The sequence below is a fragment of the Brevundimonas bullata genome, from assembly GCF_014207965.1.
GTDB classification, from domain to species: Bacteria; Pseudomonadota; Alphaproteobacteria; order Caulobacterales; family Caulobacteraceae; genus Brevundimonas; species Brevundimonas bullata_A.
In genome coordinates, this window is the sequence record NZ_JACHLM010000005.1 from 228,895 (window position 1) to 284,216 (window position 55,322).

Genomic DNA, 55,322 nt, shown 5'->3' on the forward strand with positions numbered 1-55,322 from the left:
GCCTGCGTCGAGGAGGCCAGGGCGATGAAACTGGACGGCGTCCTGCTGATCGGCGACCCGCCCTATTTCTCGCGCTTCGGCTTCGTGGCCGCGCCAGACGCCGTCTTCAGCGGGCCGGTGGATCGACGCCGGATCATGTGGCTGCCGATCACCGATGCAGCGCCGATCGGAGCGGTCCATCCAGTGGCCTGAGGGGCGTTCGACCTTCCTTTGCCGGGCGACGCGCCCCATAGTTCGACTATGACGAACCCAGCGACATCGTCGGGCCTGTCCGGGGTGACCGAGGCGGCGCGCCAGGCGCCCGGGCGCGGGCTGCCGCCGGTGCATCTGTGGCATCCCGAACATTGCGGCGACATCGACATCTTGATCCGCGCCGACGGCGTCTGGCTGCATGAAGGTTCGCCCATAGGTCGGGCGGAACTGGTGCGGCTGTTCTCGACCGTGCTGAGGAAGGACCCGGACGGCTATCATCTGGTCACGCCTGCCGAGAAGCTAAGGATCAGAGTCGAGGACCTGCCGTTCCGGGCTGTGACGATGCAGACGGCAGATGGCGTGTTGCGCTTCACGACCGATGTCGGCGACGTGGTCGAGGCCGGGGCGGACCATCCGATCATTGTCGAGACCGACGCCGCGACCGGCGAGCCGGCGCCGCGGGTCCATGTGCGGGCGCACTTGTGGGCGCGGATAGCGCGGCCGGTCTTCTATGAGTTGGTCGATCTGGCTGAGACGGCTGAGGGGCGACTGTGGGTGCGGTCCGGCGGCGCAGTCTTCCCCTTGGGGGACGTGGAATGAGCTGTGACAGCTTGAAGAAGCGGCTGCTGGCCCATCTGGACCCCGTCGAGACCTGGACGGCCGAGCGGACGGCCACACGCTCCGACTACGATCTGAACCCAGGAGCCGCGCGACCGACGCGCGAACTGCGGCCCGCGGCGGTTCTCATACCCATCATCATGCATGACGACGGCCCGACGGTGCTGATGACGCGGCGTTCGGACAGTCTGGCCAGCCACACCGGCCAGATCGCCTTTCCCGGCGGGCGGCTGGACCCCGGCGAGACGGCGGGGCAGGCGGCCCTGCGCGAAGCCTTCGAAGAGGTTTCGCTGGACCCCGGCGTGGTCGAACTGCTGGGGATGGGCGATCCCTATGAAACGGGGACGGGGTTTCTGGTCACGCCGGTGGTCGGCTGGCTGACCACCCCGCCGCAGGTCAAACCGTCGCCGGACGAGGTGGCCGAGGTGTTCGAGGCGCCCTGGGACTTTCTGATGGATCCGGCCAACCATCGCCGGGACTATTATGATCCTGAGGAAGGGCCCCGGCGGTGGTTCTGGGCCATGCCATACCGCGAGCGTTACATATGGGGCGTGACGGCGGGAATTTTGAAGGGCTTGTTCGTCCGTCTCTATGGAGACGAGGCGGAACCCCTGTCGGCGGCGGCCGAGGACGCCGCGTGAGCCATCGGCTGCAAGGTCAGGACTGGCTGACAGCCCCGGCGACACGGGCGGTCATGGCGGCGCTGGCGACGGCGGGCGGGGCTGAATGCGCCCGCTTCGTCGGCGGCTGCGTGCGCAACGCCCTGATCGGGGCGCCCATCGACGACATCGACATCGCCACCACCCTGACGCCCGACGCCGTGGTCGCGGCGCTGAAGGCGGCGGGATTGAGATCTGTCCCGACCGGCATCGAGCACGGCACGGTGACGGCTATTTCGGAGCGCCAGCCGTTTGAGATCACCAGCCTGCGTCGCGACGTCTCGACCGACGGGCGCCGAGCCACGGTGGCCTTCACCACGGACTGGGCCGAGGACGCGGGGCGGAGAGATTTCCGTCTGAACGCCCTCTATGCCGATGCGGAGGGCGTCATTCTGGACCCGACGGGGCAGGGATATGACGACGCCATGGCGGGGCGGATCGTCTTCGTCGGCGAGCCCGAGGGGCGCATCCGCGAGGACTACCTGCGCATCCTGCGCTTCTATCGGTTCTATGCCTGGTACGGGCGGGGCGCGCCCGATGCGGCGGCGGTGGCTGCCTGTGCGGCCCTGGCCGAGGGCGTCGAGCAGTTGTCGGCGGAGCGGGTGTCCAAGGAACTGCTGAAGCTGCTGGCCGCGCCCGATCCGCGTCCGGCGGTGCGGCTGATGGGTGCGGCGGGGGTGCTGGGGCGGGTGCTGAGGCAACCCGCTGATCTGATGCTGTTCGAGGCCATGGTGGACCTGAGCGGCGATGCGGTGCTGCGGCTGTCGGCCCTGTTGCCCGCTGATCCCGCGCGGGTGGCTGAGATTGCGCGCGCTCTGCGCCTGTCTAACGCCCAGCGCGACCGGCTGGTCGAGGCGGTCAGTGGCGAGACGACCACGCGCCTGACCGACGCGCAGGCACGGGCGCTGATCTATCGTGACGGGCGTCAGGCCTTCGAGGATCGCGTCATGCGGGCCTGGGCGGCGGGGGGTGATCCTGGCGGCGCGCGCCGACTGGTGTCTTTGGCCCAAGATTGGGTGCGCCCGATCATGCCGGTCGGCGGGCGCGATCTGGCGCGGCTTGGCTTGAAGCCGGGGCCGGAGACGGGACGGGTGCTGAAGGCCTTTGAGGACGGCTGGATCGCGGACGACTTCCCCGATCACGGCCACGAGGATCGGCTCAGGGCGCTTTTGCCGCCAGCGTGAAGCGGGTGATGACCGGGCGGTGGTCCGAGCCGGTCTTGCGGCCTAGCCTGCGCTCCAGCAGGGCCAGATCGGGCGAGCGCCAGACCTGGTCGATGGTCATGCCGACCGCTGAGGGCGCCGCCGAGGGCCAGGTGCCGGGCCAGCCGGGGGCGGGGATCAGACCCGTCTCGGCCTGAATCTGACGACCGATCCGGGCGCTGGACACGCTGTTGAAATCGCCCGCCGCGATGACCGGACCGGTCATGTCGCGGCGGATGGCGGCGAGCGCCGCAGCCTGATGGATCTGACCCCACTGATACTGGAAGGGCCAGGGCCGGGTCAGGTGGGCGCCGATGATGTTGACGGGGCCGAGCGGGGTCTGGGCGACCGCCGCGACCGAGACCAGGCCATCGGGCCGGTCGGCGACAGCGGTCAGGGGATAGCGCGAGGCGATGGTCGCGCGCGCCGCGCCGCTGGGCCGGTCGACGCGGGCGTTGAGGACGCGATGGGGATAGCCCGCCAGCACGCGATCCAGTTGGGCCGAGGGCGCATCGCCGAGCTCGACCAGAACCACGACGTCGGGGTCGGCCTCGGCGATGGAGCGGGTGATAGCCTCCACCTCTTCGTTCCAGGCCCAGAGGTTGGCGGAATAGAGGGTCAGCGTCGGCGCGCCTTCGCGCGGCAGGGCGCCGCCGCGTGGCAACCACTGCGGCCAGACGGCGAGGACCAGCAGAACGGTGGCGCCAAGCCCCGCGATCATGGCGGGCCGCAGCCTCAACACGGCGCAGAACAAGGTCAAAGCCAGCGTCGCGGCCAGAGCTGGAGCGGTGAACTGGGCCAGCAGGTCGGTCCAGCGGTGGTCGATCCGCAGCAGGGCGGACAGCGCGACGCCGGCGGGGGCGGCCATCAGGCCCAGCGCCGCCAGATGCATCGCGGCCTTCAACGGTGAGATCAAGCGGAGGCCCTCGTGGCGGCAGCGCGGCGAACTGCCTGCTTGGCCTATCCGACCCGGGCGGCGCATGTCGAGGTCTGCGTGCCCGACGGTGAACCTCGCGCGCATTCCAATGAGCCAATCCCGGTGATTTCCTGGGTTTGCCGTCCTTGACGCCCGTTCAGCGCGCCGAGGCGGCGGGGCTGAGCAGACTGATCCTCCAATCTATGGAGATCATTCGATGAGCGACGACGCCAGCGCGCGGCTGGGCCTGCCCTATCTGGCGGCGGGACAACTGCAGAAACACGTCACCCTGAACGAAGCGCTGACGCGTCTGGACGCCCTGACCCAGACGGCGGTGGTCAGCCGGACGACCGGCGCGCAGCCCGCCAGTCCCGCTGACGGCGCCCTCTATATCCTGCCAAGCGGCGCGACAGGCGCGTTCTGGGCCGGGCGACCGGCGGGCAGCCTGATGCGCGCCGAGGCAGACGGTTGGCGGGCGATCGACGCGCCTGATGGTCTGCTGGCGGTGGTGCTGGACAGCGAAGAGGTGCTGGTTCGTCGGGCGGGCGCCTGGGCGCCGTTGTCGACCGGCGCGGAGCCGGTCACGGCCTTGCAGAACCTGACCCGCCTGGGCGTGAACACCGAGGCTGACGCCGCCAACGTCATCGCCGCCCGTCTGAACAAGGCGCTGTGGACCGCGCTGGAGAGCGAGAGCGGCGGCGACGGCGATCTGCGCTTCACCTTCAACAAGCAGGGAGCGTCGGACGTCCTGTCCCTGCTGTTTCAGAGCGGCTGGGGCGGCCGGGCTGAACTGGGTCTGATCGGCGACGATGATCTGAGGCTCAAGGTCAGCGCAGACGGCGGGACGTGGCGTGACGCCTTCACAGTGGACCGCGCGACCGGGCGTCTATGGTTCGCGCAAGGCGCGACGCGGCGTGAAACGACGGTGCTGACAGCGGGCGCAAGCTGGACCCCGCCCGCCTGGGCGAGATGGGTCGAGGCGGTCTGCGTGGGCGGCGGCGGGAGCGGCGGCGCCGGCGCGGGCGGAGCCGCAGGGACCGTACGCTTTGGCGGCGGCGGGGGAGGCGCGGGCGGTGTCGTCTCGGGCCTGTGGCCGGTCAACGGCTTTTCCGGCGCCTTGGCCGTTGTGGTCGGCGCGGGCGGCGTCAGCGGCGGCGTCGGCGCCAACTCCACGGTATCGGTCGGCGGCGTCCTGTTGCTGACCGGCGAAGGCGGCAAGGGCGGGGCGACCGGCAGCGCCTCTTCGGGCGTCGGCGGCGCGGGAGGCGGCGGTCTGATCCGAGCCAACGCCGGCGGCGACTCGTCGGCGTCCGCCGTTGCGGGCGCAGGGCAGGCGCAGACCCGGCCTGACGGTCCGGGCGGCGGCGGCGCGGGCGGCGGGGTCAGCGCGGCCAATGTCGCCTTCAGCGGCGGCGCGGGCGGCGACGGCGCTGTCTTGCACGTTCGGGCCGGGGGCGGGCTGGGCCGGACGACGTCCGGTCTGAACGGTCAGGCGTCGCCGCTGTCGGCGCTGTCCAGCGCGGGCGGGGGCGGTGGAGGGGGCGGCGGCGCGTCATCGGGCGCGGGCCACCCCGGCGCGGCGGGCGGCCTTCATGGCGCGGGCGGCGGGGGCGGAGGCGCGGGCGTGACGGCGGGCGGCGCTGGCGGCGCAGGCGCGGCGGGCGTCGTCTGGCTGACGGCGATCGGGTGAGCGCCATGACGCGATACTTCGACCGCATCCTCGACCCCGAACTGCTGGACGAGGAGACCTGGGCCGCGCCCGAACGGCTGACCCCCGATGACTGTTTCGATGAACTGGGCAGCGACTGGCGCAGACCCGCCGCCCCCGGTGATCAGGAGGATGAAGCATGAGCAAGATCGACCGAAACGAGATTGGTTTGGCCGAGGGGCGCTGGTTGTGGCGTCGCCTCTATGTCTTCGTCGCCAGCGCGGCGCTGTGGCTCTTGCTGGCGCGGGCGGTGGGGCGGACGGCGCCCGCCGACCTGCCGCGCGTGGCGGACGGGTTGATGGGGCTGATCGCTCTGATGCTGGTCCTCTATCTGGTGGCGCCGACGGCCCAGCAAATGATCGCCATGCTGGCCAATCTGCGGCTGAGACTGGCGGCGGGAGGCAAGGCATGAGCTTCCGTCTGTCGCAACGTTCGCGCGCCCGATTGACGGGCGTCCATCCCGATCTGGTCGCGGTGGTTGAGGCGGCGATCCGCCGAACCGAGGTGGACTTCATGGTGACGGAGGGGCTGCGCGACCCCGCCCGCCAGGCCGCGCTGGTCAAGGCGGGGGCCAGCCGCACGCTGAACTCGCGCCACCTGACCGGCCACGCGGTGGATGTCGCGGCCCTGGTTGAGGGGCAGGTGCGCTGGGACTGGCCGCTGTATGGCCGCATCGCCGAGGCCTTCAAGGCGGCGGGGCGTGATCTGAGCATCCCGCTGACCTGGGGCGGGGATTGGAAGCGGCTGAGAGACGGCCCGCATTTCGAACTGGATCGGAGGGCCTATCCATGAGGGCGCGCGATCTGATGCGGGCGCTGACGCCGCTGGGGCGGCTGGCCCTGGCGGGTGCGTTGGTTCTGCTGTTGGCGATCACCGGGCGTGGGCTTGGTTTGAGTTGGGACCCGTTCAATCTCCAGCAAAGGCGGCTGGAGGTCGCTGATGCCCGTGCGGCCTCTGCCGAAAGCGACGCCGAGGCCCGGCGCATCGAGGCGGCGGGGCAGGGCCAACAGGCCGCGCGCGTTGAAATCCATCACCGACAGACCCTGGCCGTGGAGCGGTCGACCGTTGCGGCCGTCACCCAGGCGAGGAGCGCCAAAGATGCGAACGACCCACTGGACCTTGTGCGGGCTGATCGCCTGCGCGCTCATGACCGCGAGCTGTGCCGGCTCGCTCCCGATCTCGACGGTTGCGCCGCCGCGTCTGGATATTCCTGAGGCGGCGACGCGTCCCTGCGCTCTGGCTGTTCTGCCGCTGTCGCCCAGTCTGGCTGACCTGGAGGCCGCCTATCTGCTGCGTGGGGCCCAGATCCTGGCCTGTGACAGCGCGCGGCGCCTGGCGGTCGAGGCCTTGGGCGCTGAACGGGCGATGCAGGATCGCTGGATGGTGGCGGAAAAGGGAAGGCGGAAAGGCGCGCGGCGCAGCTGATGTGGCGCTTTTTGCCGGGGCGGTCGGCAAAAACTGCCGATTGCGGACGCCGCTCGGCAAAAGTTACCGCGTCCGAAACATGGTTTACCAAATCTAACGTATAAAAATCAGTGAGTTGAGGAATTGGCATGGCGGGATCTCTTTGGCCCCGTCCTTGCTCCTAGTCATCCCGAGCAGAAAGCTCCCGGCAGCCAAAATGGCGTCGGACATGTCGAAGACACAAGGATGGCCAAAATGGCTAACAGCATCAACACGAATGCTGGCGCTCTCATAGCGCTGCAAAATCTCAATGCGACCAACCGTGACCTCACCGTCACGCAAAACCGCGTGAATACAGGCCTGAAGGTTTCCTCGGCCAAGGACAACGGCGCGATCTTCGCGATCGCCACCAATCAGCGCGCCGAGATGGGCGCCTTGGACGCCGTCAAACAATCTCTGCAACGTGGCCAGTCCATCGTCGATGTCGCCCTGGCGGCCGGCGAGACGATCGTGACGGCTCTGACCGAAATGAAGGCCTTGGCGACGGCGGTTGAGGCAGGCGGCAGCGCTGCGTCGATTGCGGCTTTGACGGCCGACTACAACGCCCTGCAGGGCGAAATTAACAAGGCTCTGGCCGGCGCCAACTTTGACGGCGCCAATCTGTTCACCGCCTCTGTGGATGTCATCACCGACACCAGTGCGACGACGATGACCCTGGGCGGCGCCGCCGTCACGGTCGCTCCGGGTGCAGTGACGGGCGCTGGCGTGCAGACGGCCATTGACGCCTTCACGGCCACGCTGGCCGGCTTCGGCACCAACTCCAAGACGCTTGAGCGCCTGACGACCTTCACCAGCAAGATGCAGGACGCCCTGGAAGTGGGCATCGGCAACCTGGTGGACGCCGATCTGGCCAAGGAAAGCGCCAAGCTGACGGCTCTGCAAACCAAGCAACAGCTGGGCGTCCAGGCGCTGTCGATCGCGAACCAGTCGAGCTCGGTTCTGCTCAGCCTGTTCCGAGGATAAGAATTGATAGCAAATTTTTAGATTTGTTATTCAGTATGACTCACCACGAGCAGAATGCTCATGGCGCTAGAATGGCGTCATAATAGTAAAAATAAAGGAAGGCCAAAATGGCTAATAGCATTAATACAAATGCGGGCGCTCTTATCGCGCTTCAAAATCTTAACGCGACGAGCCGTGATCTCGCGACCACGCAAAATCGCGTCAACACCGGCATGAAGGTCTCTTCGGCCAAGGACAATGGCGCCATCTTCGCCATCGCCACCAACCAGCGCGCCGAAATGGGCGCCCTGGACGATGTCAAGCAATCGCTGCAGCGCGGTCAATCGATCGTCGACGTCGCTCTGGCGGCCGGCGATACGGTCGTGACCGCCTTGACCGAGATGAAGACCATCGCGACGGCGATCGAAGCCGGCGGCAGCGCCGCGTCGATCACGGCTCTGACGGCCGATTACACCGCCCTGCAAGGTGAAATCACCAAGGCCTTGGCCGGCGCCAACTTCGACGGCGCCAACCTGTTCACCGCCACTGCCGTGGACGTGCTCACCGACACCAGCGGCGGCAAGTTGAATATGGGCGGCACGGCGATCACCGCCGCGCCGGCCGGCATGACGGGCGCGCAGGTTCAGACGACCATCGACGCCTTCACCGCGACCCTGGCTGACTTCGGCACCAAGTCCAAGACGCTGGAGCGCACCACGGCTTTCACCGGCAAGATGCAGGACGCTCTGGAAGTGGGCATCGGCAACCTGGTGGATGCTGATCTGGCCAAGGAAAGCGCCAAATTGACGGCTCTGCAGACCAAGCAACAGCTTGGCGTGCAGGCGCTGTCCATTGCGAACCAGTCGAGCTCGGTGCTGCTCGGTCTGTTCCGCTAACTAGGATTGGGTGCGGGTCCTCGGACCTTCACTCGATAGGACTACCCCGAGCAAAATGCTCCCGGCGGCCAAAACGGCGTCGGAAATGTCAAAGACATAGAAGGAATAGCTAAAATGGCTAACAGCATCAATACCAACGCAGGCGCTCTTATTGCTCTGCAAAATCTTAACGCGACGAGCCGTGATCTCGCGACCACGCAAAATCGCGTTAACACCGGCATGAAGGTCTCTTCGGCCAAGGACAATGGCGCCATCTTCGCCATCGCCACCAACCAGCGCGCTGAAATGGGCGCTCTGGACGCTGTCAAGCAATCGCTGCAGCGTGGTCAATCGATCGTCGACGTCGCTCTGGCGGCCGGCGATACGGTTGTGACCGCCTTGACTGAGATGAAGACCATCGCGACCGCGATCGAAGCCGGCGGCAGCGCCGCGTCGATCACGGCTCTGACGGCCGATTACACCGCCCTGCAAGGTGAAATCGACAAGGCCCTGGCGGGCGCCAAGTTTGACGGCGCCAACCTGTTCACTGCGACCGCCGTGGATGTCATCACCGACACCAGCGGCGGCAAGATCACGATGGGCGGCGCTGCTGTCACCGCCACGCCAGCCACCATGACGGCGGCCGGCGTGCAGACGACCATCGATGGCTTCACGGCCAAACTGGCCGACTTCGGCACCAAGTCCAAGACGCTGGAGCGGACCACGGCCTTCACGAGCAAGATGCAGGATGCTCTGGAAGTCGGTATCGGCAACCTGGTCGACGCCGACCTGGCCAAGGAAAGCGCGCGCCTGACGGCGCTGCAAACCAAGCAACAGCTTGGCGTGCAGGCGCTGTCGATCGCGAACCAATCGAGCTCGGTTCTGCTCGGTCTGTTCCGCTAACAAGACGTGGACGGGGGCGGGCCGCAAGGCTCGCCCTCGCTCGCACGCGAGGAGACAGGAGGCGCGGTCTGACCGCGTAGAGGGAAATGGCAGACAATGTCGCAAGAGTACCCAGTATCGCGCTCGTGACGCCCGAGATTGCGGGGCAGAGCGTTGAACCGCCGCCGCAGCGAATGCAGGCCGACAACGACGCCGGGCGTTATCGCCTGACGATCGAGGAAGGGCCGGACGGCTTTGTTTACAAGACATTGGACCGCGTGACCGGTGAGGTAATTCGCCAGTTGCCGCGCGAAGATGTCGTCAAGATGCGCCACAGCCCGGCCTATGGTCCGGGGGAGCTGATCAAGACCAAGGTCTGAGGCCTGGTTATCCAAACGCCCACGTCGCCGGCTCGCCGCGCGGCGTTATCATGGTTTCCATGGCGTTAACCATACGCTCAGGAATCATGCGCAATACTGGCCTCCAGAATTGAAACTGGGGCTAGAAGCCATGACTAATAGCGTTCTCACCAATGCCTCGGCGCTCATAGCGCTCCAGAATCTGAATTCGACGAACAATAAACTGGCGGCGACGCAAAGCCGGGTGAACACCGGCCTTAAGGTGCAGGGCGCCAAGGACAATGCGGCGACCTGGGCCATCGCTCAGAACCAGAGGGCCGACACGGGGGCTCTGGAAGCGGTCAAAACCAGCATGAACCGCGCCACCTCCCTGGCCGACGTGTCTCTGGCTGCGGGCGCCCAGATTTCCGACCTGCTGATAGAGTTGCGCGAAAAGGCGACCGCCGCCGCCGACCCGTCGCAAACCGTCGCTACGCGCAAGGCCTACAACGACGAGTTTCAGTCGTTGCTCAAGTCGCTGCAATCCTTTGCCGACAACGCCACCTTCGACGGCGAAAACATCCTGAACGGCAAGGTCGGCGGCGTGGCGGGGACGCCGCCGCTGCCGCCGCTGGATTTCCTGGCCAATGTCGGGGCGACTGAAACCATTTCGATGAATCGTCAGGACATGACGGTCACAGGTCTTGGTCTTACGGGGTTCACGGCGCCGGCGACAGCGTTTGATCTGCTCAGTAAGGACAATGCAGAGGCGGCCTTGAAGAAGGTTGTGACGGGGCTGGATACGGCCAACGCCAGGCTCGCCGAACTGGGCGCGCAATCCAAGCAGGTCGAGAAGCACAACACCTTCGTCAGCAAGCTGATGGACTCGCTGGAAGTGGGCATCGGTAATCTGGTGGACGCCGACATGGCCAAGGAAAGCGCTCGCCTACAGGCGCTTCAGGTCCAGCAGCAGTTGGGTGCGCAAGCGCTGTCTATTGCCAACCAGGCGCCGCAGATCATCCTGTCGCTGTTCAAGGGCTGATCTACCTGAAGTAGCGGGACGCGCCGTGGCCGAGTGAAATCGGCGGCGGTTTGCGCTTCGCTGGGCGCGGCGTCAGCCCATAAAGGCTGGCCAACTTCATGAGCAACCAACGCACGTAGGGCATAGGGCGAAATCCCTGACCTGTGACCGGAGCTTGACCGCAGCCTAACGTGAACTCGGCTTGGCTGTTCCTCGTCGATCTTAAACAGTTCGTTACCGGCTTCGAGGCAAGCTGTACGCAGGAGCGTATCGGTCTGTGATCAACAACAGCTATCTTCTTGGCATGTACGGCCTGACTCCGCCTGCGACGGGGTCTCAGGGCGGAACTTCTGCTGCCGCCAAGAAGCAGCCGACGGCGCCCTGGGCCGCGACGGCCAAGCCTCAAAGCCAGTCTGATCTGTTGCGCACAGCGCTGAGCGGTCGGCGCTTTATCAATGAGGCGACCACATCGCTGGACATGCAGAGCGTGTCCTCCGGCGACTATCGCAAGATCTTCGCCCTTTATCAGGGGCTTTCCATGCTGGAGGCCATATCCGATCGGGCCGGTCAGCGCGGGCTGAGCAGCCTTGAGCAGAATCAGCTGACCAAACGCTTCGATGCGGGCATGGCCGAGCTTTCCGCCTATCTCGGATCGGCGGATTTCGATCGCTTGCGGATGGTCGAGGGGGTCTCTGAGACCAAGGCGCAGACCGGCGCGGCCGTGGCTCGGGACTCCGTGAAGTACGTCACTGGAGCGATCCACAGCGGATCGCCGAACGAGCCGGTCGAGGCCTTCGCAGGCGACGTCAAATTCAACATCACCGTCAAGAAAGCCAGCGGGACGCAGACCATCGCCATCGACTTGGCGGAGATGGGCTCAGAGCCGCGCACGATGCAGTCGGTGACGGCCCACATCAACGGCAAGCTGGAGGCGGCGGGCCTGGAAACGCGGATGAGCCGCGAACTGCTCCCGTCGGAGCCTCGGGTTATCAAGACGGGCGACAAGACGGTCACCCTGCCGGCCGGGCCTGATCAGTGGGCGCTTAGCGTCAAGGGCGTGGCGTTTGAAACGGTCAGCTTCGTCCCCGTGGCTTCGTCCGACGCCGTCTATGTCGTTCAGGGCTCGGGAAATGCCGGCGGACATGACGTCCTGAAGTTCCAGGAAGGCGCGGCCAACGCCACGGGCGGCGCTTTCTGGGTGGACGGCCAGGTCGGCAAATCAAGCCTGCCCGACGGCGTGGAGACCGTGCGCGCCAGCGCCGTCGCCCCGGATGGGTCGATGTGGATTGTCGCAGACGTCAGCGCGGGAACCTCGACGCAGCCGATCAAGGGGCAGGGCGACGTCGTACTGATGAAGCTGGATTCCGCCGGCAAGGTTGTGATCAGCCGGGCCCTGGGCGCTGCTTCAACCGCCAGCGGCTACGCCATTTCGGTGGGCGCTGACGGCCGGGTGGCTGTGGCCGGATCGGTGATCGGCGCGCTCGAGCCGGGCGCCTCGGGGGCGGCGGCCAATGTGGCCGACAGCTTCGTGACCGTGTTTGACGCCAAGGGCGTCGAGCAGTGGACCCAGCGTCGCGGCGCCAAGGCGGCGGACGAGGCGACCGCGGTTTCCTTCGGCGCCGATGGCAAGGTCTATGTCGCCGGGCGTTCACAGTCGGCTATGCTCGGCGCGGCTTCGGCAGGCGGCTGGGACGGCTATGTCCAGGCCTTCAGCGAGAGTCAGGCGCATATTCTGGCGCCGATCAAGGGGACGGCGACGGGCGTCAGTCAGTTCGGCACAGCCGGGGACGATAACGTTCAGGCCATGACGATCGACGGCGACAATCTCTATACGGCCGGGGTCGAGAACGGCCGCATGATCGTGCGCCGTTTCCAGATCGGGGCGTCAGGCGCACCGACCCTTCTGTCCACCCGCGACCTGGGCGGGTCCGGCAGCGGCGAGATCAGCGGCCTGTCGGTCCTGAACGGTCAGGTGATTGTCGCCGGAGCGACGCGCAACGGCGCGCTGGACATCGGTCAGGTCAATAACCCCCATGCCGGTGGAACCGACGCCTTTGTCGCGGTGATTTCCGACGATCTCACGGTCTCGGCGAACGACCGGCTGACCTACTTCGGCGGCGAGGGGGACGATAGCGCCGCAGACGCCAAGATCGTGGACGGCAAGGTCTGGCTGACGGGCGTTTCGGACCGTCCCATCGGGGCCAAGCCCGCGGATCCGACCTCGGGATATCTGGCGCGTATCGACCCCATGAGCGGCGCGGTCGAGTGGAAACAGACATGGACCGGCGCCCACGGTCAGGCGGCCCCGACGACCATAGCCGTCGCGGCTGGCGGCGCCAGCGTGCTGGATCGCCTGGGTCTGCCCCAGGGCGAGATCTCGCAGGGGGATTCCAAGAGGCTGGTCGATGTCACGGCTCTGCGTACTGGCGACCGCTTTTATGTGACGTCGTCGACCAGTGGACGGTCGGTAGCGGTCACGATCGACGCCAAGGAGACCTTGCAGACCTTGGCTCGCAAGATCGAGACGGCCTCGGGACGGACGCTCAAGGTCACGATCAAAACCGACAAGGACCATGTGACGGGCCTCGACGGCGACACCAAGGTCACGTCAGGCGGGGTTCAACGTCTCTCGATCACCTTTGCCGATGGCCGCGACGGCGCCGTGATTCGGTCTGGCGAGGCGGGACGAGACGCCTTGGCGGGGCTGGGCCTGACGCCGGGCTATATCGGACCCAAGAGCAGCGATCTGAAGACCTTCGGCCTGAACCTTCCCAAGACGCTGAACCTGCGTGACCCCGAGGCGGTCAAGACAGCGAACGAAAGCCTGCTGGCTGCGGTCAAGGTGCTGCGCGACGCCTACAAGTCTTTGTCGCCCGACAGCGATAAGCCCAAGATCACGGGTGAGGCGCCCGCCTACCTCAAGGCTCAGCTCGCCAACTATCAGGCGGCGCTGGCACGACTCACAGCCTAGAAGCAGTGAACCCCGCTTTAGGTTGACGCACGCGGCGTCGCCGGGGTTATTGGGGCCATCATTGGCGTCGAGTCCCGCATGGCCCTTCCTAAAGACAATCGTACAGTCCTGATCATCGGGGGCGGCCTAGCCGTTGTGGCGGCCGTCGCGGCGGCTCTGGTGTTCAGCGGCGGACGGGACCGGCCGACCGAGGCGCCGCCCGCGTCGCAGGGCGGACTGACCATCGATCTCGCCGAGGCCCCCACGCTGGAACCCGCGCGCGAGCTGCGCTGCTTCGTCAACGGCCAGTTTGTGGGTCAGGCGACCCTGGCCGATTGCGCCCAGCGCAACGGCGTCGCCACAAGCGCCCTGGACGTGGGGCTGGACGCCACCGGCGCCCTTGCCGCCGCGCCTACCGCCGCCTTTGCGCCCCCGCCTGAACTGCCCGCTGAGCCGACCGTCGAGATTGCGCCGGTCGATGAGGGCGCTTCGCCTGCGGAGCCGACCCGCCAAGCGCCGGCCTCGTCGGCCACCGCCTGTCTTCGCCACACCGGCTCGGAATGGCGTTCGATTGGCGGCGGCATGAGTCTGGGGGCCTGTGTTCAGGCGCTCTACGCCGGCACCTGCGTCCGTCCGGGCGAGGCCCAGTATGGCCGTTGGGGCGACACAACCCTGCGTCTGGTGCCGCGTCGCGTCGAGCAGTCGAGCGACAACAACCGCTTCCGCACCCTGGCCCAGCAGGACCGCAACTGTCAGTTCCCGGAGCTGGGCCGATGACCAGGAAGACTTTCGTTTCCGCCGCCGCGCCCGTCATCGCGCTAGGCCTTCTGGGCCTGACCGTCGCCGCCTGCGCCCAGAAGGGCGTCGAGGCGCCGACCGAGACTGGCGTCTGTTATCATGTGGTCCTGGCCGAGGACGGCAAGTCGGCGCCCCAGATCAACGTCGTCGCTCGCAACCAGCCGCAGATCGAGTTCTGCGCCGCGCGTCTTGAGGAAATGCGTCTGCGCTTCCTCCGCCTGGGCGGCAACAACCGCGACATGATCGGCGCCTATCAGGGGCAGTTCATCTTCATCGACCGAGGCGGCGTGAAGTTCGGCAAGACGCTGACGGGACAGCGCTTCTTCGCCCTGACGCGGACGGGGGACGGCCGGCTGGCCATTCCGGGCGCCATTCAGCGCGAGATCGACGGTCGCCCTGTCGCCGTCGCGCCCTAAAATTCCCGCCCGCTTGGGTGTGAACAAAACTGGAACATTCCGTCCCGATCCGCTAGGGATCGGCGGCAAGAACATAAAAGGACATCGGTCATGGCCGGCAGCGTCAACAAGGTCATCCTCATCGGCAACCTGGGCAAGGACCCGGAAATCCGCACGCTGAACAGCGGCGACCGTGTCGCTAACCTTCGCATCGCGACCTCGGAACAATGGCGCGACAAGGCCACCGGCGAGCGCAAGGAAAAGACCGAGTGGCATGCGGTCGTCATCTTCAACGAGAACATCGTCAAGGTGGCCGAGAACTACCTGAAGAAGGGCTCGACGGTTTACATCGAGGGCTCGTTGCAGACCCGCAAATACACGGACGCCCAAGGCGTCGAGAAATACTCGACCGAGATCGTGCTGCAGCGCTTCAACGGCCAGCTGACCATGCTGGGCGGTCGTAACGACAGCCAGGGCGGCGGTCAGGGCGGCGGCTACGGCGGGGGCGGTGGCGGCCGTAACGACGACGACTACTCCTCGGGCTTCTCGACCGGCGGCGCCAACAAGCCCTCAGGTCCCAAGGAAAGCTACGACCTGAACGACGACATCCCGTTCTAAGGTCGGTTCAATCGAATGATCAGGCCGCGTCTTCCGAAAGGAGGGCGCGGCCTTTTTACTGTCAGCGGGCGAAGCGGGCTTGCGTTGCGGCGGCGCTCAGGGCTTCGCGGACGGCGGCGGTCAGTTCGGGCAGGGATTGCACCTGTTTGACACCGTAAGCCTGGGCCGTGATGTCGACGTTGCCCTTCCTCCAGAAGCCCTGCGGGGCCAGGACGATCAGCTTTCCGCCGCGGGCGTGCAGGCCCATTTCCAGCAGGCTGATGGGGCTTTGCGTGCCGGGGGCGAAATACATGACGATGACGTCGGCGGATTCCAGCGCGGCGAGTTCCCATTCGACCTGACGGCGGAACTCGGGCTCGTCGGCCTCGGGGCGCCAGTTGGGGTTCCAGTCGGGACGGCGGGGATTGAGGATGACCACGTCCATGTCGGCCAGGGCCGAGGTCATGGCCGCCTGCCAGTCCGGCGCGCCGCCCATGTCGATGCTGCCGCCCAGGAAGACGCGCGGCCGGCTGTCGTCGATGGGCAGGGGCTGGGGCGAGACCACGTTGCTGGGACCCTTGGCGGGCTGCGCGAGCGCGGGCGCGGCGCTGAAGGCGGCGACGGTCATCATCAGGGCGGCCAGGGTGCGGGTCATCGATCTGCCTCGGGTTCGCGAAGGGGCGGGGGATAGCACCCTGTCGGGCGAAGACTAGGGCAGGCGTGATGGAAAAGAGCCGTCATCGAACGTGACGGGCCTTTCGCGCCGGGCTGTGGCATCAGGTCGCGGGTGTCCAGCCAACGTCATTCCCCGCTCAGTCTGCTCGAGATCGGCGCCATCATCGCGGTGATGCTGATCTGGGGCATCAACAACGCCGCCGCCAAGATCGCCACCGAGGTCATGCCGCCGCTGATGGTGGGGGCGCTGCGATTCGCCATCGCCGCCGCCTGTCTGGTCTGGTTCGTCCGACCGCCTTTCCCGAACTGGAAGAGCCTGCTGATCATCGCCGTTGTGGGCGGTCCGATCCACTATGGCCTGATCTATCTGGCTTTCTGGCTGGCCCATGACGTCAGCCCGGTGACAGTGGCGACCCAGCTGTGGATTCCGCTGACCTCGCTGTTCGCCTTCCTCTTGCTGGGCGAGCGGATCAGCCGGATGGCGACGGTCGGGCTGGTCATTGCCTTTGTCGGGGTGGCCTGGATGACGCTGGACCCTCACGCCTTGCAGGACTGGAAGGCGATTGCGGTGGGGGCGGCTGGCGCCTCGGCCTGGGCGCTGACGACGGTGATCGCGCGGCGCACCACCTCCATCCCGCCGCTGAAAATGCAGGGACTGCTGGCCCTGATGGCCTTTCCGGTGCTGACCATCGGCTCCCTGGCGTTCGAGACGGGACAGTGGGAGGCCGCGAAGGCGGCGTCGCCCATGGTCTGGGGCACGGTGGTTTGGGCGGGTGTGATTTCGTCAGTGTTCGCAACCAGTCTGGTCTTCTGGCTGGTGCAGCGGCGCGAGGCGGGGCGGGTGACGCCCTATCTTCTGGGCTCGCCCCTGGTCTCCATCCTGATCGGCTGGCTGTGGATGGGCGACGTGCTGACGCCGCAGATCCTGACCGGGGTGGCCATCGCTCTGATCGGGGTGGTCACGGTCGCCCTGGGGGAGCGCGGCTTGCGCGCCGGCGCCCCCGCCAAGGTCTGATCGTCCAGCTTAGTTGGCGCTGAGGACGGCGCAGGCCACGCGGTCGCCGGCGCCGCCGATGGGCTGGCTGTTGTGGTCGTCGGGGTTGGCGTGGATCACCAGGGCCGAGCCGTCCGCGTCCCATAGCCACTGGCCGGGGCCGTCCTGGCTGATGCGCGCCTGGGTGGTGAAGAACTCAGCCTTCGCCGACCCGTCCGCGGCGGCGTAGAGGTTGGGCAGGTCGCCGTCGTCTGGGCCTTGGGCGTTCAGCAGGCCGTGCGGCGTCTTGGGATCTGTGTGGTTGATGTGGGCGCCCGCCGAGGTGAAGGGGGCTGCGCATTGGCCCGTGGCGTGGATGTGGATGCCATGCCAGCCTGGCGTCAGGCCCGTGGCTTCGACCTTGATCAGCAGGCCCGTCGCGCCCTGCGTCATGGTGGCCTTGCCGATTTCGGCGCCTTGGCCGTTGATGATCACGGCCTGACCGGTCTGGCCCGGCGTGGCGCGGGGCATCATGGCCGAATGGTCCATGGCGCGGGCCTGGCCCCCGGCCGAAGCGTGCGCGCCGTGGTTCATGGCGGCGTGATCATGGCTCTGCGCCGAGGCGCTGGCGGCGATCAGCGAGGTCGTAGCGATGGCGGCGAGGGCATAGGCGTTCATACGCATGGATTTCCTGTCCTTTTGGGCATGGGGATAACAGCGGCACAGCTTTGCCACCACGGCCCCCGGATGCTAGAAACCGGAATAGCGGATCACGTTCCGATTCCGGCCATTTAAAGCCTGATTTCCTTGACCGACGACAGCTACGACAACGCCGCACCTTCGGCGCCTGGCGACATCTCCATCATCACGATCGAGGATGAGCTGAAACGCTCCTACCTCGACTACGCCATGAGCGTCATCGTCAGCCGCGCCCTGCCGGACGCGCGCGACGGTCTGAAGCCTGTTCACCGCCGCATCCTCTATTCGATGCACGACCTGAACATGACGCCAGAGCGGTCGTATTCGAAGTGCGCGCGCGTCGTCGGTGACGTGCTGGGTCGCTTCCACCCGCACGGCGACGCCTCGGTCTACATGGCCTTGGTGCGGATGGCGCAGCCCTTCTCGATGGGGCTGATGCTGGTCGACGGTCAGGGCAACTTCGGCTCGGTCGATGGCGATATGCCGGCCTCCATGCGTTACACCGAGGCCAAGATGGCCCCGGCGGCCGTGGCGCTGCTGACCGATATCGAAAAAGACACGGTCGATTTCCAGCCCAACTACGACGAGAAGGAGCTGGAACCCGTCGTCCTGCCGGCGCGGATTCCGAACTTGCTGGTCAACGGCGCGGGCGGCATCGCCGTCGGCATGGCGACCAATATCCCGCCGCACAACCTGGGTGAGATCATCGACGCAGCCGTGGCGCTGCTGGACAACCCTGACATGGGCGATGAAGCCCTGCTGGACATCGTGCCGGGGCCTGACTTCCCTACGGGGGGCGAGATCATGGGCCGCACGGCGCCGCGTAATGCGCTGCGCGACGGGCGCGGCTCGGTCATCGTGCGCGGTCGCGCCTCGGTCGAGGAGATCCGCAAGGATCGCGACGCCATCGTCATCACCGAACTGCCGTTCCAGGTGAACAAGCAGACCCTGATCGAACGCATCGCCGAAATGGTGCGCGAGAAGCGTCTGGAAGGCATTTCCGACGTGCGCGACGAGTCCGACCGCCAGGGCATGCGCATCGTCATCGAGCTGAAGCGCGACGCGTCGGGCGACGTCATCCTGAACCAACTGTTCCGCTATACGGCGCTGCAAAGCTCGTTCGGCGTCAACATGCTGGCGCTGAACCACGGCCGTCCCGAGCAGATGGGCCTGCGCAAGATGCTGGAGCTCTTCCTCGAGTTCCGCGAGGAAGTCGTCATCCGCCGGGTCAAGTTCGAGCTGGCCAAGGCCCGCGACCGGGGCCACGTCCTGGTTGGTCTGGCCGTCGCCGTCGCCAACATCGACGAAGTGATCCATATTATCCGTTCCTCGGCCGATCCGGCCGAGGCGCGCGAGAGGCTGCAGGCCAAGGCCTGGCCCGTCGGCGACATGATCGCCCTGGTCGAACTGATCGCCGATCCGCGCTCGGTGCTGATCGACGGCGACAAGCTGAACCTGACCGACGAACAGGCGCGCGCCATCCTGGCCCTGACCCTGTCGCGTCTGACCGGCCTGGGCCGTGACGACATCTTCGGCGAGGCGCGCGGCCTGGCCGACACCATCCAGGGCCACCTGACCATCCTGTCGGACCGCAAGCACGTCCTGGCCATCATCCGCGACGACCTGTTGGTGGTGCGCGACCAGTTCGCCGTGCCGCGCCGCACCCTGATCGGCGAAGGCGACGCCGAGATGGAAGACGAGGACCTGATCCCACGTGAGGACATGGTCGTCACCGTCACACTGGGCGGTTACGTCAAGCGCGTGGCGCTGAACGCCTATCGGACCCAGCATCGCGGCGGCAAGGGCAAGTCGGGCATGACGATGAAGGACGAGGACGCCATCACCGGCGTCTTCTCGGCCTCGACCCACACCCCGGTCCTGTTCTTCGCCACCAACGGCAAGGCCTACAAGCTGAAGACCTGGCGCCTGCCGCTGGGCAACCCGCAGTCGCGCGGCAAGGCCTTCGTCAACCTGCTGCCCATCGAGCCGGGCGACAGCATCATGAACGTGCTGCCTCTGCCGGAAAACGAGTCCGAGTGGGACAACTACGACATCATGTTCGCCACCAAGTCGGGCGACGTGCGGCGTAACAAGCTCAGCGACTTCGCCACGGTGAACCGCGCGGGCAAGATCGCGATGAAGCTGGAAGACGGCGACCACATGGTCGGCGTGGCGCTCTGCAACGCCGACGACGACATCCTGCTGACGACCAAGCTGGGCCGGGCCATCCGGTTCAAGGCCGACGACGTTCGCGTCTTCAAGGGTCGGGATTCGACCGGCGTGCGCGGCATCCGTCTGCAAGGCGGCGACGAGGTTATCTCCATGGCCGTCCTGGGCCGGGTGGATGCTTCGCCGGAAGAACGCGCCGCCTACGTCAAGCACGCCAACGCCATGCGCAAGGCTCTGGCCGGCGCGGATGCGGACGAAGAGGTCACGGCTGTCGAGGCGGACGACGAGGAAGTGGGCGACGCCGCCCTGTCGGTCGAGCGTATCGCCGAACTGGGCGCGGCCGAGCAGTTCATCCTGACGGTTACGGAAACGGGCTTCGGCAAACGCTCCTCGGCCTATGAGTATCGCCGCACGGGTCGTGGCGGGCAGGGGTTGACCGCCCACGGCCTTGGCGGTCGCGCCGGCACCCGTCTGGCCGCAGCCTTCCCGGTCGAGGAGTCGGACGACCTGATGCTGGTCACCGACGGCGGCCAGATGATCCGCACCCCGGTCAGCCAGGTCCGCATCGTCGGCCGTTCCAGCCAGGGCGTGACCATCTTCCGCACCGGTAAGGACGAGAAGGTCGTCTCGGTCGAGCGCCTGCCCGATTCGGGCGGCGGCGACGACGGCGTGGACGACACCCCGACGGAAGAGGGCGGCGAGGGCTGACTTTCGCCCTCCCGCTCACCCCGGCGGACGCCGGGGTCCAGTCCTTTGGCTTTAACGTCGACGACGGCCTTGAAGCAAGCGGCGGCGCGTGTGGCTCTCACTGGATCCCGGCGTCCGCCGGGATGAGCGGAGGTTTGCATGAGCGCTGAAATGCAGATCGACGGCCAACCCGCCAGCGCCGCCGACCTCGGCCATTTCGTCCTGTCCAACTATGGCGCCTTCACCTCGATGCAGGTGGAGGACGGCGGGGTGCGGGGGCTGGATCTGCATCTGGCCCGGCTGGAGGCCGAGGCCGTCGAACTGTTTGGCGTCGCCGTGCCCGAGCCGACGCTGCGCCAACGGATGCGACAGGCGCTGGACGGGCGTTCCGGACTGTTCAGCCTGCGGGTTAATCTGTTCTCGGACGCCGTCAGTCTGCGCGCGCCGCACGCGGTGGTTCAGCCGCGCGTCCTCACCACGCTGTCGCCGCCTGCCTCGTCTCTGACTAAGCCGCTGAGCCTTCAGACCCAAGTCTATGCCCGCGAAGTCCCGCATCTGAAGCATGCCGCCACTTTCGGCTTGACCCGTGCGCGGCGTCAGGCGGTTCGGGCAGGCTTCGACGACGCCCTGTTCCTCGATGGCGACGGGCGGATTTCCGAAGGCTCCATCTGGAACATCGGCTTCGTCCAGGGCGAGATCGTGGTCTGGCCCGAGGCGCCGATGCTGGCGGGGATTGGTCAGGCCTTGCTGCAACGCGGGATGGCGGACCTCGGTCTAGACAGCGAAACGCGTCCAGTGCGCCTGTCCGATCTGGAGGCCTTCGACGCCGCCTTTATCTGCAACAGCGCCACGCCCGCCTGCGCCGTGGCGGCGATCGACGGCCACGCTTTCACACCGGCAGAGGCTCTGATTTCGCGTCTGATCGACGCCTGGCGATCAAACCCGTGTCAGACGATCTAGGCCGTTGATTTCGCACCTGCTAAACGGGTCCAAACGCGGGGAGGCGAAGGCCATGCGCATCGGACTGTATCCGGGGACTTTTGACCCGGTCACGAACGGCCACATGGACATCATCGGGCGGGCGATCAAACTGGTCGACCGGCTGGTGATCGGCGTGGCTCAGAACGACGACAAGGGCCCCTTGTTCTCGACCGCCGAGCGCGTCGAGATGCTGAAGGCCGAAGTCGCGCATTTTGACGCCGATATTCAGGTGCGGCCCTTTTCCAGCCTGTTGATGCATTTCGCCGAAGAGGTGAACGCCAACGTCATCGTGCGCGGCCTGCGCGCGGTCGCGGACTTCGAATACGAGTTCCAGATGACGGCGATGAACCAGCGCCTCAACAGCGACATAGAGACCGTGTTCCTGATGGCCGATCCGCGCCATCAGGCCATCGCCTCGCGGCTGGTGAAGGAGATCGCCCGTCTGGACGGCGCGATCGAGAGCTTCGTCAGCCCGGCGGTCGCCGCCCAGGTGCGCGCCAAGGTGCTGCGCTAGATTTCAGGATACCGAATGACCTTCAAGATGCTTCTGACCGCCGCAGCGGTCTCGATGATCGCGGGCGGCGCTGTCGCGCAAACGGCGGAATGGCGCACGGTTTCGCCGGAAAACCTCTGGGTGATCGACACTTCCAAGGGCCGGGTTCTGGTCGAGCTGGAGCCGCGCGCCGCGCCGAACCACATTGAGCGTATCCGCACCCTGACCAACCGCGGCTTTTATGACGGGCTGAAATTCCACCGCGTCATCCCGAACTTCATGGCCCAGACCGGCGATCCGGAAGGCACGGGCGCGGGCGGCAGCGACCTGCCGGACATCAAGGGCGAGTTCAACTTCCGTCGCGGACGCGACAGCGGCTTTGTCGCCGTCGAGAACAGCGGGCCGGGGCTGCGCGGCATCATGGGCAGCCTGCCGATCACGACTCAGCCGGACGCCCAGATGTTCGTCACCGCCGACCTGAAGGTCGGGGCAAGCGGCCTGTTCTGTCCTGGCGTGGCGGGGATGGCCCGCGCCGGTTCGCCCGACAGCGCCAACAGCCAGTTCTTCCTGATGAGCGGCCAGAACGACAACCTGAACGGCGGCTATACGACCTTTGGTCGAGTGGTTCAGGGCCTGGATGTGGTCAAGGCGCTAAAGGCCGGTGACGACGCCAAGGACGGGGCCGTCGGTCCCGACGCCGACGCCATGACCAAGGTGCAGTTGGCCTCGGCCCTGCCGGAGGGCCAGCGCCCGACCGTGCGCGTGGCTGTGCCGGGTTCGGCGCCCTTCAACGCCGCCGTCGAGGCCGCCCGCACCGCGCGCGGGGCCCAGTTCGGCATCTGCGACGTTCAGCCCGTGGTGCAGATCACCGGCGGCTGAGTTTTCTGATTGGGGGAGGGGATAGATGCGCTTTTCAACAGGTTTGGCGGCGGCGTGCGTCCTGACGCTGGCAGGCACGGCGTGGGCGCAAGAGGCGGCGACCGCTGCTGCGGCGCCGCCCGTCTCAGCGAGCGAGTGGCGGGCGGTTGCGGCTGAAAACCTGCTGGTGATCGACACCAGCAAGGGCCGTATCCTGGTGGAGCTGGCCCCCGAGGTCGCGCCGGGCCATGTCGAGCGCATCCGCCTGCTGGCCGGTCGCGGCTTTTATGACGGCCAGGTCTGGCACCGTGTCATCGATCAGTTCATGGCCCAGACCGGCGATCCTCTGGGCACCGGCGAGGGCCAGAGCCCCTATCCTGATCTGAAGGCCGAGTTCACCTTCCGGCGGGACGGCCAGACGCCGTTTACGGCGGTGGCGGCGCCGGCCGGGGCCGTGCTCGGCTTCCTGCATTCCCTGCCGGTCCAGACCCAGCCCGACGCCTTCATGGCCACGACGGCGGACAAGAAGGTGCACGCCTGGGGTCTCTACTGCCCCGGCGTTGCGGGCATGGCGCGCGACGAGGCGCCGGACAGCGCCAACAGCCAGTTCTTCCTGATGCGCCAGCCCTATCCCTCGCTGGACAAGCGCTACACGATCTGGGGGCGGGTGATTTCCGGTCTGGACGTCGTGCGGGCGCTGAAGTTCAGCCCTAACCCTGACGGCATCGTCACTGACCCGGATCGCATGGCGCGAGTGCGGGTGGCGTCTGACCTGCCCCAGGCCGAGCGGCCGACCGTTCGGGTGCTGGATACCGCCTCTGTGCAGTTCAGGGTCTTGGCCGACGCCGCGCGCCAGGCCAAGGGCGCGGACTTCTCGGTCTGCGACATCGACCTGCCGGTTCAGGTCGATGGAGCGCCCGCCGCCTGATCCGCGCCGCTGGAGCGGCCCCGGCGACGGCGTCGGCGGGGCTTCTGGCGGTCTTCGCGCATCCTTTGCAGCAACAGGCCCTCGCGCAGTCCACGGTCGGCGACGCGCACGCGCTCGCACGGCCATGCGCGCTGCACCGCTTCCAGAATCGCCGCGCCCGCCAGCACCAGATCCGCGCGGTCCGGCCCGATGCAGCTTTCCGCCGCACGGCCCGCCGGCCCCAGGCTCTTCAGCCGCGCGGCCGCCGCCTCGCAGTCGCCGCGCGTCATCCACAGACCATCGACCAGATCACGCTGATAGCGATGCAGGCCCAGGTGGATGCCCGCCAGACTGGTGATGGCCCCCGAGGTTCCGACCATATGCACCCGTCCGCTATCGAACAGGGAACGCACCGAGGCGTCGTTGGGACCGCCCGCAGCCAGATGCTCGCCGACGTCAGCGACCATGGCCTCGAACCAGGCTTCGGTGTCGCCTGCCGGTTCGGGGTGACGTTCGGCCAGGGTGACGACGCCCAAAGGCGCGGACATCCAGCTCTTGCTTTCGAACCCGCGGGCGCCGCGCGTCAGCCAGGACAGTTCGGTCGAGCCGCCGCCGACATCAATGACCAGCACCGCCTCGGCGCGGGGATCAAACAGGTTCAAGCAGCCAGCCACAGAAAGGCTGGCTTCTTCCGCCGGGTCGATGATCCTGAGCTTCAGCCCGGTGCCGCGGCGGACCCGTTCGACGAAGGCTTCGCCGTTGGCGGCGGCGCGGCAGGCCTGGGTGGCGACGGCGGTCAGGCGGCTGGGCTCCAGACCCTTGCGGGCGACGCGCTCGGCGCACAACGCCAGGGCTTCATAGGCCCGGTCCATGGCGTGGTCATCCAACCGCCCTGTATGAGACAGGCCTTCGCCCAGCCGCACGATGCGGCTGAAGCTGTCGACCACCCGGAACCCGTCGCGCGACGGGCGCGCGATCAGCAGGCGGCAATTATTGGTCCCCAGGTCGAGCGCGCCATAGAGGGGCGCATCGCGACCGGAAGCCCCTGAATCGCGGGACTTCGTGGGCTGGGACCTCGCGTCGCGCCGTGCGGGCGCGCCAGGGGTCTCCGGCATGGGCCGAGCTTTCATGTGGGCGGCCCAGAACGGCGCCCGTCGAAATCAGCGTAAACCGGGAGCGACGGCCACGCCAAGTCCTTCCTGTCGGAAAGATGAACAGAACGCGATGCATCCGCTTCAACTTCGGGGGCGTACTAATTGCAACATGACCCAGGTTAACATCGCCCGGTTCGGCCTCGGACAGATCGTCCGCCATCGCGACCATGCCTTCCACGGCCTGGTCATGGATGTGGACGCCTCCTACGCAGGCCCGGCCGAAGAGACGGGCGCGGTCGCCAGCGACCAGCCCTTCTACCGCATTCTTGTCGCCGACGCCGAGGGCGGGCTGATCGCCTATGCCGCCGAAGACGCCTTGGTGGCGACGCCGGAGATTGAACCTTTGTCCCTCGACGATGAGCGACAGTGGTTCACCATCGATGCCCACGGTCGCCACGCGCCGCGTTCACAAACGCTGCAATAGACGTGCGTGACGGCGGTCGGATCGCGCGCTAATCTGCCCGCAACGGCCGTCAGAGCCGAGAGGAGCGTTCCCATGTCCGATTTCGAACACGTCTTTGAAGCCCCACCCGAAGGCGCCGCCGCCGACTGGACCATCCCCCAGAACTGGGCGGCCTATACCGACGTCGAGCACGAGACCTGGAACACCCTGTACGCCCGGCAGATGAAGATCCTGCCCGGCCGCGCCTGCGACGCCTATATGCGCGGGCTGGACGCGCTGGACCTGAACACCGGCGGCATCCCCGATTTCGAGGTGATGAACCCCAAGCTGCAGGCCCTGACCGGCTGGACCGTGGTCTGCGTGCCCGGACTGGTGCCCGAGGACGTCTTCTTCGACCATCTGGCCCATCGTCGCTTCGTCTCGGGCCAGTTTATCCGCAAGCCGGATCAACTGGATTACCTGCAGGAACCCGACATCTTCCACGACGTCTTCGGCCATGTGCCGATGCTGACCGACCCCGACTTCGCCGCCTATATGGAGGCCTATGGCAAGGGCGGGCAGCGGGCGGCGTCGCTAGGAATGCTGGACAAGCTGGCGCGTCTGTATTGGTACACGGTCGAGTTCGGCCTGATGAAGGAGGCCGACGGCCTTCGCATCTATGGCGCGGGCATCGTCTCGTCGGCGACCGAGAGCGTGTTCAGCCTGGAGGACGCCTCGCCCAACCGCCTGGGCTTCGACCTGGAGCGGGTGATGAAGACCCTCTACCGCATCGACGACTTCCAGCAGGTCTATTTCGTCATCGACAGCATCGAGGAACTGAAGGCGGTGACGCTGCAGGACTTCGGACCGCTGTATGAGCGATTGAAGGGGGCCGAGGATCTGCCGATCGACACCATCCTGCCGAGCGACAAGGTCTTCACCCGCGGAACGCAGGCCTATGCGGCCAAGGGCGGGCGGTTCGCGGCCTGACGGCTGGGGCGCAAAAAACAGAGTCCAATTCGTCTGAATCGTCTGAAATCCCCTCCGTGGCGCTGACCGGGCGGGGATTATGACGCGTGGTGAAGATCCGGCGCCGAAAAGTGTGCCGGGCGCGCTCAAACCCCATGTTTTTAAGGGATTGCGGCGTTGAGTTGTGATGGCTTGGTCTCCTTCTCCCCTCGGGGGAGAAGGTGTCGTGCGGAGCATGACGGATGAGGGGGACGCTGGCCTGAGTCGGACCGTCGTGGCCGTATCGACCCTACCCCTCATCCGAGCGTCCCGGATCAAGTCCGGGACGCCCACCTTCTCCCCCAAGGGGAGAAGGATCTAGACGCGCTGGAACGGGTAGAAGTCCGCGCCCAGCGCCAATATCCCGGTCAACTCGTCCAGCGCGCCGCGCGTTTCGTCCAGCAGGTCCGGGTCGGCCAGGTCCTGGGCGGTCAGGGTCTCGCGATACCAGCGGGTCGCCCAGGCCGAGAGGCGGACGTGCAGGTCGTCGGTCAGGCGCATGGCGGGATTGGTCGCGTCCAGTTCGTCCTCGGTCAGGACGACGCGCAGGCGCAGGCAGGCGGGGCCGCCGCCGTTGCGCATCGACTGACGCACATCGACATATTCGACGCGACCGATGGGGCCGTTGGAGGCGGCGAGCGCTTGCGCGACCGCATGGCTGCGGGCGTTGTCGCGGGTCTCGGTCGGGCAGATCAGGGTCAGGCGGTCCTCGCCCGGAATCTGGATCAGCATGGAGTTGAACAGATAGGAGCTGATGGCGTCGGCCAGGGGCAGGTCGGCGGCGGAGACATCTACGAACTGAGGCTCGAACAGGCCGTCGGCGGCGCGGCGGATGGCGGCCTTGGTCGCTTCCGTGTCCTCGAACGCCAGCTCGTGGAAGAAGAGGGTGTCCAGCGCCCCGACGCAGACTACGTCGTTGTGGAAGGTGCCGCCGTCGATGGCCGCGCGCGACTGCTGGGCCAGGACCGGGCGGCCGGCTTCGTGGCGGCGGACGATGGCCTCAGAGGCCTCGCGCGTCTGGCGGGCGGGGAAGCGGCCCTCCCAGGGCTCAAATGCTTCGCGGCCCCAGACCAGCAGATTGACGCCGCGGCCGCCATGCGTGGCGCACAGACGGACGTGGTTGGCGGCGCCCTCGTCGGCCAGATGGGCGACGGCGGGCAGGGCGTCATGGACGGCGAACCGGGTCGCATCGGGGAAGAGGGCGTCCAGCGCCCGCTTGGTCTGCCGATGCTCCAGCGAGCGGTGCAGGTTGGTGTGCAGGTTGGCGGGGGTGAAGTGGACCCGACCATCGGCGGCGTCGGCGCTGGGCGTCACCGTCGCGGCGTTGGCGGCCCACATGGGCGAGGCCGAGCAGGCGGCGGCGGCAAACGCAGGCGCGTCGCGCCAGGCCTTGGCCAGGACGGTCTTGTCGGAGCCCGAGAAGCCGAGCGAGCGCAGAAAGGGAATGTTGGGCCGTTCGTGCGGCGGCAGGACGAACTGGGGCAGGCCCAGGTCGGCCAGCCGCTTCATCTTGTCGAGGCCCTGCAAGACCGCCGCGCGCGGGTTCGACGCCTCGCCCTTGTTCAGGCTGGAGGCGAGGTTGCCCGGCGACAGGCCCGCATAGGAGTGGGTCGGCCCGATCAGACCGTCGGCGTTGGCTTCGATGGCAGGCATGACAATACTCACGAGCCCTCCCCCTCGAGGGGGGAGGGTTGGGTGGGGGTGCTGGCAGGAGGTTGATTATTGGAGCGCGGGAGACGCGACTGCGCCTCTTGCGTCATTTCCAGATGCGGTGGGGTTACACCCCATCCCCCGACCCCTTCCCCCTCGAGGGGAAGGGGGGCTTTGAGGCGGATGGCCTGGGTGATTTCCGCGATGACGGCGTCGAGGTCGTGGGGGATGCGGCGGCTGTCGATCCTCAGAATCCCGTAGCCTTGGCTCGTCAGCCATTCGTCGCGTTTCAGATCACGCAGGGCGACGTCCATGCGATTGTGGACGCCGCCGTCGACTTCGATCACCAGCCGGGCGCGCAGGCAGGCGAAGTCAACGACATAGGGGCCGATCGGGGCCTGACGCCGGATACGGATATTGAGCTTGCGTAGCCGCTCCCACAGCTTGGCCTCCGTCCAGGTCGGGACGGTGCGCTGGCGCCGGGCGCGCAGACGAACGCCCGGCTTGATCCGTTCATTCCTGTCGAACGGATCGATGGAGATCATCCCCGTAAGCCCTTGATCTCGCTTTCGATGTTCTTGACCGCGCCGGACTCGAAGCTGGCGACGGGGTAGGCGCAGTAGTCGGCGGCGTAGTAGGCGCTGGGGCGGTGGTTGCCGGAGGCGCCGAGGCCGCCAAAGGGCATGTCGCCCGCCGCCCCCGTGGTCGGGCGGTTGAAGTTCACCACGCCCGCGCGGATGCGGTTGATGAAGCGGTCCCAGTTCCTGGCGTCGTCGCTGACCAGACCGGCCGACAGGCCGTACTTGGTGGCGTTGGCGGCGGCGATGGCGGCGTCGAAGGTCGGGACGCGGATGACCTGCAGGAAGGGCGCAAACATCTCCTCGTCCTCGACCGCGACGCCGGTGACGTCGATGATCGCGGGCTTGACGAAGGCGCCGGGCAGGTTGTCGACCGGACCCGAGGCGCGAATGACTCTGGCGCCCGCGTCGATGCGCTGTTGCAGGGCGGCCAGGGCGTTGCTGGCGGCCTTTTCCGAGATCAGCGGCCCGGCGTAGGGCTCGGGGTCGCTGTCCCAGGGGACGAAGTTCAGGCGGTCGGACAGGGCGGCGAGGGCCTCGACGATGGCGTCGCCCGCCGCGCCTTCGGGCAGGATCAGCCGCCGCGCGCAGGAGCAGCGCTGGCCGGTGGTGACGAAGGCGGACTGGACCACGATGCCCGCGACCGCTTCGGCGTCGGCGGCGTCCCAGACGACCAGCGGATTGTTGCCGCCCAGCTCCAGCGCCAGGATGACGTGGGGATCGTCGGCGAACTTGCGCCGGAAGTGGGCGCCCGCTGCGCCGGAGCCGGTGAACATCAGGGCGTCGATCGGCTGGTCCAGCAGGGCGGCGCCGGTCTCGCGCCCGCCCTGGACCATGTTGAACACGCCCATCGGCAGGTCGGCGGCGTCCAGGCATTCGGCCATCAGCTGGCCGGTCAGGGGCGTTTCCTCGGACGGCTTGAACACGACCGTGTCGCCCGCCAGCAGGGCCGGGACGATGTGGCCGTTGGGCAGGTGGCCGGGGAAGTTGAACGGGCCGAGCACCGCCGAGACGCCGTGCGGGCGGTGGCGCAGAGTGGCGCGACCGAAGGCGGTTTCGGTGTAGCGCTCGCCGGTGCGCTCGTCATAGGCGCGGATGGAGATGTCGACCTTGCCCGCCATCGAGGCCAGCTCGGTCTTGGTCTCCCACAGGGCCTTGCCGGTCTCGCGGCTGATGGCCTCGGCCATTTCGGGCGCGCGCTCTTTCAGGACGGCCTGATAGCGTTTCACCGCGTCGATGCGGTCCTGACGCGGGCGGTCGGCCCAGTCGGGGAAGGCGGCGCGGGCGGCCTCGACGGCGGCGCCGACCTGTTCCGTGGTGGCGGCTTCGCCTTCCCAGACGGTTTCGCCGGTGGCGGGGTTGGTGGAGGTGAAACGGGTCATGGCGGCTACTCGGTTCAGGATTTCACGCGGACGACAGCGCCGTCCTTGATCTTCAGGGCGGCGGCGACGTCGGGGGTCATGCGGGCCAGGTCGCCGTCGATCAGGACGCGGGCGCGGACGGCGCGGAAGGCCGAGACGCTGTCGGTCGAGACAAGGGAGGGCAGTTCGACCTCGACCGAGTTCTCGATGCGGGCGGTCAGGACGCGAGCGTCGCGGACGGTGCGGATGTTGTCGCGGCCGCAGGCCACGGTCGGGCCGGCGTCGAAGATGTCGACCAGACCGTTGGGGCGGAAGCCCTCGCTTTCCAGCAGGGCCATGGCGGGCACGCCCTGGGGGTGGACCTTGCCGATCACGGCGCGGGCGGGTTCGGGCAGCAGGTCGATGTAGATGGGGTGGCGCGGGGCGAGGTCGAGGATGAACTGCTTGTCGGTCGAGCCGGTCATGCGGTCGGCGTCGTCGAAGTCCATCGGGAAGAACTTGTGCGCCACGTGGTCCCAGAATGGGCAGTAGCCGTCGGGGGTGAAGACGCCGCGCAGTTCGGCCAGGACGTTGTCGGCGAACAGATCGGGCTGGGCGCCGATCAGCATGTAGCGCGACTGGCTGAGCAGACGCCCGGCGCCCCCCTTGCGGCGGTCGGCCTTGAGGAACAGCGAGCCGACCTCGGTCCAGCCGGTGCATTCGTTGACCAGCACCAGGGTCTGGTGGTTCAGCTTCACGCCCAGCGAGGGCGACTGGACGGTGTTGTTGACCACGCGGAAGCTGAAGAAGGGCCGCTTCAGCCCCACCGTCGCCTTGACCGAGCCGATGCCGTCGATGTCGCCCGTGTCGCCGTCTTCCAGCATCAGGGTGTACCAGGCTTCTTCCGGCGCGATCCTGCCTTCGAAGCTGGCCTGGCTGAGTTCCAGGCGCTCGCTCAGGACGTCGGCGTCTTCGGGCAGGCTGGTGAAGCCGGGGCCGGACAGGATGGCCAGTTCAAGCAGGTGATGGAGGTCGGCCGGGCCGGCGGGGCGAACAACGAGCATGCGGTTACATGGTCTCCAGTCGGAGCTGTTTCAGTTTCAACGCGTCAATCTCGCCCGAGGCGATCTTGCACAGGATCAGGGCGGACAGTTGCGCCCGTTCGACGAAGCTGGCGGGCCAGGCGAACTCCTGATCCGAATGGATCTCGCCGCCGACGACGCCGAGGGTGTCGACGTTGGGCAGGCCCGCGGCGTGCAGGTTGTTGCCTTCGCAGACGCCGCCCGACGGTTTCCAGGCAATGGTCTGGCCCAGCAGTTCGCCCGCGTCGCGGACGGCATGGAACAGGGCGGTCTGCGATGCGTCCATCGGCTTGGGCGCGCGGGTCATGCCGCCGTGCAGGTCAAGCGTCAGACCGGGGAAGGGCGGCTCGGCGGCGATGGCGCGCACCGCGGCGTTGATCCAGTCTGAGGCCGCCTGATCCGGGACGCGGACGTTGAAGCGGACCACGGCGTTGTCAGCCACGACGTTCAGCGCCCCGCCGCCGGCGATCCTGGCCACATTGACGGTGACGCCCTCGCGCTGGCCGTTCAGGCCGTGCAGACGGGCGGCGATCATGGCCGCGCCCGCGACCGCATTGGCGCCTTCGTGGAAGGCGCGGCCCGCGTGGGCGGCCTTGCCGGTGACGATCAGGTGGAAGTTGCCGCTGCCCTTGCGTTCGCCGGCGAGCGTGCCGTCCGACAGGGCCGGTTCATAGGTCAGGCCGACGTGGCCGCGCGCGCCGAGTTGGGCCAGCAGGGGCGCCGAGGCGGGCGAGCCGATCTCTTCGTCGGGGCTCAGCAGCACGGTCCATCCGACGCGGGCCTTGTCCGGGTGGGTTTCGAAGGCCTCCAGCGCGGCCAGCATGACGCTGATGCCGCCCTTCATGTCGGCCACGCCGGGGCCGTTCAGGGCGCCGTCGGGGCGGGTCACGACGGTCTGGAAATCGCTGTCGGCGGGAAAGACGGTGTCGTAGTGGCCGGTCAGGACGACCTGGATCGGGGCCTCGGGTCGGGCGGTGATGGTCAGGCAGTCGGCGTAGCTTTCGGGGATCACAGCGCCGCTGTCGGCCACGGTGGTCGATCCTTGCGTCGGCACGCGTACGATCTCGGCGGGCAGGCGGCGGGCCTCGGCCTCCAGCACGTCCAGCATCCGCGCCAGACCGGCGGCGTGGCGACTGCCGGAGTTGATATTGGCCCAGTCGATGGTCCGCGCGACGATCACGTCGCCCTGGGCCGCGACGTGGTCGAGAACGGCCTGGTCGTGGGGTTCGATCCGCATAACGGCGACCCTAGACGGGGCGGGGGCAAAGGTGAAGGCGAGGCGGTTTCTCGCTCACGGCCTTGGGAAAACGGGTACGCGCGGGATAGGTTTGCCGCCGCAGTCGAGGAGTCGCGCATGAACCGTCGTTTCAGCTTCCCCAACCCGTTCGGTCCCGTCGATTCGGGAACGACGGCGGCGGCCATGGCGCGCCTCAGCGCCGTGGCCTTCTGGTTGTGGGCGGCGACGGGTCTGATGCAGGCGGGGCTGGTCTGGTACGCCTCGGACGCCGCCTACGCCGAGTTCCGCGGCGCGACGACGGGGTTCGCCGTCTTCTTCGCCCTGATCGCCACCGGTCTGGGCTGGGCGCAGTGGCGTCGGCCCAACCGCATCCTGCCGGTCTTCGGCCTGGCCTGGGCGCTCTATGAGTTAAGCGCGTTCGGCGTCAGTCTGCTGGTCGGCGCGCCGCTGGGGGCAGCGGGCGTTCCGGCCTGGGGCGCGGTGATCGCGGCCACGACCATGCTGGTCTGCCTGATCCTGCATGTCGGCGGGCTGCGCGGCGCGGCGGTGCTGGCGCGGGGGGATCTCAAGGCCTAGGTGAGGGCTTCAGACAGGAGCTTCGCCATGACCGTCACGATCTTCCACAACCCGAAATGCTCGACCTCGCGCAAGGCGCTGGAGTTGCTGCAGGAGAAGGGCGTTCAGCCGGTGGTGGTCGAGTATCTGAAGACCGGCTGGGACGCGGCGACCTTGGACCGGCTGGCCGAGCAGACGGGCGTGGGCCTCTCGGGGATGCTGCGCAAGCGTGAGGCGAAGACGAGCGAACTGCTGGAGAGCGGCGCATCGGACGACGTGATCCGCACCGCCATGATCGCCGAGCCGGTGCTGGTGGAGCGGCCCATCGTCCAGACGCCCAAGGGCGCCCGCATCGGACGCCCCGTCGAGACCATTCTGGAAGTTTTGTAGGCAGCAAGTCTGGCGCCTTCTCCCCCAAGGGGAGAAGGGAAAGCCCAAGCTAGCGGCTGCGGTTGCGGCGCCGATCAAGTGGCGCGCCGCCGCCGGGGCGGTCGCTTTCGCGGCGCCAGCGGACCGAGATGCTGGCGTCGCCTTCGCCGCCGAACTTGGAGCTGACGGCCAGGTTGCGGCGCACCTGCCACTCGACATTGACCGCCGCCCCGCCTTCGCCGCCGCCGATGATCTCCAGATAGACGTCGTCGGTGATGTAGCGACCGCCAGCGATGGTCAGGCTGGAAGCCTCGCCGCCGAAGGACAGGCGGTCCAGACCCGCCAACTGGCGCAGGTTGCCGATGACGTCGAACCCGCCGCCGCCCGCCAGAGAGGCCACGGCCGAGGCCAGTTGCGCGGCTTCGAACCCTGACAGCTGCGAGGCCGAACGCCCGAACAGGACCTGAGACAGAATTTCATCCTGAGGCAGGGAGGGGGTCGAGGTCAGCTCGATCTTGGGCTGGGCCGCCGTGCCGGTGACCTTGATGGTCGCGGTCAGGGCCGGGTCTTCGCGCACCGCCGCCAGGTTCAGGCGGATGCGCGCGGGGTCGGTGGACAGGATGACCGAGCCGCTGTCGTCGAAGACGAACCGCTTGCCCGCGAACTCGTAGTCGCCGCGCACGACGTTTGCGGTGCCGGTCAGCACCGGGCGGGTGATGGTGCCGCGCACGCGGGCGTTGGCCGTCAGTTCGACGTTCAGGCCGCGCCCGCGCACGTGGATTTCGCGTCCGGTCAGGTTCAGGTTCAGGCCGATCTGCGGGCCGCGTCCCTTGGTCTCGACCTCGACCGGATCGCCGCCGGGGCGGTTGATCTCGACCACGTCCATCTTCACCACGCCGTTCGAGCCGGGCAGGTTGGGCGAGATGTTGGCCTCGTCGATGTTCAGGTCGCCGCTGAGCTGGATATTGCCGTCCGCGCCGCGCACGGCGGTCAGGACCCCGTTGGCGCGGGCCTCGGCGATGTCGTTGTCGATGACGCGGAAGCGCGTCAGCTCCAGCCGCAGCGTCGAGCCGGAGCCCTGACGCAGGCCCAGATTGCCGTTGCCGGTCACCGTGCCCTTGACGCCGTCGGCGGCTTCAAAGCGTTCGATCACAGCCTGACTGTCGTCGAAGCGGCTGGCGAGCGTGACGCTTTCGAGGCGCAGACCAGTGATGCTGTCGCGGAAGGTTCCCTGGGTCAGATCCAGGCGCCCATTCAGGCGCGGCTCGTTCAGCGTGCCGGCCAGGGTGGCGCGGGCCGCGATCTGACCCGACAGGGACTGGGCGCCGCCGAGGAAGAGGTCCCAGATGGGCTGGATCTGGCCGTTGATGGCGATCTGGCCGGACATGTTCCGGGTGCGGGCGATGGCCAGCCGCAAGGGCGCGGCCGATGCCTCGACCGGCAGGGACACATCGGCGGACGCTTGCACCGCCGTACTGTCCTGGGCCTGGGCCTTCAGACGCAGGATGTTGTCGGTCAGTTCGGCGTTCAGCGTGCCGTCCACGGCCAGACCGCGCGGCGCGTCGATGCTGCGAAGCTGCTTGAGGTCGACATTGGCCGAACCGTTGAGGGTCTCACCCGAGCCTTGCAGCGAGACACGGCCAGTGATCTGGCCGCGCAGGTCGGGGGCCAGAGAGCCCAGTTCGATATTGGTCAACTCGGCCTGGATGGCGCTGCCGGCCTTGTCTTGGCGCAGTTCGCCGGTCAGGACGCCGCCCCCGAGGCCCAGATCGACCCGCACGACGCGGCCGTCGCCGTTCAGGGCGATGACGGCGGGGGCGCGGGTGGTGAAGGCGACCTCGCGCACGCGACCGCCGCCGCGCAGGGTGACGCTCTGCGCGGGGCCCTGACGGGAATACTCGCCCGTGCCGTTGAACTGGACCGGAGTGGCGCCGCCCACGTCCGCCGACAGGGTGAAGGGCAGGCGTTCCAGCGTGCCCTGGCCCTTGAGCGACAGGCTGCGGACGACCCAGGTCGATCCCGCCAGGCGGACGTTGCGGCCGGTGACGTCGAGAACGGCGCTCTGGTCGCCGCCGCCGTCGGTCAGGCGCACCCGGCCATTGGCCTCGCCCGAGGCCAGGAAGGCGCCCTGACGCGCGGTGAAGGTCAGGTCGGCGCTGGAGGGGTAGTTGTTGGACAGGGCGATGGCCCCCTGGGCCGTCACGCCGCCCGCGTTGACGTCCACCTCGGTCAACCGAAGGCTCTTGCCGCCGAGGAAGAAGTTCCCTGAGGCGCGGGCCGGGCCGTAGTTGGAGCCGGAGTTCAGCACGATCCGCCCGTCCGAGGCGTCGGCGCCCTTGCGGAAGCTGAGGATCAGGTCGGCGTTGGTCAGGACCAGACCGCTGGCCGACACCTTGTCGAAGGCGGCGCGCAGGTCGGCGCGCGGCTGGGCCAGGGTGCCGGTCAGGGCGCCGTCGCCGCTCATGGCGCCGTCGATGGCCACGGGGCCGACGCCGAAGGGGCCGCGCGCGTCCCAGTTCAGGGCCAGACGCATCTTGCCCCCCTCGATCAGGCCCTTGGCCCCCATGCGCCCTGCGGCGCCGGTCAGTTCGCTGCTGTTGATGGACAGGACCCCGCTGCGCCACGATCCGGCGGCCTTGAGGCGGGGGGTCTGGCCCAGCAGGCGGTCCAGTTCGTCCATGCCGACGCTCATGCGTGAGCCGCGCCCGTCGAAGCTGAGCACCCAGGGCGTCTTGCCGCGCGCCTTGCTGGCCTGGATGGGGCCGCTGAACGAACCCTTGGCGCCGGGACGGATGCGCGAGATGTCGGTGATGTCGGCGTTGCCGCGGAAGCTGAGGCCCCCGGTCAGGTTGCGTCCGCCCGATCCGGTCAGGGTCAGGGCCTGACCGCGCCCGTCGATCTTCTTCAGCAGATAGGCGCCGTCGGTGGTGCGCGTGCCTTCCAGCTGCACGCGCGGCGTCGATCCCAGCAGGGCGCCGATGATGCCGGCGGTCGAGCCGCCGACCGCGCGGGCGTCGGCGGTGATATCGAACTGGCCCTTGTTCACGGCGATGTTGAGCGGGCCGGAGATGCGGGCGGCGCGATAGCTGGCCAGGTCGGCGTCCTGAAGACTAGCGGAGCCCTGCAGGGTCCAGATCTGGGCGTCGCCCTTGAACACGCCGGTATAGGTGGCGCCCTCGGCCAGCTTGAACCCGACCAGTCGGTTGAGCGAGGGGGTGGTGATCTCTAGGCGGACGCCGTCAGGGGCGGTGCGGTCCTTGAGTCGGATCAGGCCCTGGGCGCTGGACTGGATGTTTTCGGCGTTCAGGGTCCAGGCCACGCCCTGGAAGCCCTCGCGGGTCTTGTCCGGCGTGGTGGCGAAGCCGAAGCGGGCGGTGCGGCCAATGCGTTCGACGAAGGGCGCCAGCAGGTCGGAGCCCGAGAAGTCGGCATAGCCGCCGATGCGCGCGCCGTCCTTGCCGTAGCGGCCCTTGACCGAAAGGGGGGTGAAGTCGCCGGTCTTGACCTCGACGTTGACGATCTCGCCGTTGACCACGGCGACGGCCGAGAAGGGCTTGTCTGGCGAATAGCCCAAGGCCCCGGCGATGGGGCCGCCCTGGGCTTCATTGGCGCGCAGGTTGACACGCAGGTCCTCGGGCTTCTTGCCGATGACGGCCTTGACCAGCAGATGGTCGCCCTTGCGGTTCAGGCTGAAGGCGTTGACGTTGACCTTCTTGTCGCCCTTGCGCGGGATCTCGGCGTCGCCGGCCAGCGACCAGCGGCCGTATTCCTTGGAGAAGTCCTCCATCAGCTCGACGTTGGCGCTGAACTTGTCGATGTCGACGGAGATGGCCTGGGGGCCGCCGGGCTCGGTGCGGGGCTCCAGCAGAGGGCGGCGGATGACGCGGATCTTATCTGCGCTGATCTCGGTCGCATGGAAGCGGCGCATCAGCAGGGGCCAGTAGGACCAGTCGACGTGGACGTTGGTGGCCTCAAGCCAGACGCCGTTGGCGTCCGTCACGGTCACTCGGCCCAGGATGAAGTCGTCGAACAGGTCGCCCTTCAGGCCCTCGACATTGATGCGGCCGTAGCGGCTGATCTTCTTGCCGGAGACGAAGCTGGTGATCAGGTCGCGGCCGGAATCCGAGACGAGGTACATGCGGCCGCCGATGGCGGCGACGATGGCCAGGGCGACAAGGGCGGCGACCACGATGCCGGAGACCAAGGCGATCAGTTGCAGACGCGTGCGCTTGCGCTTTTCCGCTTGCGCCGGTGTGTCGGCGGCGGTTTCCGCTTCGGGTTCGTGAGGCGGAGGGGTGTCGGTCAAAACGCCTGGCCGATGCTGATGTAGAGTTGGAATTCGGCGTCGCCCTCACGCTTGTCCAGCGGAATGGCGATGTCGGCGCGGACCGGGCCGAAGGGCAGCTTGTAGCGCACCCCGACGCCGGCGCCGTAGCGCAGGTTGTTGAAGTTGGGCGTTTCCTGGAAGCCGATGGCGCCGGCGTCGATGAAGCCGACGGCCTGGAACTTCTGACCGATGTCGCGGCGCACTTCGATCGAGGTCTCGAACAGCGACAGGCCGCCGCGCGGGGTGTTGTCGGGCAGCCGCGGGTTGATGCTCTGGTAGGAGTAGCCGCGCACGGAGCCGCCGCCGCCGGAATAGAAGAGGCGGTCCGAGGGCACGGTCAATTCCTGACCGCCGATGATCGAGCCGATGCGGACGCGACCGGCCAGAACGGTCCTGGCGCCGTCCTGGACGGGCAGGTAGCCAGTGGCCTGCGTCTCTGTGCGCAGGAAGAGAACGGTGTCCTCGCCGGTCACGGCGGTCGGCTGGGCCGAGACGTAGAGGCGGAAGCCGGTGGTCGGATTCAGCGGGTCATTGGAGCGGTCCATGAAGGCGCTGGTCCGCCCCGTCACAATCGCCAGATCGCGGTCGAAGGTGATCGGCGCCTGGGTGACGGGATCGAAGCGGTTTTCCGTATAGCGGCCCGCATCGAGGCCCAGGCCGTAGGTAAAGAAGGAGGTCTTGCCGATGCGCTGCGACAGGTCGGCGTTCACGGTCAGGGCGCTGCGGTCGTAGGCGTCGGTCTGTTCGTTGACGAGGTAGGAGGACAGCTTCAGCGTCCGGCCGGGCTTGCGCCAGTGGGGCAGGCTGACCTCGCCGCCGAGGCGGCTGTCGATGCTGGCGAACCGGAGCCCGTATTTCAGCGTCGCGGCGCGGCCGAACCGGTTGTAGCGGGTGCGGAAGACGTCCACGCCGACGCCCTCGGCGGTCGAGTAGGTGGCGCCCGCCTCGAGCAGGCTGCGCGGGCGATCGGACAGGCCGACCACGACCGGGCGCAGGCCCTCGGGCGTGACCTGATCCAGCGGCGCGAGGGAGACGTTGACGCCGTCATAGACGCCGGTGTCCAGCAGTCGACGTTCCAGTTCAGCCACGTCTTCGGGATCATAGCGGTCGCCGGCCTTCCACGGGGCCAGGTTGACGACCCAGTCGGGATTGGTCGGCCCGCGCGTGCGCACCAGGATCCCGTCCAGCCGCACCAGCTCGCCCGAGGCGATGTTGAAGTTGGGCTGCACGGTGAAGGTGGCGTGGTCGACGACGACGCGGCGCGGTTCGGCCTTTGCGTCGGCATAGCCTTCGCGGGACAGGCTGGCGACGATCCGGCCCTCGGCGTCCAGGATGTCGGCGGCGCGGCCCGGTTCGCCCGGCTTCAGCCCAAGATCGGCGGTGGCGACCGACTGCGACACGGGGTCGGGCACTGGGGCGACCCAGTTGACCTTGGTCTCGCTCAGCTCAAAGCGGCGGCCAGGCGTGACGGTGACGATGGCGACGGGCTTTTCCTCACCCTCGACATCGTCCTGCAGCGTGGGCTGGTAATAGCCTTCGGAGCGCAGCAGGGCCTGGGCGGACTCCATGGCCGAACGCGCGCGACGCCGGGCCTCGAACCGATTGGCGGGCGCGTTGTCGACCTGACCGACGGCCTGCTCCAGCTGACGGCGCAGTTCGCCGTCGATCTCCCCGCGGATCTCGGCCTTGGGCTCATCGGCGAGCGCCGCTTGGCCGCAGACAGCCCAGAGCGCCACGCTGGCGAGAAGGAGATGGGACCTCGACGTCAAACTGGAGCCTTGGGTTCAGAGCGCGACAACCGGCAGAGAGGGCCGTTCAGAGCGGAATCAGTAGAACAGCGTATCGCTTTCCGGCTGCACCGTCTGTTCCGAGGTGCGTTCGTCGTGCGGAATGGCCTCGACCGGCGTCGTCGCTTCCTTGGCGGCGGGGGCTTCAGCCACGACGGGGGCGCCGGAGTCTTCGGCGGCGGGCGCAGTCGGCTCTTCCGTCTGGATTTCCACGGCTTCGTAATCGTTGTCCCGGCGCGGCTCCTCGCAGGCCGCGAGGGCGGCGGTGGCGGCCAGGCCGGCGGCCAAGAGCAAACGTTTTACAATCAAGCGGTTCATTTGGTTTTCTTGCCCCTTTGGGGTGGCAAACGTCGTCTGCGCAGCTGGGTTCCCTCGCCTTGTTTACCGAAGGAGAATGAACCGCAACTGAACCTTCTCCGTCACACGTTACGTCACGCGGGACGCGGCCGGTTTGGCCCAGTCGGCGAGGGCCTGATCCAGGGGCAGGGCGGGGCGGTCGGCGCTGACCGGCGCCGCGTGAGCGCCGAAGCGCGGCGCGGGGGCGGGCTGGACGATCCCGGCCTTCACAAAAGTCCCGCGCGCCTGATTGTGGGGGTGCTCCGTCGCCTCGCCCAGGGTCAGGACGGGGGTGACGCAGGCCTCGGTCCCGGCGAAATGGGCGGCCCAGTCGTCGCGGTCCCTTGTGGCGAACAGGGCGGTGAAGCGGGTCTGCAGGGCCGGCCAGGCGTCGCGGTCGAACTGCGTGGCATCCTCCGGCGTCAGGCCCAGGCCGTCGATCAGAGCGGCGTAGAAGCGGGGCTCCAGCGCCCCGACAGCGACGAAGCGCCCGTCGCGACAGGCGTAACAGCGATAGAAGGGCGTTCCGCCGTCCAGCAGGTTGGCTTCTCGCGTGTCGCTCCACAGACCGCGCGCCCGCAGGGCATGGAAGAGGCTGGTCAGCAGGGCCGAGCCGTCGGTCATGGCCGCGTCCACGACGCGCCCGCGTCCGGTGGTCTTGGCCTCCAGCATGGCCGCAAGAACGCCGCTGACCAGCATCATGGCCCCGCCGCCGTAGTCGCCGACCAGATTGAGCGGCGGGCAGGGCGGCTGATCGCCCGCGCCCATGGGATAGAGGGCGCCGGACAGGGCCAGGTAGTTGATGTCGTGGCCGACCTGATCCGCCATCGGCCCGCTCTGGCCCCATCCGGTGACGCGGCCATAGACGAGACGCGGGTTGATGGCGGCGCAGGCGTCCGGCCCCAGACCCAGTCGCTCCATGACGCCGGGTCGGAAACCCTCGATCAGGGCGTCGGCCCCGGCGATGAGGGCCAGGACCTTGTCGCGATCCTCAGGCGATTTCAGATCGACCGGCACGGCGATGCGTCCGCGATGCAGCACCTCGCCGCCGACATCGTCGAACACGGCGGCGGGGGCGTTTCCGCCGCGCGTCAGCCGCAGGACCTCGGCCCCCATGTCGGCCAGCACCATGCCGGCGAAGGTGACCGGCCCCAGGCCGTCGATTTCGATGATGCGTAGTCCGGTGAGCGGTCCCATGGCGTGAAGCTAGACTGGAAAGCGGCGGGCTGAACAGGGCTGGAAAACCAGGCATCTGTCAGAAATCGGTCGGTTCGGAAGCTAGGCCGCGAAGATCGCTTGCCCTTGGGGCGGCGACCCGGCACGGGGTGTGCAGGATTAACGGACGACCGGAACCATCGTGACCGAAGCTGAACGAATCGCCGCCCTGCTCGACATTGTCGACGCGGACAGGACCCAGGACGCGGGCGCCAGCGCCCAACTTGTGGTGTTCGGGCTGGCGGAGAAGTTCGGCAAGTCCGGCAAGCTGCGCCCCACCAATGCGGGCTGGAACCTGATGGGTCAGCAGGGCCGCGTATTCCGGACCGAATACGGATAACCTTGGCGTGCGATCCGGTCGGGGGCCTTTTGGTGCTTTTCCTCACAAAATAAGCGTCTTCCGACGTTGTGGCCCTTGACCTGCTGTCGCGAATGAACCAAAAACCGCCTCCGCAAACAGGCGCTTCGCTTGTCGGCGGGAAAGCGACCCAAGTGGTTGATTTCAAAGAATGTGCGCCCCTAGCTCAGTTGGTTAGAGCATCTGACTTTTAATCAGAGGGTCCTCGGTTCGAGCCCGAGGGGGCGTACCATTTTCCCCTTATGTTTCAATACCATGTTGAAGGTCTTCGTAGGCGAGCTTCGTGCGGTCTGCGTTTGGGACACATATGGGACACAACGAATCTTCGTTTGTCAGATCGTTTCAGGACGTTTCGGCGCCCAAATTCCCTCCGCTCGCCTCAAGTTTGTTTCGCTAGCGGTCAAACCGGTCTTCGCGAACGTTTGATATGCGACGCAGGCTGCGCTGTTTCGCTTCTGGACCTGTGGTGCTTCCGAACAACACGGGAGTGTTGAGGCGCCGAAAAGAAAAACCCCGCCGGATAGGGCGGGGGAAGTGGTCTACGAAGGAATTCTGCGGTGCTGATCAGGCGACCGCACGCGCAGCCGAAGCCGCCGCTTTTCAACATCCTTTTGTGCAACAGGTTCCTGACTTCCAGCCAAGGCTTACAGCTACTCTTCGCCCCGGGCGAATTCGACGACGGCCTTAAGGCAATGATGCGCGAGTAGACTCAATACGAAGAGGACCCGCCACCCTATGGATGGCGGGCCTCAGTGCGGAGCCTTTGGGCTCGACGCCAGGATCAGATCGGACCCGGAAGTGGCGCGAATCTGATCGCCAAACTTGTAAACCGGTGGGTGATGAAAAAGTTGCGCCGGACGACCTCAGGCTCGCGCGTGTCGAATTGGCGTCTATCTGGTTTTGCAGGCGACACATGGACGGCGCGAGGAAACCTGACGGTCCGAGCAGCATTTCTACATTGGGTTGAGCAGGGCCATATGAGAGGTTGAGGTGCCTCTCCCGAGAGGCGTTTCCTCCCTTGAAACTGCGGGTCGCTGATGCGGCCCGCGTCTTTCGTGGCGGTTCGTGAACGACCTGAAGTAGGCTCTGGACATGCGCCTCAATCCTCTGTTCGCCAGCCTTCCGACCACCGTGTTCGAGCGCATGTCGGGGCTGGCGCGCCAGCACGACGCCGTCAACCTGGGGCAGGGCTTCCCGGACGGTCCAGAGCCGATTGACCTGCTCGAGGCGGCGGCGAGGGCTTTGCGGGAGCGCGGCAACCAATATCCTCCGTCGCGAGGGCTTCCCGAACTGCGGACGGCGGCGGCGGACTTCTACAATCGCTTCGACGGTCTGGCACTGACGGCCAAGAATGTGGTGGTGACGTCGGGCGCGACTGAAGCGATTGCATCGGCCCTGATGGCCGTCGTCACGCCCGGCGATGAGGTGGTCATCATCGAACCGGCCTATGACGCCTATCGCCCGCTGATCGAGCGGGCCGGAGGTGTCGTCCGCGCCGTGTCGCTGGCGCCGCCGGAATGGCGATTGACGGCGGAGGCGCTGGAAGCCGCTGTGACGCCGCGCACCCGCGTCCTGGTGTTCAACAATCCGCTCAATCCCGCCGGCCGGGCCTTTGACGTGGACGAGGTCGAGGCCGTCGCTGCCGTCTGTCGTCGACATGATCTGATCGCGGTCACCGACGAGGTATGGGAGCGGCTGGTCTATGACGACCGCCAGCACGTCTCGCTTGCCGCAGTCCCGGGGATGTTCGAGCGCACGCTGAAGATCGGATCGGCCGGCAAGCTGTTCGGCCTGACGGGTTGGAAGGTCGGCTTCCTGACAGGTTGCGGCCGCCTGTTGGAGGTGGCGGCCAAGGCGCATCAGTACATCGCCTTCTCGACGCCGCCCCATCTGCAGGCGGCGGTCGCCGAGGGCCTGACCTGGTCTTCGGCGCGCTTTGCAGATCAGGCGGCGGCCCTGGCGCGGTCGCGTGACCATCTGGCGGAGGCCTTGCAGCGGCAGGGCTTCATCGTTCTGCCGTCCGAGGCGACCTATTTCCTGTGCCTGGACCTGAAGGCCTCGGGCGTCGCGGCTAGTGCGGTCGCATTCGCCGACCGGGCGGTTGAAGAGCATGGCGTCGCCGGGATTCCGGTCTCGGCCTTCATGTCGGGCAATGCGGGCGACGGCGTCTTGCGGCTCTGTTTCGCCAAGCCGGATGCTGTGCTGCAAGAGGCCGCGCGTCGGCTTGGAAGGGCGCGTCTAGCCGGCTGAAACGGCCTCGCCGCGGACTAGGCAGCGCCTGGGGACAGGGGCGTTCGTCGTTTCATCGAGCGTCTTGGGGAGCCTGGTTTGTTCGGAGGACCTGGCGGAGGGATTGCTCGATCTTGCCTCCACAATAGAGGTCGCCGTACTCACGGCGGGCGCGGGTGGCCAAGTCGGTGAGCGCGGGCAGGGCCGAGATGCGGCGGGTCAATCCGGCCGTCGCGGGGGCGCCCTCCTCCAGCATCGCCGCGATCGGCGGAAAGCGTTCGTTCAGCGTCGACCACAGGGTCGCGGTGACGACGTCGGCCACGCCAGGGGCGTCGCCGCCCAGCAGATGGCCGGCGTCGGCGCTCAGGTCATGGCGGTGTCCTAGGTCCTCCCACAGGGCCATCCATTTTCGCAGGCGAGGGATGAAGTCCCTCCAGCGCGCGTCCGTCCACATCAGGCGTCCGCCATCCAGGGTGAGGTCGTCGATGAGGTCGTTGGCGTCGTTGGCCACCTTGAGCGTCAGGGCGCGTAGGGCAGGGGCGGCGGGGAGAAGGCCCAGCGTCTCGCCAAGGTAGAAGAGGATCGCCGGCGTCTGCGAGAGGGCGACGCCGGCGGTTTCGTCCACCAGGACGGGCGGACCCATGAAGGGGACCGGCATGGCCTCAAGCGGCCCCTCCATGAGGGCGCCTATGGCGTCGTCGCCGGGCTCGGTCCAGGTCTTGCCGGCATAGGCCAGGACGGCGCGCACGAACTGGCCGCGAAAGGGCGCGGACCAGTAGTAGAGGGTGTAGTCGGCCATCTGGACCTCCCATGGGTCGTGGCTCGCTCAACGCGTCGGAGCCAGGAGGCGTTCAATGGGCGCGTGAGGGGCTCATTCGTCGGCGGGATTATGTGTTAGGTTCGAGATGTGACCCAGATGACCCTTCCGCCGAGGCATTATCCGACGTCGCGCGCCAGGTGCGCGGACCTGGTGGTGCATATCGTCGGCCTGGCCTTCTCCCTGTTCGGCGGCGGCGTGCTGCTCGGACTGTCCGTCGCCAAGGGCAGTCTTGGTCTGGTGCTGGCCGTCTGCGTCTATGCGGTCGGCATGCTGGCCATGCTGGGCTTCTCTACCGCCTATAATTTCGCGGCTCCCCGGTGGCGTCCGCTTCTGCGTCGCCTCGATCACGCGGGCATCTTCCTGATGATCGCGGGCTCCTACACGCCGTTCACCACCCACAATCTGACCGGCGCCTGGGCCTGGGGCATGACGGCGGCGGTATGGAGCCTGGCCATCCTGGGGGCCTTGGGGAAACTGTTCCTGCCGGGCGTCGGCCGCCGGTTCTGGATCGTCCTCTATGTCGCTCTGAGCTGGCTCGTGGTGATCGCCTTCAAGCCGATGATCGCTCACGGTTCCTGGATCGCCCTCCTGCTCCTCGCCGTAGGCGGGGCCCTCTACATGTCCGGCGCGGTCTTCTATGTGCGCAAGAAGCTCGGCTGGTTCCGGGCGGTCTGGCATGGCCATGTGGTGGCGGCGGCCAGCGTGCATTGGGCGGCGGTCCTGGTCGGCGTGGTGCTTACCACGGCCTGACGGGGCCGATGGCGAGGCCGTTCGCCGGGTTTCACGCGGACATCAACAGGGTGTGCGCGCTGCAACCGCCGCACCCCCGTTCTACTTGTTTGGGCATGGCGCTCCCGGATGTCCTTCGCGAAGACCTCGTGGCGGCGGGGTTCTATCTCTTCGAAGGCGCATCCAACCCTGCAGACCCGGGCCGAGAAGAGGGGGCCGCCGCCGCGGGTTCGGTGGAAATCCTGAACGCGCCGCGCGAGGACCATTCGCCTCAATCGCGTACGGTTAGGAGGTTGGCGTCGCGCGCGAGACGCCATTGACCGTCCGTTTCCTTGCGCAGGAGCGTGAGAGTATAGCCCGCCCGATGAACGGTCCGGCCGTCGGGGAGGGCGGCGTTGATGTCGATATGGTTGCGGATAAAGGCCCAGTCGCCGAGCACCTGGAGTTCGACGATCTCGCTTTCGCCGTTGATCTGCACGCCTTCCATGGCCTTGGACGCCGCGGCGAATACGGCCTTGCCGAAAGGCTCCTGGCCGAGGACCATGAAGAGGGCGTCGTCCGTTATCAGATCGAGAACGGCGGCGGTATCGCCGCGCCTGGATGCGGCGAACCAGGTCTCGACGACCTGGCGGATCTCACGCTCATCGGGGGTCATTTCTAGCGTCTCGGCATGGAGAGTTTATCGTCACGGCATCCTCTTGGGAGGACGGGTTCCTGGCAAATGGATCGATTCCATGTCGAGACGGAAGCCGACCTTGGCGTGCTTGCGGCCGCCTGTTGCACAACTCTTGCGAGTATAGGCTGTACGGTTTCATTTTGGCGCAGGGGTGTCGTGAGCGAAACTTTGAGAGATCAGGCGGTGCATTGGCTTTGCCGGTCGTTTGGAGCACCGACTTCAGACATCCGCGAGGCCTATGTCGAGTTGGCGATCATCTATGAGGCGCTGGCCGGGCTTGCCGAGCGCCTGGATCGCCTTTCGTCGGGCGCGCACCCGTCATAGGGCCATTCATGGGGTGTCATCGGGATGCGCGAATCTCGTCGCAGAGCGCGGAAGCGATCCTGGGGCTGATGACGGCCTAAAAGGCGGCAGGGCTGCAAGGTGCGGCGCTAGGCGAGGCTTTCCAGGAAGGTGCGTATGTTCGCGAGGGCGGCGACGTCCGCACCGTCGACGCGTCCGCCTATTTCGACATTGGGGATGATGACGCCGAGCATGCTGACGGTTTCGGCGATCGACCGGGGGATGTGATCGAGGATCAGGCGTTCGAGCTTGTTCAGGAGGTCGTCATCGCCCTCGGTGTCGGTGCTTGTAACGTAGGCTTCAACCGTCTCCTGGAACGCTACAACCATCGCCAAACTCCACAGAGGGAGGGCGCTGACCGCCAATCGGCCAGCCGGCCGTCCTTGTTCGCTCCCGGCTCAGTCGACGGGATCGAACAAGCTTACGCTCGGTTGAGTTGTGATTCCGGTCAAGGGTGAAGATTTGTGGACGCTATGCGGTGATGGACCCGCGGCCTGGGCGGCCTGGGCGGCCTGGTCGACGGCCTCGACGCGAAGAAGAACCTCGCTCCAGGCCAGGGTCAGCGCCTCGATCACCCTGTCCGGATCGGCGTTGAAATCCACCTTGGCGAAGGCGTCGTCCATCCAGGTTTGTATCTGGCGTGCTAGGTCCGCGCGCAGGCGGATGAGGGCCGCGTCGTTTGTCATGGGAGCCCCCGCTTGCCCATCTGCGCCTACGAGAGGTTGCGGTGGCGCGGCCCTTTCTAAAGGGAGTGGTGCAGGGCCGTCTAGTCGAACATGGTTCTTTGTTGGCTTTGATGTACCGGCTGCTGCCTGACGTGATGTCGCAGCAGGCAGCCTTTGTCGTCTTGGACCCGAGCCCTTTGAGGCGCCCGGGTTCATTGTTGACACCAATGTCCAGTGGTGCGCTTGATGGTCTATGCAATCACAGGTTTTGAAGCCCGTGATCTTCTGCTGGCCTGAATCCTCTCGGGCCGACGTGTTCAAACCCCTTCCTTGGCCCGTTCCGGTATTCCGGGGCGGGTTCTTCTTTTCAGGCCGCAAGGGCGCCTACCAGCCACTGCTTGAACGCCCCTGCGTCGGCGGCAGTCTCGAAAGCGTAGTTGTCGCCCTGTGCGTAGAACCATCTGTCGCCGGGCCGCTTCACCAGCCAGGCAATGATCTGCGCCCGCACCTCCGGCCCGCGATCGGGCATGCTCATGGTGACGGTCTTGCCCTTGGCCCTGGCGTGTTCAATCGGCGTCAGTCGTTTCATGGGCGTGGGTAGAGGGTGGTTCGCGCCGCGTGTCGATGCGCGGCTCTGGGTTCTCAACAGCTGCGTCCAGCCGGGCGCAAGGCGCGCCCCCGATCCAGGAAATGGAATCCAGACTGAATGATTTCGACGGTGCGGCCGGCGCGCGCGAGGTGCTGTCCAAAGTTCTGGACGGCGAAGCGCCAATCCCGACCATGGCGGCCGGTGCTGCGCGATTGCGGGGCGTGACGCGCCGGTTTTCCAGGGGCGGCTGACCCGTGGTCCCGGTGGGAAGGCGCTGTTCGCGCTGACTTCGGCACGGACGCGGGCTCGACGGGGGCGCGGCAAGGAGAGGGGAAGGGCGGGGACGGGCGCCGGCATGGCGGGGATAGGCTCCGCCGACCGGCGGGAGAAGACCCATGACCCGCACTGCTCGTAGCCGCATCCGCAAGGCCCGTTCCGACGCCGCTCCAGGCGTATCGCCGCCGACCATGGCTCCGGCCCAGGTCTCGACCCGTAGCCAGAAGACGGTCCGCCTGGGCGATCTGGACATCGCCCCTGAGAACCTCCGCCACGGCGAGGCGCCCGACGACGACATCCCCCAGCTGGCGGACACCATCGCCGCCGCCGGTCTCCTGCAGTACCCGACTGTGCGTCCGGGCCAGGATGAAGAAGCCGCCTTCATGGTGCTGGACGGACGCCGCCGGCTCATGGCCCTGCGGCTGCTGCGCGACGGAGCCTTTATCGACGACGATCATCCGGTCGAGGTCTTCGTCGAGATCGACCGGGCCCGGCAGGCCGCAGCGGTCGTCTTGACCAATACGGCCGTGCCCGTCCACGTCGCCGACATCATCGCCGCCATCGGCCGGATGCTGAAGGAGCGTCTCGGGATCAAGGTCATCGCCCGCGCCCTTGGGCATGGCGAGATCGATATCCGCCGCCTGGCGGCCCTGTCGAAACTTCCCGCCACGGCCCTGGAGGCGCTCAAGGCCGGCAAGATCACCCTGCGCCAGGCGCGGCTGCTCGCCCGTCTGAAGGATAAGACCCAGCAGGAAGAGCTGGCCCAGGCCGTCCTGGACGGCCATGGCCTGCAGGAATGGCGCATCCAGGAGCAACTGGGCGAAGGCCGGATCACCGACCGCGATCCCCGCTGCGGTCTGATCACCCCTGATTGCTATGCGATTGAGGGCGGGCGGACAGAGGCCGACCTGTTCGGGGAACTGCCGCCCGTCCTGCTGGATCCCGCAGTCCTGACGCGCGCCTGGCTGAAGCGGGCTGCGGAGGTTGCGGCGCCCTTCGAGGCGGAGGGGCTGACCATCCACCTCAGTGCGGGTGACGACGGACCGGACCTGCCCGACGACCTGGAGCGGCTCTACTACGCCTACGGCGGTCTGTCCGAGGAGGCGACCAAGGCCTATCGCGAGGCCCGTGATCTGACCGAGGCGGCGGCCGAGGCTGTGGAATCGATCAAGCCTGCGACGCCCGATGATGAGGCCGCCGAGCGACGGGCGGCCTATGTGCGGGCGCGCATCGCCCAGGATCAGGCGGGGGCAGGACAGCGCCTGGCCACGGTCCTAGTGCTCCGTCCCTCGCTGCGGACCGGCGTCGAGATCGAATGCTACGGTCCGGCGGAGGCTGTGGCCGAGCCGGTCAGGTCAGGAGATGACGAGGCTGGCGAGAGCGAAGCCGTGTCGGAAGGCCGGACGCGGCCTGTTGCGCGCGCCGCCTATGCGCCGCCCCGGGCCGAGGCCCCGACGGCCGAGATCGACGGGGTCAGCCATGTCCTGCATGCGATCCGCACGGATATGGCGACGCGGGGTCTGATCCGGGCCCTGGCCGAAACGCCCGAGGTCGCGCTGACCGCCCTGGTGGCGCGCCTGTTCGGGGCCATGGCCGTCTGGCCGCCGGTCGGCAGGACCGAAGCGGCCCTGGCGATCACCGCCTCGGCCTTCAGCCCTTCGGGCGGTCGGGTCGTCGAGGCCCTCGACGGCGTAGTGCGCGAACGCCTCGACGAACGCCGTCGCACCTGGGAGTCGTCGGGGCTCACCCTCATCGCCTGGGTCCACGCTCTGGACCCGGTCGAGCGCATGGGCCTCCTGGCGGAGCTGACGGCCCTCAGCCTCGACCTGCGTGAGGAACGGACCAGCCAGGTGCGTCAGGCCGCGAGGGCCGAGGCCGCCGAGCTCGCCGACCTCTGCGATGCGGACGTGGCGCGCTGGTGGACGCCGGACTCAGGCTATCTGCGTCCGCATTCTCGCGAGCAGATGCTGACCATGCTCGAGCGCATGGGGGGCGAGACCGAGGCCCCGGCCCGCATGAAGAAGGGCGACCTTGTCGCCTGGACCGAGGACCAGGCGAGGGCGCGGAGCTGGGCGCCGCCCTGCCTGTCGTGGCGCTTGACGCCGGAGGATGTCGACCATGCCGACGGTGCGGATGCATCCGACCCGGAATCGGACAAAGCGCCTGACGACGAGGCCGATGCTGACGATCCGCAGGCGGGAGGCGAGACGGCTGACAGGGATCCGCCATGGGACGTCGGCGTCTTCGTGGTGACGCCGGCCGGGGAGGCGGCCCTGGTCGGCGTGGACCCGGTCGATGTGGTTGCGGACGACGCAGCGGCCTGACCGGAAGGCCGGTTTCGTCGGGGTGCGCCCGGCGGAACCGGTCCGGCGGGAGAAAGGGCTCAGGAGGGCGAGGCGGAACGGGGAGAGGGTCTTCCCGGCCTCGGATCACAAGGAGACTGTCATGCAGACCATGGTGTTCACCGGCCGGTTGGCGGCCGATCCCCAGATCAGCCCGGACTTCGCCAAGGCGGTGTTCCGGCTGCTCGAGAAACGCGGCGTGGACGTTGGCGGCAAGGATCGCATCGTCGGCGTCAACTGCGTCAGCTGGGCCAAGGGGCTCAACGAGAAGGTCATCGCCCGCGGCCTCGCCAAGGGCTGCGAGGCTCTGGTCGTGGGGGCCTTTATCGACACCGCCTACACCGCCGGCGACGGGACCGAGCGCGCCGCCAAGGAACTGGTGGTGAACCGGCTGACGATCCTCGACTGGGCGACCGACAGGGCCGCCGAACCCGGCGCGGAAGGTGCGGCGGACATGGCTGACGAAGCTGTCGAGATGACCCGCCCTCACAAGGGCCGCCGCGCGGCGGCCTGATCCTCACCCTCATTCTCAAGGAGACTGAATCATGCAGACCCTCGTCATCGAAGGCTATCTGGCCGCCGACCCGTCCATCCTCTCGGCCCAGGGTTCGGGGCGCAAACGCGCGAGCTTTCGCGTCCTCGAGACCACCCGCTATCGGCGCGCCGACGGCGAAAAGGGCGAGCGGACGACCGGCTTCAACTGCGTCTGCTTCAACGAGGCGACGGCGGAGAACTATATCGCCCCCTATGCCCGCAAGGGCAGCCGGGTCGTCCTTCAGGGCCATGTCGAGAACGACAGCTGGACCGACAAGGACGGGGTCGAACACTACGACCTGAAGGTGGTGGTGGACGACATGCGGCTGAAGAACCGGCGCGACGCCGCCTTGAACCGGAAGCCGTCCGTGGGCGACGCCGGCCCGGATGCGGCGAGCGGCTATGATCTGAACGACGACATCCCCTTTTGATCACCGGATCGGAAGGGGACGGCATGGCCCGGGGCGGACGCACCGGGCCATTGTCGTGTCGGACGCGGAAAGAGAGAGGAAGGGCGGTCGGGGGCGAGCCGATCGGGCTCGCTGACCCTGAGCATCGCCATGACCGTCTCCATCTGGACCGAAGATCGTATCCTGCGCCTCACCGCCCTGTGGCTGGAAGGCCGGACCGCCGCCGCCATCGCGTCTGATCTCGGCCACGGCGTCTCGCGCTGCGCCGTTCTCGGCAAGGTCTATCGCCTGGGTCTGGCCCGCGGACCGGACGTCCGGCGCGCGCGCCCTGCGGCGCCGCCCCGGACCAGGTCGCCTAGGGAGACAAATACCGCCGCGCGGCCTGCCGTTCGGTCGCCCGGATCGCTGAAGGGCAGGTCGATGATCGGGCCTTCAGCAGCCTTGCTGGCTGCGCCGCCCGCGCCGAAGGCGACCATCCTGTCCGTGAGGGCCGGACAGTGTCGCTGGCCCTATGGCTGTTCCGGCGAGGCGGGTTTCGGGCTGTGCGGGCGCCCCATCGCGCGCGGCGCCTTCTGTGCGGCCCATGCCGCCGTGGGCTACCAGAAGCGGCAATGTTCGGCCGAAAGCCTTCTGCGAATGGTCGGCATCGACTGTGGCCCGACGCGGCGTGCAGGACGACGGCCGCGAGCCGTCGTCTAGGGCCAGGGCGACCGCAGGGCCTGCGTGGCTGTCGGCGCGACGGCGCCGAATGGGGTCCTCGCCCCCAGAGGGGCGAGGACATGCCCCCACACAACGACCTCCCATCCTGACACGTCACCCCGGCCGTCAACGGCTTCGCCGTTTCCCTTCGCGGCCCGCAAGGGGGCGGACCGCTGCGGTGACCGCCGGGGACCCCGACGTGGCCAGGAATGGGGTCGTTGCGCATGGGGCGCTTCGGCCTTTCAGAACGGGAACGATACAATGCAAAGCTCGAACACCTGCACGATGACGGCCTTCACGGCGGCAACCGGCGGCGGCTTCGACAACCTGGCCGCGGCGCTTGGCGATCAGCGACCGCAGGCCTCCGAGGACGCCCTGGTCCAGCTCGGGCGGGCGCTCATGACCGAACTGCTGGACGTGATCGCAGACACGGCGCTGGAGGACTTCCAGACCCTGCTCGGCGAAGCCCTCATTGGCGCCTTCCATTCGGCGGCGGGAAGGATCGAACGGGACGCTGACCGGGCGCGCGATGTGATGCGCCGGCTCGACCGCGACTTCGACGGATCGGAGGCGTCGGACGTCGAGCTGCAGGAGGCGACCGCGCGGGCCCGGGCGGGTGATGCGGCGGCGCAGGCGGCGGAGCGGATCAGGGATGCGGCCTCCGACGCCTGGACGGTTGCCACCGGCGAGGTCTGGACCGCTTGGAAGGGCAGTCGCCGGGGAAGCTTCCTGACGGCGGCCCAGCTGGAAGCCAAGCAAGCCATCCGTGCGATCCGGGATCGAAGGGCGGGCAATGCGTATCATGCCGGACCGGTCGTGGCCTTCCGGGGCGCGCCGTCCGCCGATGCGGCGGAGGACGCGGCGCGCATCTTCGACGCCCTAAACTGGGCTCTGGCGGAGTGGCCGGACATGGCGCTCGCCACGACCGGGGCCAAGGGCGCCGAAAAGCTGGCCATCCGATGGGCGCAGCAGAAGGGGGTGACGCTCATCCTTGCCCGGGTGGATTTCGACTCCCACGGCAAGGCGGCCCCCTTTAGGGCCAATGACGAACTGATCGCGCTCGAGCCGACCTGCTGCCTGACTTTGGCGCGATCGCTCGACGCGACGAGGGCGGCGGACGGACGTCCGTTCGGACCGGCGCTCAACCTCGGGCAGAAGGCGATGGAGCAGGGGCTCCGGCATCTGGCGGTGAGGTCGCGCCCGCACTGAAGGCGGCCAGCGCCACGACTTGAAATCAGACCCGTTCGGCCTCGGCCGGGCGGGTTTTGTCATGCCGATGGGAAGCCGATGACGTGCAACGCGCATGGCGCGGCTATGGGGCGGCGCAGGTTTGACGAGGTTTGTCAGGGTGTGGCGAGTGATGAAAAGGAGGCCTGGAAATCTGCAAAAGGGGGCTTTGGGCAAGATAAAAGGAGGAGATCGGCAGGTCCTGTTTCAGCTATATTCTCCATGACTTAGGCGGCGGATGGAGAGGCTCTGACGACTTGCGGCAAGTCGCGGAATCTCGTCGTCGCCGGAGGCAGTGGATGGAGGTGTCGATGTTGGTGCGTGACCGATTTGAAGAGCTTTTGGCGCAGGCACCGCACCCCGACGCCGACGGCTTGCAGGTCCAGCTGCCCGGGAGGCTCAAACGCGACCTGTGCGACGTCCGCACCGCCATGTTCATTCGTCTGGCGGCGTCGCGAAGCTTCGCCTTGGGGGATCGGGCGGGAGCGTTGAGGGCGGCGCAGAACCGGTCCGGCCGAGCCTTTCGGCTCGATGTCCGGCAGCGGGTCATCGTCAAGGCACTGGTCTCGCGTCATCTTGGGAAGGGGGCGGCCAGGGGCGCCGCGCTGGCGGCTCATGTTGTCTATCTGGGCCGACAGGGGGCCGGCGTTGAAGGTGAGCGGGCCGAGTTCTTCAACCGTGAAACCGACAGCCTCGATGCCCGTGCCGCCGTCCAGGATTGGCGCGGCGATAGGCACCACTTCCGCCTGATCGTCTCACCGGAGAACGGTGAACGGATACGCGATCTGAAGGACTATGTGCGCGATGTCATGGGGAGGGTCGGGGCGGACCTCGGTCAGCCCAGCCTGACATGGATCGCGACCTGTCACTACGACACCGACCAGCCGCACGCTCACGTCCTGGTGCGGGGGCGGCGGTCGGATGGCCGGGACCTGGTCATTCCCCGAGGCTACATCAGCTACGGACTACGCGCGCGTGCGCAGGAAGCCGCGCAGGAGCGGCTGGGCGACCTGTCGCGCGTGGACGCCGAGCAGAGGGTCTGGAAGGAAACCCAGGCGGAGCGGTTCACGGCACTGGATCGGAGGTTGATTGCAGCGGCCGACGAGAAGGGGCGCGTCGACGACGGCGTGGGCGGGACCGACGCCTGGTCGGCCCTGACGCGAGGGCGGCTGCGGACCCTCGAAGAACTCGGCTTGGCGACGCGGGATGGGCGGCGGTTTCGGCTTCGTCCGGATATGGAGGCGACGCTGCGAGAACTCGAAGTCCGGCGGGATATCATTCGGACCATCAATCAGCGACGCTTGGAAAGCGGGCGGGTCGCGCAGATTGCACGGCCTGGGCGGCTGTCGGGCGAGGTCGTCAGAGCAGGCGCGCATGATGAACTGGGCTTGAGGCGCTTTGTCATAGTGCGGGACGGCCACGGTGTGGAGCAGTACGCCCGTGTGTCGGCTGGGGCGGCGGCTCTGGTTCCGGGGCAGCAGGTCTGTTTCGACGTGGGGGCCGCCGGCCTGGCGCAGGTTGTTTCTGGAAGGGCGCAGGGCGTTGATCTTGGGTGATCTCGCGCCGGTGCGGGACTTAAAGCGGCTTTTCAGAAGGCCCGCATCTAGAGTGTACCCAGACGCCGTCACGGTGGCATGACACTGCGGTGGCGTGAGTTTGCTCAACAACCACGCATCAGTGGAGGTGACAGAGGCAAGTCAGTTTATTCGTCGTCGGCACATAGGAGTTGAGACTGCAGATTCTACGAAGGCGTCGAAGCGGGCCCCATGGCTTGATTGACGGTGTGCCCCGCCATTCAGAGTAAAGGTGATCGAGCCTGCGCAGCAGAGGTTTTCCTTGCGGCCATGAGCTCGAACTTCTTCGAGATGGTCGCCCGGAACTGATTTCGCGCTGCAGTTCTTGGCCATCTGTGTACAGGCGATTGCGCACTTCGCCGCAAGAGTCGCTTCCACAATCCCCGGCTGAGGGTTCTCGTGGCGGTTTCTGCCGTTCGAGAAGATTACGGTTGATGGCTGAACGGCATCCAAAATTGCTCGGGCAAATTTGGAAGTGTCCCCGCCGGGGGATCCTCCGTGGTGAGGGAACACGAGTACGCGCGCGCGGACGTCGGCATTACTAGCCACCGCATCCTTCAAACCGATCTCGTCCATGTCACCGGCAAGGAGCACGCCGCTCCGCTCGTCCTGATGCTCGACCCGAAGCACCGCCGACAAGCTGTTCGCTGTGACGAGCTGATCGTCCTGCGTTCGTCCGCCGACCCCGGTCAGGGTTAGGGATGCGGACGGTGCCACGACATGGATACGGGCGTCCCCAACATCCACGCGGCCTGGGGTTGTGGACGAGAGACTGGTCACGACCTTGCAACTGCCCTGGGCTTGCGCGACTGCAACAGCGGCTAGAAGATCTC

57 protein-coding genes and 1 tRNA gene (2 of these 58 only partly in view) are annotated in these 55,322 nt (G+C 67.4%); 39 read left to right on the forward strand and 19 right to left on the reverse strand.

The window, feature by feature from the left end; all coding sequences use genetic code 11:
* The 4 genes in view from HNP51_RS14590 to HNP51_RS14605 are tightly spaced (at most 48 nt apart) and all read left to right on the forward strand, a layout consistent with a single transcriptional unit that may run on beyond the window.
* Nucleotides 1-192: the final stretch of a GNAT family N-acetyltransferase gene (locus HNP51_RS14590; RefSeq protein WP_184271835.1), read on the forward strand. It extends 318 nt beyond the left edge of the window; only the last 192 of its 510 coding nucleotides appear in the window; its start codon lies off the left edge, out of view; the stop codon is at nucleotides 190-192.
* A gap of 48 nt (nucleotides 193-240) precedes the next feature.
* Nucleotides 241-792, forward strand: coding sequence for a DUF1285 domain-containing protein (locus tag HNP51_RS14595; protein ID WP_184271832.1), 552 nt, complete (start codon nucleotides 241-243; stop codon nucleotides 790-792).
* On the forward strand, nucleotides 789-1,451 hold the full coding sequence (locus HNP51_RS14600) for a CoA pyrophosphatase (RefSeq protein ID WP_184271829.1): 663 nt from the start codon (nucleotides 789-791) through the stop codon (nucleotides 1,449-1,451). The genes HNP51_RS14595 and HNP51_RS14600 overlap by 4 nt, the downstream gene beginning before the upstream one ends.
* Nucleotides 1,448-2,653 carry a CCA tRNA nucleotidyltransferase gene (locus HNP51_RS14605; RefSeq protein ID WP_184271826.1) on the forward strand — a complete coding sequence of 402 codons (1,206 nt, stop codon included), beginning with the start codon at nucleotides 1,448-1,450 and terminating at the stop codon, nucleotides 2,651-2,653. Before HNP51_RS14600 ends, HNP51_RS14605 begins: the two co-directional genes overlap by 4 nt.
* Here the strand turns inward: HNP51_RS14605 and HNP51_RS14610 are convergent.
* Entirely contained in the window at nucleotides 2,628-3,587 is a 960-nt protein-coding gene (locus HNP51_RS14610) for an endonuclease/exonuclease/phosphatase family protein (protein ID WP_260398516.1), read from the reverse strand. The genes HNP51_RS14605 and HNP51_RS14610 overlap by 26 nt on opposite strands.
* A gap of 217 nt (nucleotides 3,588-3,804) precedes the next feature.
* On the opposite strand from HNP51_RS14610, the gene HNP51_RS18895 reads away from it, so the two are divergent.
* From HNP51_RS18895 to ssb, 14 genes are all read left to right on the forward strand, one after another.
* On the forward strand, nucleotides 3,805-5,277 hold the full coding sequence (locus HNP51_RS18895; RefSeq protein WP_184271823.1) for a DUF2793 domain-containing protein: 1,473 nt from the start codon (nucleotides 3,805-3,807) through the stop codon (nucleotides 5,275-5,277).
* A 5-nt stretch (nucleotides 5,278-5,282) separates the two neighbouring features.
* Entirely contained in the window at nucleotides 5,283-5,438 is a 156-nt protein-coding gene (locus HNP51_RS14620; RefSeq protein ID WP_184271820.1) for a hypothetical protein, read from the forward strand.
* Nucleotides 5,435-5,707: a hypothetical protein gene (locus tag HNP51_RS14625; protein WP_184271817.1), complete on the forward strand. Its 273-nt coding sequence runs from the start codon at nucleotides 5,435-5,437 to the stop codon at nucleotides 5,705-5,707. Before HNP51_RS14620 ends, HNP51_RS14625 begins: the two co-directional genes overlap by 4 nt.
* A complete protein-coding gene (locus HNP51_RS14630) occupies nucleotides 5,704-6,087 on the forward strand; it encodes a M15 family metallopeptidase (protein WP_184271814.1) in 384 nt (127 codons plus the stop codon). Before HNP51_RS14625 ends, HNP51_RS14630 begins: the two co-directional genes overlap by 4 nt.
* Nucleotides 6,084-6,509, forward strand: a complete 426-nt coding sequence (locus tag HNP51_RS14635; RefSeq protein WP_184271811.1) for a hypothetical protein — start codon at nucleotides 6,084-6,086, stop codon at nucleotides 6,507-6,509. The genes HNP51_RS14630 and HNP51_RS14635 overlap by 4 nt, the downstream gene beginning before the upstream one ends.
* A gap of 445 nt (nucleotides 6,510-6,954) precedes the next feature.
* Nucleotides 6,955-7,722, forward strand: coding sequence for a flagellin (locus tag HNP51_RS14640; protein WP_184271808.1), 768 nt, complete (start codon nucleotides 6,955-6,957; stop codon nucleotides 7,720-7,722).
* A gap of 107 nt (nucleotides 7,723-7,829) precedes the next feature.
* Nucleotides 7,830-8,597: a flagellin gene (locus HNP51_RS14645; protein ID WP_184271805.1), complete on the forward strand. Its 768-nt coding sequence runs from the start codon at nucleotides 7,830-7,832 to the stop codon at nucleotides 8,595-8,597.
* A gap of 114 nt (nucleotides 8,598-8,711) precedes the next feature.
* Complete coding sequence (locus HNP51_RS14650) at nucleotides 8,712-9,479, forward strand: flagellin (RefSeq protein ID WP_184271803.1); 768 nt, start codon at nucleotides 8,712-8,714, stop codon at nucleotides 9,477-9,479.
* A gap of 86 nt (nucleotides 9,480-9,565) precedes the next feature.
* Nucleotides 9,566-9,838, forward strand: coding sequence for a hypothetical protein (locus HNP51_RS14655; protein ID WP_184271800.1), 273 nt, complete (start codon nucleotides 9,566-9,568; stop codon nucleotides 9,836-9,838).
* Nucleotides 9,839-9,968: 130 nt separating this feature from the next.
* Entirely contained in the window at nucleotides 9,969-10,838 is an 870-nt protein-coding gene (locus tag HNP51_RS14660) for a flagellin (protein WP_184271797.1), read from the forward strand.
* 256 nt (nucleotides 10,839-11,094) lie between these two features.
* On the forward strand, nucleotides 11,095-13,788 hold the full coding sequence (locus HNP51_RS14665; protein ID WP_311769952.1) for a transcriptional regulator: 2,694 nt from the start codon (nucleotides 11,095-11,097) through the stop codon (nucleotides 13,786-13,788).
* A 78-nt stretch (nucleotides 13,789-13,866) separates the two neighbouring features.
* The gene (locus tag HNP51_RS14670) at nucleotides 13,867-14,544 is read left to right on the forward strand and encodes a hypothetical protein (protein WP_184271793.1); all 678 of its coding nucleotides are present in this window, start codon (nucleotides 13,867-13,869) and stop codon (nucleotides 14,542-14,544) included.
* Nucleotides 14,541-14,981, forward strand: coding sequence for a hypothetical protein (locus HNP51_RS14675; protein ID WP_184271790.1), 441 nt, complete (start codon nucleotides 14,541-14,543; stop codon nucleotides 14,979-14,981). Before HNP51_RS14670 ends, HNP51_RS14675 begins: the two co-directional genes overlap by 4 nt.
* Nucleotides 14,982-15,071: 90 nt before the next feature.
* Nucleotides 15,072-15,578, forward strand: a complete 507-nt coding sequence (gene ssb / locus HNP51_RS14680) for a single-stranded DNA-binding protein (RefSeq protein WP_184271787.1) — start codon at nucleotides 15,072-15,074, stop codon at nucleotides 15,576-15,578.
* A gap of 61 nt (nucleotides 15,579-15,639) precedes the next feature.
* Here ssb and HNP51_RS14685 read toward each other — a convergent pair whose 3' ends face one another.
* Nucleotides 15,640-16,212: a nucleoside 2-deoxyribosyltransferase domain-containing protein gene (locus HNP51_RS14685; RefSeq protein ID WP_221415930.1), complete on the reverse strand. Its 573-nt coding sequence runs from the start codon at nucleotides 16,210-16,212 to the stop codon at nucleotides 15,640-15,642.
* Nucleotides 16,213-16,344: 132 nt separating this feature from the next.
* Here HNP51_RS14685 and HNP51_RS14690 point away from each other — a divergent pair, with 132 nt between their 5' ends.
* The gene (locus HNP51_RS14690; protein ID WP_184271784.1) at nucleotides 16,345-17,247 is read left to right on the forward strand and encodes a DMT family transporter; all 903 of its coding nucleotides are present in this window, start codon (nucleotides 16,345-16,347) and stop codon (nucleotides 17,245-17,247) included.
* A 9-nt stretch (nucleotides 17,248-17,256) separates the two neighbouring features.
* On the opposite strand, the gene HNP51_RS14695 is transcribed toward HNP51_RS14690, so the two are convergent.
* Nucleotides 17,257-17,799, reverse strand: coding sequence for a superoxide dismutase family protein (locus HNP51_RS14695; RefSeq protein ID WP_184272350.1), 543 nt, complete (start codon nucleotides 17,797-17,799; stop codon nucleotides 17,257-17,259).
* A gap of 213 nt (nucleotides 17,800-18,012) precedes the next feature.
* On the opposite strand from HNP51_RS14695, the gene gyrA reads away from it, so the two are divergent.
* From gyrA to HNP51_RS14720, 5 genes are all read left to right on the forward strand, one after another.
* Nucleotides 18,013-20,781, forward strand: coding sequence for a DNA gyrase subunit A (gene gyrA / locus HNP51_RS14700; RefSeq protein ID WP_184271781.1), 2,769 nt, complete (start codon nucleotides 18,013-18,015; stop codon nucleotides 20,779-20,781).
* 138 nt (nucleotides 20,782-20,919) lie between these two features.
* Nucleotides 20,920-21,720, forward strand: coding sequence for an aminotransferase class IV family protein (locus tag HNP51_RS14705; protein ID WP_184271779.1), 801 nt, complete (start codon nucleotides 20,920-20,922; stop codon nucleotides 21,718-21,720).
* Nucleotides 21,721-21,772: 52 nt separating this feature from the next.
* Entirely contained in the window at nucleotides 21,773-22,255 is a 483-nt protein-coding gene (gene coaD / locus HNP51_RS14710; protein WP_184271776.1) for a pantetheine-phosphate adenylyltransferase, read from the forward strand.
* A 15-nt stretch (nucleotides 22,256-22,270) separates the two neighbouring features.
* Entirely contained in the window at nucleotides 22,271-23,113 is an 843-nt protein-coding gene (locus HNP51_RS14715) for a peptidylprolyl isomerase (protein ID WP_184271773.1), read from the forward strand.
* A 25-nt stretch (nucleotides 23,114-23,138) separates the two neighbouring features.
* The gene (locus HNP51_RS14720; RefSeq protein ID WP_184271770.1) at nucleotides 23,139-24,020 is read left to right on the forward strand and encodes a peptidylprolyl isomerase; all 882 of its coding nucleotides are present in this window, start codon (nucleotides 23,139-23,141) and stop codon (nucleotides 24,018-24,020) included.
* On the opposite strand, the gene HNP51_RS14725 is transcribed toward HNP51_RS14720, so the two are convergent.
* On the reverse strand, nucleotides 23,993-25,114 hold the full coding sequence (locus HNP51_RS14725; protein WP_184271767.1) for a Ppx/GppA phosphatase family protein: 1,122 nt from the start codon (nucleotides 25,112-25,114) through the stop codon (nucleotides 23,993-23,995). The genes HNP51_RS14720 and HNP51_RS14725 overlap by 28 nt on opposite strands.
* Before the next feature lie 148 nt (nucleotides 25,115-25,262).
* Here HNP51_RS14725 and hspQ point away from each other — a divergent pair, with 148 nt between their 5' ends.
* Together hspQ and phhA are read left to right on the forward strand one after the other, a co-directional pair.
* A complete protein-coding gene (gene hspQ / locus HNP51_RS14730) occupies nucleotides 25,263-25,577 on the forward strand; it encodes a heat shock protein HspQ (RefSeq protein ID WP_184271764.1) in 315 nt (104 codons plus the stop codon).
* A gap of 72 nt (nucleotides 25,578-25,649) precedes the next feature.
* Nucleotides 25,650-26,525, forward strand: coding sequence for a phenylalanine 4-monooxygenase (gene phhA, locus HNP51_RS14735; RefSeq protein ID WP_184271761.1), 876 nt, complete (start codon nucleotides 25,650-25,652; stop codon nucleotides 26,523-26,525).
* Nucleotides 26,526-26,861: 336 nt separating this feature from the next.
* On the opposite strand, the gene astB is transcribed toward phhA, so the two are convergent.
* The 5 genes from astB to HNP51_RS14760 are packed head-to-tail and all read right to left on the reverse strand — an operon-like array spanning nucleotide 26,862 to nucleotide 32,430.
* Entirely contained in the window at nucleotides 26,862-28,196 is a 1,335-nt protein-coding gene (gene astB / locus HNP51_RS14740) for an N-succinylarginine dihydrolase (RefSeq protein WP_184271758.1), read from the reverse strand.
* Between the two features lie 8 nt (nucleotides 28,197-28,204).
* On the reverse strand, nucleotides 28,205-28,738 hold the full coding sequence (locus HNP51_RS14745; protein WP_184271755.1) for an endonuclease domain-containing protein: 534 nt from the start codon (nucleotides 28,736-28,738) through the stop codon (nucleotides 28,205-28,207).
* Complete coding sequence (astD, locus tag HNP51_RS14750; protein ID WP_184271752.1) at nucleotides 28,735-30,153, reverse strand: succinylglutamate-semialdehyde dehydrogenase; 1,419 nt, start codon at nucleotides 30,151-30,153, stop codon at nucleotides 28,735-28,737. Before astD ends, HNP51_RS14745 begins: the two co-directional genes overlap by 4 nt.
* Before the next feature lie 14 nt (nucleotides 30,154-30,167).
* The gene (locus tag HNP51_RS14755) at nucleotides 30,168-31,175 is read right to left on the reverse strand and encodes an arginine N-succinyltransferase (RefSeq protein ID WP_184271749.1); all 1,008 of its coding nucleotides are present in this window, start codon (nucleotides 31,173-31,175) and stop codon (nucleotides 30,168-30,170) included.
* Nucleotides 31,176-31,179: 4 nt separating this feature from the next.
* Nucleotides 31,180-32,430: a hydrolase gene (locus tag HNP51_RS14760; protein WP_184271746.1), complete on the reverse strand. Its 1,251-nt coding sequence runs from the start codon at nucleotides 32,428-32,430 to the stop codon at nucleotides 31,180-31,182.
* Nucleotides 32,431-32,547: 117 nt separating this feature from the next.
* On the opposite strand from HNP51_RS14760, the gene HNP51_RS14765 reads away from it, so the two are divergent.
* Both HNP51_RS14765 and arsC read left to right on the forward strand, forming a co-directional pair.
* Nucleotides 32,548-33,006: a hypothetical protein gene (locus HNP51_RS14765; RefSeq protein ID WP_184271743.1), complete on the forward strand. Its 459-nt coding sequence runs from the start codon at nucleotides 32,548-32,550 to the stop codon at nucleotides 33,004-33,006.
* Nucleotides 33,007-33,033: 27 nt separating this feature from the next.
* Entirely contained in the window at nucleotides 33,034-33,375 is a 342-nt protein-coding gene (arsC, locus tag HNP51_RS14770) for an arsenate reductase (glutaredoxin) (RefSeq protein ID WP_184271740.1), read from the forward strand.
* Nucleotides 33,376-33,424: 49 nt separating this feature from the next.
* Here the strand turns inward: arsC and HNP51_RS14775 are convergent, their stop codons facing one another.
* The 4 genes from HNP51_RS14775 to HNP51_RS14790 all read right to left on the reverse strand — a co-directional run bounded on the left by HNP51_RS14775 (nucleotide 33,425) and on the right by HNP51_RS14790 (nucleotide 41,001).
* On the reverse strand, nucleotides 33,425-37,660 hold the full coding sequence (locus HNP51_RS14775) for a translocation/assembly module TamB domain-containing protein (RefSeq protein WP_184271736.1): 4,236 nt from the start codon (nucleotides 37,658-37,660) through the stop codon (nucleotides 33,425-33,427).
* Entirely contained in the window at nucleotides 37,657-39,450 is a 1,794-nt protein-coding gene (locus HNP51_RS14780) for an autotransporter assembly complex family protein (protein WP_184271733.1), read from the reverse strand. The genes HNP51_RS14775 and HNP51_RS14780 overlap by 4 nt, the downstream gene beginning before the upstream one ends.
* Before the next feature lie 57 nt (nucleotides 39,451-39,507).
* On the reverse strand, nucleotides 39,508-39,786 hold the full coding sequence (locus tag HNP51_RS14785) for a hypothetical protein (RefSeq protein WP_184271730.1): 279 nt from the start codon (nucleotides 39,784-39,786) through the stop codon (nucleotides 39,508-39,510).
* Between the two features lie 108 nt (nucleotides 39,787-39,894).
* Entirely contained in the window at nucleotides 39,895-41,001 is a 1,107-nt protein-coding gene (locus HNP51_RS14790; RefSeq protein ID WP_184271727.1) for a CaiB/BaiF CoA-transferase family protein, read from the reverse strand.
* 160 nt (nucleotides 41,002-41,161) lie between these two features.
* Between HNP51_RS14790 and HNP51_RS14795 the strand changes: the two genes are divergently transcribed.
* From HNP51_RS14795 to HNP51_RS14805, 3 genes are all read left to right on the forward strand, one after another.
* Complete coding sequence (locus HNP51_RS14795) at nucleotides 41,162-41,359, forward strand: hypothetical protein (protein WP_184271724.1); 198 nt, start codon at nucleotides 41,162-41,164, stop codon at nucleotides 41,357-41,359.
* 173 nt (nucleotides 41,360-41,532) lie between these two features.
* Nucleotides 41,533-41,609 (forward strand) — tRNA-Lys (locus HNP51_RS14800).
* An 860-nt stretch (nucleotides 41,610-42,469) separates the two neighbouring features.
* On the forward strand, nucleotides 42,470-43,627 hold the full coding sequence (locus HNP51_RS14805; RefSeq protein ID WP_184271721.1) for an aminotransferase: 1,158 nt from the start codon (nucleotides 42,470-42,472) through the stop codon (nucleotides 43,625-43,627).
* Nucleotides 43,628-43,679: 52 nt separating this feature from the next.
* Here the strand turns inward: HNP51_RS14805 and HNP51_RS14810 are convergent, their stop codons facing one another.
* Nucleotides 43,680-44,405 carry a glutathione S-transferase gene (locus HNP51_RS14810; RefSeq protein ID WP_184271718.1) on the reverse strand — a complete coding sequence of 242 codons (726 nt, stop codon included), beginning with the start codon at nucleotides 44,403-44,405 and terminating at the stop codon, nucleotides 43,680-43,682.
* 117 nt (nucleotides 44,406-44,522) lie between these two features.
* Here HNP51_RS14810 and trhA point away from each other — a divergent pair, with 117 nt between their 5' ends.
* Entirely contained in the window at nucleotides 44,523-45,176 is a 654-nt protein-coding gene (gene trhA, locus HNP51_RS14815; protein ID WP_114818806.1) for a PAQR family membrane homeostasis protein TrhA, read from the forward strand.
* A gap of 250 nt (nucleotides 45,177-45,426) precedes the next feature.
* Here trhA and HNP51_RS14820 read toward each other — a convergent pair whose 3' ends face one another.
* From HNP51_RS14820 to HNP51_RS14835, 4 genes are all read right to left on the reverse strand, one after another.
* Entirely contained in the window at nucleotides 45,427-45,810 is a 384-nt protein-coding gene (locus tag HNP51_RS14820) for an SgcJ/EcaC family oxidoreductase (RefSeq protein ID WP_184271715.1), read from the reverse strand.
* A 452-nt stretch (nucleotides 45,811-46,262) separates the two neighbouring features.
* Complete coding sequence (locus tag HNP51_RS14825) at nucleotides 46,263-46,538, reverse strand: hypothetical protein (RefSeq protein ID WP_114818804.1); 276 nt, start codon at nucleotides 46,536-46,538, stop codon at nucleotides 46,263-46,265.
* Between the two features lie 33 nt (nucleotides 46,539-46,571).
* Entirely contained in the window at nucleotides 46,572-46,859 is a 288-nt protein-coding gene (locus HNP51_RS14830) for a hypothetical protein (RefSeq protein WP_184271712.1), read from the reverse strand.
* A gap of 346 nt (nucleotides 46,860-47,205) precedes the next feature.
* Nucleotides 47,206-47,427, reverse strand: a complete 222-nt coding sequence (locus HNP51_RS14835; RefSeq protein ID WP_184271709.1) for a hypothetical protein — start codon at nucleotides 47,425-47,427, stop codon at nucleotides 47,206-47,208.
* A 101-nt stretch (nucleotides 47,428-47,528) separates the two neighbouring features.
* Here HNP51_RS14835 and HNP51_RS14840 point away from each other — a divergent pair, with 101 nt between their 5' ends.
* From HNP51_RS14840 to HNP51_RS14870, 7 genes are all read left to right on the forward strand, one after another.
* Nucleotides 47,529-47,678: a hypothetical protein gene (locus HNP51_RS14840; RefSeq protein WP_184271706.1), complete on the forward strand. Its 150-nt coding sequence runs from the start codon at nucleotides 47,529-47,531 to the stop codon at nucleotides 47,676-47,678.
* 144 nt (nucleotides 47,679-47,822) lie between these two features.
* On the forward strand, nucleotides 47,823-50,027 hold the full coding sequence (locus tag HNP51_RS14845; RefSeq protein WP_184271703.1) for a ParB/RepB/Spo0J family partition protein: 2,205 nt from the start codon (nucleotides 47,823-47,825) through the stop codon (nucleotides 50,025-50,027).
* A 121-nt stretch (nucleotides 50,028-50,148) separates the two neighbouring features.
* A complete protein-coding gene (locus HNP51_RS14850) occupies nucleotides 50,149-50,559 on the forward strand; it encodes a hypothetical protein (RefSeq protein ID WP_260398514.1) in 411 nt (136 codons plus the stop codon).
* 31 nt (nucleotides 50,560-50,590) lie between these two features.
* Nucleotides 50,591-51,010, forward strand: a complete 420-nt coding sequence (locus tag HNP51_RS14855; RefSeq protein ID WP_184271700.1) for a single-stranded DNA-binding protein — start codon at nucleotides 50,591-50,593, stop codon at nucleotides 51,008-51,010.
* A gap of 129 nt (nucleotides 51,011-51,139) precedes the next feature.
* Entirely contained in the window at nucleotides 51,140-51,688 is a 549-nt protein-coding gene (locus tag HNP51_RS14860; RefSeq protein ID WP_184271697.1) for a GcrA family cell cycle regulator, read from the forward strand.
* Nucleotides 51,689-51,973: 285 nt separating this feature from the next.
* The gene (locus tag HNP51_RS14865) at nucleotides 51,974-52,897 is read left to right on the forward strand and encodes a DUF2493 domain-containing protein (protein WP_184271694.1); all 924 of its coding nucleotides are present in this window, start codon (nucleotides 51,974-51,976) and stop codon (nucleotides 52,895-52,897) included.
* 317 nt (nucleotides 52,898-53,214) lie between these two features.
* Nucleotides 53,215-54,471 (forward strand): DUF3363 domain-containing protein, encoded by a 1,257-nt coding sequence (locus tag HNP51_RS14870; protein WP_184271690.1) that lies wholly within the window; start codon nucleotides 53,215-53,217, stop codon nucleotides 54,469-54,471.
* A 141-nt stretch (nucleotides 54,472-54,612) separates the two neighbouring features.
* On the opposite strand, the gene HNP51_RS14875 is transcribed toward HNP51_RS14870, so the two are convergent.
* Nucleotides 54,613-55,322, reverse strand: partial view of a ComEC/Rec2 family competence protein gene (locus HNP51_RS14875; protein ID WP_184271687.1) — the 3' portion only. 268 nt of this gene lie beyond the right edge of the window; the window shows 710 of its 978 coding nt (coding positions 269-978); its start codon lies off the right edge, out of view; the stop codon is at nucleotides 54,613-54,615.

Coding starts and splice junctions, on each gene's coding strand:
- HNP51_RS14655 (WP_184271800.1), top strand. CDS start 9,566: ATGGCAGACAATGTCGCAAGAGTACCCAGTATCGCGCTCGTGACGCCC.
- coaD (WP_184271776.1), top strand. CDS start 21,773: ATGCGCATCGGACTGTATCCGGGGACTTTTGACCCGGTCACGAACGGC.
- HNP51_RS14755 (WP_184271749.1), bottom strand. CDS start 31,175: ATGCTCGTTGTTCGCCCCGCCGGCCCGGCCGACCTCCATCACCTGCTT.
- HNP51_RS14695 (WP_184272350.1), bottom strand. CDS start 17,799: ATGAACCACGGCGCGCACGCTTCGGCCGGGGGCCAGGCCCGCGCCATG.
- HNP51_RS14840 (WP_184271706.1), top strand. CDS start 47,529: ATGGAATCCAGACTGAATGATTTCGACGGTGCGGCCGGCGCGCGCGAG.
- HNP51_RS14860 (WP_184271697.1), top strand. CDS start 51,140: ATGACCGTCTCCATCTGGACCGAAGATCGTATCCTGCGCCTCACCGCC.
- HNP51_RS14705 (WP_184271779.1), top strand. CDS start 20,920: ATGAGCGCTGAAATGCAGATCGACGGCCAACCCGCCAGCGCCGCCGAC.
- HNP51_RS14790 (WP_184271727.1), bottom strand. CDS start 41,001: ATGGGACCGCTCACCGGACTACGCATCATCGAAATCGACGGCCTGGGG.
- HNP51_RS14865 (WP_184271694.1), top strand. CDS start 51,974: ATGACGGCCTTCACGGCGGCAACCGGCGGCGGCTTCGACAACCTGGCC.
- HNP51_RS14745 (WP_184271755.1), bottom strand. CDS start 28,738: ATGATCTCCATCGATCCGTTCGACAGGAATGAACGGATCAAGCCGGGC.
- HNP51_RS14805 (WP_184271721.1), top strand. CDS start 42,470: ATGCGCCTCAATCCTCTGTTCGCCAGCCTTCCGACCACCGTGTTCGAG.
- HNP51_RS14620 (WP_184271820.1), top strand. CDS start 5,283: ATGACGCGATACTTCGACCGCATCCTCGACCCCGAACTGCTGGACGAG.
- HNP51_RS14650 (WP_184271803.1), top strand. CDS start 8,712: ATGGCTAACAGCATCAATACCAACGCAGGCGCTCTTATTGCTCTGCAA.
- HNP51_RS14765 (WP_184271743.1), top strand. CDS start 32,548: ATGAACCGTCGTTTCAGCTTCCCCAACCCGTTCGGTCCCGTCGATTCG.
- HNP51_RS14670 (WP_184271793.1), top strand. CDS start 13,867: ATGGCCCTTCCTAAAGACAATCGTACAGTCCTGATCATCGGGGGCGGC.
- HNP51_RS18895 (WP_184271823.1), top strand. CDS start 3,805: ATGAGCGACGACGCCAGCGCGCGGCTGGGCCTGCCCTATCTGGCGGCG.
- HNP51_RS14715 (WP_184271773.1), top strand. CDS start 22,271: ATGACCTTCAAGATGCTTCTGACCGCCGCAGCGGTCTCGATGATCGCG.
- HNP51_RS14635 (WP_184271811.1), top strand. CDS start 6,084: ATGAGGGCGCGCGATCTGATGCGGGCGCTGACGCCGCTGGGGCGGCTG.
- HNP51_RS14850 (WP_260398514.1), top strand. CDS start 50,149: ATGCAGACCATGGTGTTCACCGGCCGGTTGGCGGCCGATCCCCAGATC.
- HNP51_RS14595 (WP_184271832.1), top strand. CDS start 241: ATGACGAACCCAGCGACATCGTCGGGCCTGTCCGGGGTGACCGAGGCG.
- HNP51_RS14600 (WP_184271829.1), top strand. CDS start 789: ATGAGCTGTGACAGCTTGAAGAAGCGGCTGCTGGCCCATCTGGACCCC.
- trhA (WP_114818806.1), top strand. CDS start 44,523: ATGACCCTTCCGCCGAGGCATTATCCGACGTCGCGCGCCAGGTGCGCG.
- HNP51_RS14845 (WP_184271703.1), top strand. CDS start 47,823: ATGACCCGCACTGCTCGTAGCCGCATCCGCAAGGCCCGTTCCGACGCC.
- HNP51_RS14660 (WP_184271797.1), top strand. CDS start 9,969: ATGACTAATAGCGTTCTCACCAATGCCTCGGCGCTCATAGCGCTCCAG.
- HNP51_RS14785 (WP_184271730.1), bottom strand. CDS start 39,786: ATGAACCGCTTGATTGTAAAACGTTTGCTCTTGGCCGCCGGCCTGGCC.
- astD (WP_184271752.1), bottom strand. CDS start 30,153: ATGACCCGTTTCACCTCCACCAACCCCGCCACCGGCGAAACCGTCTGG.
- HNP51_RS14760 (WP_184271746.1), bottom strand. CDS start 32,430: ATGCGGATCGAACCCCACGACCAGGCCGTTCTCGACCACGTCGCGGCC.
- HNP51_RS14625 (WP_184271817.1), top strand. CDS start 5,435: ATGAGCAAGATCGACCGAAACGAGATTGGTTTGGCCGAGGGGCGCTGG.
- HNP51_RS14820 (WP_184271715.1), bottom strand. CDS start 45,810: ATGACCCCCGATGAGCGTGAGATCCGCCAGGTCGTCGAGACCTGGTTC.
- HNP51_RS14645 (WP_184271805.1), top strand. CDS start 7,830: ATGGCTAATAGCATTAATACAAATGCGGGCGCTCTTATCGCGCTTCAA.
- ssb (WP_184271787.1), top strand. CDS start 15,072: ATGGCCGGCAGCGTCAACAAGGTCATCCTCATCGGCAACCTGGGCAAG.
- HNP51_RS14830 (WP_184271712.1), bottom strand. CDS start 46,859: ATGACAAACGACGCGGCCCTCATCCGCCTGCGCGCGGACCTAGCACGC.
- HNP51_RS14725 (WP_184271767.1), bottom strand. CDS start 25,114: ATGCCGGAGACCCCTGGCGCGCCCGCACGGCGCGACGCGAGGTCCCAG.
- astB (WP_184271758.1), bottom strand. CDS start 28,196: ATGCCTGCCATCGAAGCCAACGCCGACGGTCTGATCGGGCCGACCCAC.
- HNP51_RS14835 (WP_184271709.1), bottom strand. CDS start 47,427: ATGAAACGACTGACGCCGATTGAACACGCCAGGGCCAAGGGCAAGACC.
- HNP51_RS14640 (WP_184271808.1), top strand. CDS start 6,955: ATGGCTAACAGCATCAACACGAATGCTGGCGCTCTCATAGCGCTGCAA.
- HNP51_RS14855 (WP_184271700.1), top strand. CDS start 50,591: ATGCAGACCCTCGTCATCGAAGGCTATCTGGCCGCCGACCCGTCCATC.
- HNP51_RS14810 (WP_184271718.1), bottom strand. CDS start 44,405: ATGGCCGACTACACCCTCTACTACTGGTCCGCGCCCTTTCGCGGCCAG.
- phhA (WP_184271761.1), top strand. CDS start 25,650: ATGTCCGATTTCGAACACGTCTTTGAAGCCCCACCCGAAGGCGCCGCC.
- hspQ (WP_184271764.1), top strand. CDS start 25,263: ATGACCCAGGTTAACATCGCCCGGTTCGGCCTCGGACAGATCGTCCGC.
- HNP51_RS14870 (WP_184271690.1), top strand. CDS start 53,215: ATGGAGGTGTCGATGTTGGTGCGTGACCGATTTGAAGAGCTTTTGGCG.
- HNP51_RS14720 (WP_184271770.1), top strand. CDS start 23,139: ATGCGCTTTTCAACAGGTTTGGCGGCGGCGTGCGTCCTGACGCTGGCA.
- HNP51_RS14630 (WP_184271814.1), top strand. CDS start 5,704: ATGAGCTTCCGTCTGTCGCAACGTTCGCGCGCCCGATTGACGGGCGTC.
- HNP51_RS14685 (WP_221415930.1), bottom strand. CDS start 16,212: ATGACCCGCACCCTGGCCGCCCTGATGATGACCGTCGCCGCCTTCAGC.
- arsC (WP_184271740.1), top strand. CDS start 33,034: ATGACCGTCACGATCTTCCACAACCCGAAATGCTCGACCTCGCGCAAG.
- HNP51_RS14675 (WP_184271790.1), top strand. CDS start 14,541: ATGACCAGGAAGACTTTCGTTTCCGCCGCCGCGCCCGTCATCGCGCTA.